General features: G+C 65.2%; 57 protein-coding genes and 2 pseudogenes (1 of these 59 only partly in view). 25 read left to right on the plus strand and 34 right to left on the minus strand.

Annotation, left to right across the window (positions count from 1 at the left end; all coding sequences use genetic code 11):
- Nucleotides 1-63: 63 nt before the first annotated feature.
- The 4 genes and pseudogenes from ACJQWM_RS07615 to ACJQWM_RS07630 all read right to left on the minus strand — a co-directional run bounded on the left by ACJQWM_RS07615 (nt 64) and on the right by ACJQWM_RS07630 (nt 3,898).
- Nucleotides 64-282, minus strand: a complete 219-nt coding sequence (locus ACJQWM_RS07615; RefSeq protein ID WP_502361722.1) for a DDE-type integrase/transposase/recombinase — start codon at nt 280-282, stop codon at nt 64-66.
- 241 nt (nt 283-523) lie between these two features.
- Nucleotides 524-1,327, minus strand: a complete 804-nt coding sequence (locus ACJQWM_RS07620) for a hypothetical protein (RefSeq protein ID WP_332702113.1) — start codon at nt 1,325-1,327, stop codon at nt 524-526.
- A gap of 996 nt (nt 1,328-2,323) precedes the next feature.
- Nucleotides 2,324-3,489, minus strand: a pseudogene (locus tag ACJQWM_RS07625) (IS30 family transposase).
- Nucleotides 3,490-3,619: 130 nt separating this feature from the next.
- Nucleotides 3,620-3,898 carry a helix-hairpin-helix domain-containing protein gene (locus tag ACJQWM_RS07630; protein ID WP_332702114.1) on the minus strand — a complete coding sequence of 93 codons (279 nt, stop codon included), beginning with the start codon at nt 3,896-3,898 and terminating at the stop codon, nt 3,620-3,622.
- A gap of 408 nt (nt 3,899-4,306) precedes the next feature.
- On the opposite strand from ACJQWM_RS07630, the gene ACJQWM_RS07635 reads away from it, so the two are divergent.
- Nucleotides 4,307-4,675 carry a DNA-binding protein gene (locus tag ACJQWM_RS07635; RefSeq protein ID WP_332702116.1) on the plus strand — a complete coding sequence of 123 codons (369 nt, stop codon included), beginning with the start codon at nt 4,307-4,309 and terminating at the stop codon, nt 4,673-4,675.
- A 286-nt stretch (nt 4,676-4,961) separates the two neighbouring features.
- Here the strand turns inward: ACJQWM_RS07635 and ACJQWM_RS07640 are convergent, their stop codons facing one another.
- The 5 genes from ACJQWM_RS07640 to ACJQWM_RS07660 form a co-directional block, all read right to left on the minus strand.
- A complete protein-coding gene (locus tag ACJQWM_RS07640; RefSeq protein WP_332702118.1) occupies nt 4,962-5,135 on the minus strand; it encodes a hypothetical protein in 174 nt (57 codons plus the stop codon).
- A 383-nt stretch (nt 5,136-5,518) separates the two neighbouring features.
- Nucleotides 5,519-6,721: a hypothetical protein gene (locus tag ACJQWM_RS07645; protein WP_332702120.1), complete on the minus strand. Its 1,203-nt coding sequence runs from the start codon at nt 6,719-6,721 to the stop codon at nt 5,519-5,521.
- 2 nt (nt 6,722-6,723) lie between these two features.
- Nucleotides 6,724-7,701, minus strand: a complete 978-nt coding sequence (locus ACJQWM_RS07650) for an ATP-binding protein (protein ID WP_332702122.1) — start codon at nt 7,699-7,701, stop codon at nt 6,724-6,726.
- 3 nt (nt 7,702-7,704) lie between these two features.
- Nucleotides 7,705-9,669 carry a hypothetical protein gene (locus ACJQWM_RS07655; protein ID WP_332702124.1) on the minus strand — a complete coding sequence of 655 codons (1,965 nt, stop codon included), beginning with the start codon at nt 9,667-9,669 and terminating at the stop codon, nt 7,705-7,707.
- A complete protein-coding gene (locus ACJQWM_RS07660; protein WP_332702126.1) occupies nt 9,666-10,370 on the minus strand; it encodes a hypothetical protein in 705 nt (234 codons plus the stop codon). The genes ACJQWM_RS07655 and ACJQWM_RS07660 overlap by 4 nt, the downstream gene beginning before the upstream one ends.
- A gap of 239 nt (nt 10,371-10,609) precedes the next feature.
- On the opposite strand from ACJQWM_RS07660, the gene ACJQWM_RS07665 reads away from it, so the two are divergent.
- The 8 genes from ACJQWM_RS07665 to ACJQWM_RS07700 all read left to right on the plus strand — a co-directional run bounded on the left by ACJQWM_RS07665 (nt 10,610) and on the right by ACJQWM_RS07700 (nt 18,351).
- Entirely contained in the window at nt 10,610-11,674 is a 1,065-nt protein-coding gene (locus ACJQWM_RS07665; protein WP_332702128.1) for a hypothetical protein, read from the plus strand.
- Between the two features lie 726 nt (nt 11,675-12,400).
- A complete protein-coding gene (locus tag ACJQWM_RS07670; protein ID WP_332702130.1) occupies nt 12,401-13,459 on the plus strand; it encodes a sensor histidine kinase in 1,059 nt (352 codons plus the stop codon).
- Nucleotides 13,456-14,238: a LytR/AlgR family response regulator transcription factor gene (locus ACJQWM_RS07675; RefSeq protein WP_332702132.1), complete on the plus strand. Its 783-nt coding sequence runs from the start codon at nt 13,456-13,458 to the stop codon at nt 14,236-14,238. The genes ACJQWM_RS07670 and ACJQWM_RS07675 overlap by 4 nt, the downstream gene beginning before the upstream one ends.
- A 169-nt stretch (nt 14,239-14,407) precedes the next feature.
- Nucleotides 14,408-15,316 (plus strand): sulfurtransferase, encoded by a 909-nt coding sequence (locus ACJQWM_RS07680; RefSeq protein WP_332702134.1) that lies wholly within the window; start codon nt 14,408-14,410, stop codon nt 15,314-15,316.
- The gene (locus tag ACJQWM_RS07685) at nt 15,313-15,831 is read left to right on the plus strand and encodes a YeeE/YedE thiosulfate transporter family protein (protein ID WP_332702136.1); all 519 of its coding nucleotides are present in this window, start codon (nt 15,313-15,315) and stop codon (nt 15,829-15,831) included. Before ACJQWM_RS07680 ends, ACJQWM_RS07685 begins: the two co-directional genes overlap by 4 nt.
- A complete protein-coding gene (locus ACJQWM_RS07690; protein WP_332702138.1) occupies nt 15,828-16,415 on the plus strand; it encodes a YeeE/YedE thiosulfate transporter family protein in 588 nt (195 codons plus the stop codon). Before ACJQWM_RS07685 ends, ACJQWM_RS07690 begins: the two co-directional genes overlap by 4 nt.
- Nucleotides 16,406-16,933 carry a rhodanese-like domain-containing protein gene (locus ACJQWM_RS07695; protein WP_332702140.1) on the plus strand — a complete coding sequence of 176 codons (528 nt, stop codon included), beginning with the start codon at nt 16,406-16,408 and terminating at the stop codon, nt 16,931-16,933. The genes ACJQWM_RS07690 and ACJQWM_RS07695 overlap by 10 nt, the downstream gene beginning before the upstream one ends.
- On the plus strand, nt 16,927-18,351 hold the full coding sequence (locus tag ACJQWM_RS07700) for an aminotransferase class V-fold PLP-dependent enzyme (RefSeq protein WP_332702142.1): 1,425 nt from the start codon (nt 16,927-16,929) through the stop codon (nt 18,349-18,351). The genes ACJQWM_RS07695 and ACJQWM_RS07700 overlap by 7 nt, the downstream gene beginning before the upstream one ends.
- A 181-nt stretch (nt 18,352-18,532) precedes the next feature.
- Here ACJQWM_RS07700 and ACJQWM_RS07705 read toward each other — a convergent pair whose 3' ends face one another.
- The 3 genes from ACJQWM_RS07705 to ACJQWM_RS07715 all read right to left on the minus strand — a co-directional run bounded on the left by ACJQWM_RS07705 (nt 18,533) and on the right by ACJQWM_RS07715 (nt 20,969).
- The gene (locus ACJQWM_RS07705; protein ID WP_411306752.1) at nt 18,533-19,225 is read right to left on the minus strand and encodes a nucleotidyl transferase AbiEii/AbiGii toxin family protein; all 693 of its coding nucleotides are present in this window, start codon (nt 19,223-19,225) and stop codon (nt 18,533-18,535) included.
- Nucleotides 19,218-19,661 carry a helix-turn-helix domain-containing protein gene (locus tag ACJQWM_RS07710; protein WP_332702146.1) on the minus strand — a complete coding sequence of 148 codons (444 nt, stop codon included), beginning with the start codon at nt 19,659-19,661 and terminating at the stop codon, nt 19,218-19,220. Before ACJQWM_RS07710 ends, ACJQWM_RS07705 begins: the two co-directional genes overlap by 8 nt.
- A 240-nt stretch (nt 19,662-19,901) precedes the next feature.
- The gene (locus ACJQWM_RS07715; RefSeq protein ID WP_332702148.1) at nt 19,902-20,969 is read right to left on the minus strand and encodes a cysteine hydrolase family protein; all 1,068 of its coding nucleotides are present in this window, start codon (nt 20,967-20,969) and stop codon (nt 19,902-19,904) included.
- A gap of 252 nt (nt 20,970-21,221) precedes the next feature.
- Between ACJQWM_RS07715 and ACJQWM_RS07720 the strand changes: the two genes are divergently transcribed.
- Both ACJQWM_RS07720 and ACJQWM_RS07725 read left to right on the plus strand, forming a co-directional pair.
- On the plus strand, nt 21,222-21,989 hold the full coding sequence (locus tag ACJQWM_RS07720; RefSeq protein WP_332702150.1) for an SDR family NAD(P)-dependent oxidoreductase: 768 nt from the start codon (nt 21,222-21,224) through the stop codon (nt 21,987-21,989).
- Nucleotides 21,982-23,727, plus strand: coding sequence for a glycoside hydrolase family 15 protein (locus tag ACJQWM_RS07725; protein WP_332702152.1), 1,746 nt, complete (start codon nt 21,982-21,984; stop codon nt 23,725-23,727). The genes ACJQWM_RS07720 and ACJQWM_RS07725 overlap by 8 nt, the downstream gene beginning before the upstream one ends.
- Before the next feature lie 22 nt (nt 23,728-23,749).
- Here ACJQWM_RS07725 and ACJQWM_RS07730 read toward each other — a convergent pair whose 3' ends face one another.
- The gene (locus ACJQWM_RS07730; protein WP_332702154.1) at nt 23,750-24,613 is read right to left on the minus strand and encodes an alpha/beta fold hydrolase; all 864 of its coding nucleotides are present in this window, start codon (nt 24,611-24,613) and stop codon (nt 23,750-23,752) included.
- A 225-nt stretch (nt 24,614-24,838) separates the two neighbouring features.
- On the opposite strand from ACJQWM_RS07730, the gene ACJQWM_RS07735 reads away from it, so the two are divergent.
- The 6 genes from ACJQWM_RS07735 to ACJQWM_RS07760 all read left to right on the plus strand — a co-directional run bounded on the left by ACJQWM_RS07735 (nt 24,839) and on the right by ACJQWM_RS07760 (nt 29,500).
- Nucleotides 24,839-25,420 carry a carboxymuconolactone decarboxylase family protein gene (locus ACJQWM_RS07735; RefSeq protein ID WP_332702156.1) on the plus strand — a complete coding sequence of 194 codons (582 nt, stop codon included), beginning with the start codon at nt 24,839-24,841 and terminating at the stop codon, nt 25,418-25,420.
- A gap of 31 nt (nt 25,421-25,451) precedes the next feature.
- Nucleotides 25,452-26,306 carry a phosphate ABC transporter substrate-binding protein gene (locus tag ACJQWM_RS07740; RefSeq protein ID WP_411306753.1) on the plus strand — a complete coding sequence of 285 codons (855 nt, stop codon included), beginning with the start codon at nt 25,452-25,454 and terminating at the stop codon, nt 26,304-26,306.
- Between the two features lies 1 nt (nt 26,307).
- Nucleotides 26,308-27,153 (plus strand): phosphate ABC transporter permease subunit PstC, encoded by an 846-nt coding sequence (pstC, locus tag ACJQWM_RS07745; protein WP_332702160.1) that lies wholly within the window; start codon nt 26,308-26,310, stop codon nt 27,151-27,153.
- Entirely contained in the window at nt 27,146-28,030 is an 885-nt protein-coding gene (gene pstA / locus ACJQWM_RS07750; RefSeq protein WP_332702162.1) for a phosphate ABC transporter permease PstA, read from the plus strand. Before pstC ends, pstA begins: the two co-directional genes overlap by 8 nt.
- Nucleotides 28,027-28,941, plus strand: coding sequence for a phosphate ABC transporter ATP-binding protein (locus ACJQWM_RS07755; protein ID WP_332702164.1), 915 nt, complete (start codon nt 28,027-28,029; stop codon nt 28,939-28,941). Before pstA ends, ACJQWM_RS07755 begins: the two co-directional genes overlap by 4 nt.
- A 142-nt stretch (nt 28,942-29,083) precedes the next feature.
- Nucleotides 29,084-29,500 carry a MauE/DoxX family redox-associated membrane protein gene (locus ACJQWM_RS07760; RefSeq protein WP_332702166.1) on the plus strand — a complete coding sequence of 139 codons (417 nt, stop codon included), beginning with the start codon at nt 29,084-29,086 and terminating at the stop codon, nt 29,498-29,500.
- Nucleotides 29,501-29,642: 142 nt separating this feature from the next.
- Here ACJQWM_RS07760 and ACJQWM_RS07765 read toward each other — a convergent pair whose 3' ends face one another.
- From ACJQWM_RS07765 to ACJQWM_RS07825, 13 genes and pseudogenes are all read right to left on the minus strand, one after another.
- Nucleotides 29,643-30,059: a hypothetical protein gene (locus tag ACJQWM_RS07765; RefSeq protein WP_332702168.1), complete on the minus strand. Its 417-nt coding sequence runs from the start codon at nt 30,057-30,059 to the stop codon at nt 29,643-29,645.
- Between the two features lie 118 nt (nt 30,060-30,177).
- Entirely contained in the window at nt 30,178-31,419 is a 1,242-nt protein-coding gene (locus ACJQWM_RS07770) for an MFS transporter (RefSeq protein WP_332702170.1), read from the minus strand.
- Nucleotides 31,420-31,467: 48 nt separating this feature from the next.
- Nucleotides 31,468-32,052, minus strand: a complete 585-nt coding sequence (gene nudE / locus ACJQWM_RS07775; protein WP_332702402.1) for an ADP compounds hydrolase NudE — start codon at nt 32,050-32,052, stop codon at nt 31,468-31,470.
- Between the two features lie 155 nt (nt 32,053-32,207).
- Nucleotides 32,208-32,597 carry a TraR/DksA family transcriptional regulator gene (locus tag ACJQWM_RS07780; RefSeq protein WP_411306754.1) on the minus strand — a complete coding sequence of 130 codons (390 nt, stop codon included), beginning with the start codon at nt 32,595-32,597 and terminating at the stop codon, nt 32,208-32,210.
- 395 nt (nt 32,598-32,992) lie between these two features.
- On the minus strand, nt 32,993-33,481 hold the full coding sequence (locus ACJQWM_RS07785) for a hypothetical protein (protein ID WP_332702174.1): 489 nt from the start codon (nt 33,479-33,481) through the stop codon (nt 32,993-32,995).
- A gap of 73 nt (nt 33,482-33,554) precedes the next feature.
- A complete protein-coding gene (locus tag ACJQWM_RS07790) occupies nt 33,555-34,058 on the minus strand; it encodes an arsenate reductase ArsC (RefSeq protein WP_332702175.1) in 504 nt (167 codons plus the stop codon).
- 9 nt (nt 34,059-34,067) lie between these two features.
- Nucleotides 34,068-34,625, minus strand: a complete 558-nt coding sequence (locus tag ACJQWM_RS07795) for a peroxidase-related enzyme (protein ID WP_332702177.1) — start codon at nt 34,623-34,625, stop codon at nt 34,068-34,070.
- Between the two features lie 14 nt (nt 34,626-34,639).
- Nucleotides 34,640-35,596 carry an arsenosugar biosynthesis radical SAM (seleno)protein ArsS gene (arsS, locus tag ACJQWM_RS07800; protein ID WP_332702179.1) on the minus strand — a complete coding sequence of 319 codons (957 nt, stop codon included), beginning with the start codon at nt 35,594-35,596 and terminating at the stop codon, nt 34,640-34,642.
- 54 nt (nt 35,597-35,650) lie between these two features.
- On the minus strand, nt 35,651-36,340 hold the full coding sequence (locus ACJQWM_RS07805) for a DUF2064 domain-containing protein (protein ID WP_332702181.1): 690 nt from the start codon (nt 36,338-36,340) through the stop codon (nt 35,651-35,653).
- Between the two features lie 178 nt (nt 36,341-36,518).
- Nucleotides 36,519-37,562 carry a methyltransferase domain-containing protein gene (locus ACJQWM_RS07810; protein ID WP_332702183.1) on the minus strand — a complete coding sequence of 348 codons (1,044 nt, stop codon included), beginning with the start codon at nt 37,560-37,562 and terminating at the stop codon, nt 36,519-36,521.
- Nucleotides 37,563-37,640: 78 nt separating this feature from the next.
- Complete coding sequence (locus tag ACJQWM_RS07815; RefSeq protein WP_332702185.1) at nt 37,641-38,447, minus strand: DUF547 domain-containing protein; 807 nt, start codon at nt 38,445-38,447, stop codon at nt 37,641-37,643.
- Between the two features lie 4 nt (nt 38,448-38,451).
- Nucleotides 38,452-38,967 carry an oxidoreductase dimerization domain-containing protein gene (locus tag ACJQWM_RS07820; RefSeq protein WP_332702404.1) on the minus strand — a complete coding sequence of 172 codons (516 nt, stop codon included), beginning with the start codon at nt 38,965-38,967 and terminating at the stop codon, nt 38,452-38,454.
- A 22-nt stretch (nt 38,968-38,989) separates the two neighbouring features.
- A pseudogene (locus tag ACJQWM_RS07825) lies at nt 38,990-40,831 on the minus strand (dihydrolipoyl dehydrogenase family protein); the annotation flags it as partial.
- Nucleotides 40,832-40,944: 113 nt separating this feature from the next.
- Here ACJQWM_RS07825 and ACJQWM_RS07830 point away from each other — a divergent pair.
- From ACJQWM_RS07830 to ACJQWM_RS07865, 8 genes are all read left to right on the plus strand, one after another.
- Nucleotides 40,945-41,592, plus strand: coding sequence for a cysteine hydrolase family protein (locus ACJQWM_RS07830; protein WP_332702187.1), 648 nt, complete (start codon nt 40,945-40,947; stop codon nt 41,590-41,592).
- Nucleotides 41,593-41,836: 244 nt separating this feature from the next.
- On the plus strand, nt 41,837-42,562 hold the full coding sequence (locus ACJQWM_RS07835; protein ID WP_332702189.1) for a flavodoxin family protein: 726 nt from the start codon (nt 41,837-41,839) through the stop codon (nt 42,560-42,562).
- 172 nt (nt 42,563-42,734) lie between these two features.
- Nucleotides 42,735-43,262 (plus strand): RNA polymerase sigma factor, encoded by a 528-nt coding sequence (locus ACJQWM_RS07840; protein ID WP_332702191.1) that lies wholly within the window; start codon nt 42,735-42,737, stop codon nt 43,260-43,262.
- Nucleotides 43,263-43,556: 294 nt separating this feature from the next.
- On the plus strand, nt 43,557-43,967 hold the full coding sequence (locus ACJQWM_RS07845) for a MerR family DNA-binding protein (RefSeq protein ID WP_332702193.1): 411 nt from the start codon (nt 43,557-43,559) through the stop codon (nt 43,965-43,967).
- On the plus strand, nt 43,964-44,734 hold the full coding sequence (locus ACJQWM_RS07850) for a thioredoxin domain-containing protein (RefSeq protein ID WP_332702195.1): 771 nt from the start codon (nt 43,964-43,966) through the stop codon (nt 44,732-44,734). Before ACJQWM_RS07845 ends, ACJQWM_RS07850 begins: the two co-directional genes overlap by 4 nt.
- Nucleotides 44,735-44,743: 9 nt before the next feature.
- Nucleotides 44,744-45,136, plus strand: coding sequence for a hypothetical protein (locus tag ACJQWM_RS07855; protein WP_332702197.1), 393 nt, complete (start codon nt 44,744-44,746; stop codon nt 45,134-45,136).
- An 11-nt stretch (nt 45,137-45,147) separates the two neighbouring features.
- Nucleotides 45,148-45,990: a hypothetical protein gene (locus tag ACJQWM_RS07860; protein WP_332702199.1), complete on the plus strand. Its 843-nt coding sequence runs from the start codon at nt 45,148-45,150 to the stop codon at nt 45,988-45,990.
- A gap of 14 nt (nt 45,991-46,004) precedes the next feature.
- Nucleotides 46,005-46,484, plus strand: coding sequence for a heavy-metal-associated domain-containing protein (locus tag ACJQWM_RS07865; protein WP_332702201.1), 480 nt, complete (start codon nt 46,005-46,007; stop codon nt 46,482-46,484).
- Nucleotides 46,485-46,615: 131 nt separating this feature from the next.
- Here ACJQWM_RS07865 and ACJQWM_RS07870 read toward each other — a convergent pair whose 3' ends face one another.
- The 8 genes from ACJQWM_RS07870 to ACJQWM_RS07905 all read right to left on the minus strand — a co-directional run.
- The gene (locus ACJQWM_RS07870; protein ID WP_411306755.1) at nt 46,616-47,221 is read right to left on the minus strand and encodes an ATPase; all 606 of its coding nucleotides are present in this window, start codon (nt 47,219-47,221) and stop codon (nt 46,616-46,618) included.
- A 20-nt stretch (nt 47,222-47,241) separates the two neighbouring features.
- The gene (locus tag ACJQWM_RS07875; RefSeq protein WP_332702205.1) at nt 47,242-47,598 is read right to left on the minus strand and encodes a type II toxin-antitoxin system prevent-host-death family antitoxin; all 357 of its coding nucleotides are present in this window, start codon (nt 47,596-47,598) and stop codon (nt 47,242-47,244) included.
- A gap of 44 nt (nt 47,599-47,642) precedes the next feature.
- Nucleotides 47,643-48,908: a chromate efflux transporter gene (chrA, locus tag ACJQWM_RS07880; RefSeq protein ID WP_332702207.1), complete on the minus strand. Its 1,266-nt coding sequence runs from the start codon at nt 48,906-48,908 to the stop codon at nt 47,643-47,645.
- A 38-nt stretch (nt 48,909-48,946) separates the two neighbouring features.
- On the minus strand, nt 48,947-49,885 hold the full coding sequence (locus ACJQWM_RS07885; protein ID WP_332702209.1) for a DUF1259 domain-containing protein: 939 nt from the start codon (nt 49,883-49,885) through the stop codon (nt 48,947-48,949).
- Nucleotides 49,886-50,196: 311 nt separating this feature from the next.
- The gene (locus tag ACJQWM_RS07890; RefSeq protein WP_332702211.1) at nt 50,197-51,537 is read right to left on the minus strand and encodes a replication-associated recombination protein A; all 1,341 of its coding nucleotides are present in this window, start codon (nt 51,535-51,537) and stop codon (nt 50,197-50,199) included.
- 171 nt (nt 51,538-51,708) lie between these two features.
- Nucleotides 51,709-52,449, minus strand: coding sequence for a hypothetical protein (locus tag ACJQWM_RS07895; protein WP_411306756.1), 741 nt, complete (start codon nt 52,447-52,449; stop codon nt 51,709-51,711).
- A 153-nt stretch (nt 52,450-52,602) separates the two neighbouring features.
- A complete protein-coding gene (gene lolA / locus ACJQWM_RS07900; protein WP_332702215.1) occupies nt 52,603-53,223 on the minus strand; it encodes an outer membrane lipoprotein periplasmic chaperone LolA in 621 nt (206 codons plus the stop codon).
- 215 nt (nt 53,224-53,438) lie between these two features.
- Nucleotides 53,439-55,461 carry the 3' portion of a DNA translocase FtsK gene (locus ACJQWM_RS07905; RefSeq protein WP_411306760.1) on the minus strand. It continues 305 nt past the right edge of the window, so the window shows 2,023 of its 2,328 coding nt (coding positions 306-2,328); its start codon lies beyond the right edge, outside the window; it ends in the stop codon at nt 53,439-53,441.

Consider the following 55,461-nt stretch of genomic DNA (forward strand, 5'->3'; position numbering starts at 1 on the left):
GGCTGTCCGTGTACCGAATCCGCGTCCTTCGCTTCATACGCAACACTCCTGCTGCCCTGGCAGCTAGCCATGTGTTGCATCGATCGTATGAAACCGCCCACGGTATCTGGCCCCCGTGTACTGGCTGCCGCGATCGTGATGAAGGATCAGTCCGGCTTTGGGCTGTCGCCGCACCAGCGCCATGTCCATTGCATGCTCGGCCAGTTCGAGCCTCTGATGCTCGGCCATTGCCCAGCCGACGACGGCCCGCGTGTGAGCGTCCAGGATGATTGCCAACTGCAGCGCCCCCCTTTGCGGCTGCCGGACCTCAAGTGGAACGAACCACTCTTGTTTTCGAGGAAACGCGCTCTGACCCCGCTCCTCTCAGTGGCCTACTGGTCAGTCGCCGCGTTTTGCGATTCGAGCCCATCATGTTCACCGCCGAAGTTCTCGCCACTGCCCTCGACTCCACGTAGCGTGCGCGCCATTGCGCCGCCGCGCGGGCGAATTGCCCCTGCCGGCCTCGCACCGGCAATACGCTCGCTCACGCGGTGCCAGATGCCCGGCGCTTGGTGTTCCCGATGGACTCAATAAGCTCGACTTCCCAGTGGTCGAACTCTTCCGCGTTGTCGACGAGTTCCATGAGCATTGAGGCCACTTCGCCGATATCGACTCGCAGGGTATGCAAGCGCAGTGGCTTCTCATAAGGCGCTTTCACCTGGGCATCCCAAGCCTCACGCAGCGTCCGATACATGGCGCGCAGTGACATCTCGTCGTTGCAGCTTATGTCGAGGTCCAAGGACGTCATGAAGTAGCTACGCTTGTCCGGAGAGTACATGGACGTCGGTGGCCGTCGACCCAACTCCGGCGACAGCCGCCGAACCTCGGCGTAGCGCGCCGTCTCGAGGAATGCATCCCAATCGAAGTCGAGCCTTTCCACGGCCGGTGCGAGCGCGTAGACCTCGGCACGCCTGAAGATCCTGCGCGGCTCAGGCGGAACCGCGCGCAGCTGGCCCGTCTTCTGGTATCCGTTCGCGAACATGACCTCCCGGATCATTGATCCGATGCCGCGGCGCAACCTGTCGGCCAATCGCTCCGCATCCTGATCCGAATCAGCCTTATCGTCGAGAGGCCTCAGGAACGCATCCAGCTGGTGCGTGATACCCGCCACCGCAGGCATGCCTGCCTGCGTCAGGACCACCATGCGGATGTATGCTGCCTCTGAATTGATGAGGTTCCACAGCCGCCCATGGTCGTAGTCGATGAGGTCGGCGAAGATCGCGGCGCGCTGTCGGAAATTGTCCGGGCTAGCCGGCTTGAAGGGAGGGATGCTATCGTTTCTGTCCATGTGCTTTTTTACCTTGGTAACATTGACCTCATAGTTAAAGATACCGTTGACGCTTAGTCAAGCTTGACGTTGCATCGTTGCCCTCGGTGCCCGCGACTAGAACGCACGCTTCACCGACGTCACCCACTCAGCAGGACGTCGCCGCGCTGGTGTCGAATGGCTACGCGCGAGCCAATCTGTGTCGCGCCACAAACAACGAGGTCGCACAGCGCGCAGCCAAGGTGGCCGCCAGCTTCGGCGGTCCGGTGCGGCCGAACCTTGTCAAGATGCTCGATCTGATCGGCCTACACGACCGACCTGATCTCACAACGTCCGGCAGCTTGTGGGACGTGCACTCCTATCTGGTCCACCTCACATCCGCCTTGCGATAACCGGTCTTCGATCAGGGGAAGAACTACTCGTGCGCAGGGATCATGCGGTCTTCTTTTTATCGGCAGGAGCTTGAAACGTCATTCGCCATGAGTGCCGCGCCCTGCCCCGCGCGGTGTTCGTGCCGCTTGGCGCTGCGGTCGAACCGGCCTGCCAGTGGGCCGTCCAAGTCGGCGACCTTCAGACCCGAGCAGCTCGTGAGCGGTGTCCAGCCCCCTTCTAACAACGAGTGGATCGCATATTTCCTGGGACGCAAGAGGAAAGAAGACCCGTCGGACCGCAGCTCACATGGGCCGATCGACGCCGGACGCGAACGCGCACACGGAGTGCAGTCGAGCCTCCGTCGGTGCGTTGGCCCGCGCAAACAGGCACTACGGGTCTACTTCACCCGCGATGACCTCAAGTGAGCATGCGACCCGTCGTTGCTGCCGGACGGGGATCTCGGTCCTATCTAGGTCGGCGTCCTCGAGAGGCCGTGTCTAATCAACTGCATCTGCCCGGCTCAAGATGAGCCGTCAAGGTAGCCGCTTAACGCGGACCGGAGCAATTTCGCCTGATTCTGCTGTTGCTTGGGGTGCCCGCTTCCGTTCGGACAAGCACACTGAGCGGCCGCTTTGGGCGGCGGTTTCAACCGGTCAGTGCAACAGCTTGTCGATATCGCTCTATCGGTGTTTCGTAACCTAAGGTCTTTCGTGGCCGCTCATTCAAGCGTCTGGCGACCTGGTTGAGCTTGGCTTGGGAAAAAGCGTTGACAGGTCCACGCCCTTCGGGAAGTACTGCCGCAGAAGGCCGTTGGTGTTCTCGTTCGACCCACGCTGCCAAGGGCTCTGCGGGTCGCAGAAGTAGACCTGGATATCCGTCGCCAACGTGAAGCGGCGGTGGTCTGCCAGCTCCTTGCCGCGATCCCACGTGAGCGACTTATACAGCTCGTTTGGCAGCTTTCTCGCGGTCCGGATCAGGCATTGACGACCGTCTGTGTGTCCTTGCGGTCGACCTTCACCAGCATGACGTACCGCGTGCTGCGCTCCACCAGCGTGGCGATCTGGCTGTTGCCGCTGCCGCACAACAGGTCGCCCTCCCAGTGGCCCGGAACGGCGCGGTCTTCAGCTGCGGCTGGCCGCTCGCGGATCGATATCGTGTCGCTGATCCGGCCGTGGTCGGCTGTCTTCTGGGTGTGGTGACGGGAACGACGCATCGCCCGCGATCGTCGCAGGTGCTCCAGGAGCTCCTTCTTCAGCGCGCCGCGCGACTGGATGAAGAGCGTGCGGTAGATCGTTTCGTGGGACACCTGGCAGGTCGCATCGTCGGGGTAGGCGCGCATCAACCAGCCTGCGATCTGCTGCGGCGACCACTGCTGCTGCAGCTTGTCCGCCACCCGTTTCGCCAGCGCGGGATGCAGCGCCAGCTTACAGGCCTTGGGCCGGCGTGCCCGGTCCCAAGCGGCCTGATCGGCATGGCTTGCTCGGTCGGTAGCGTTCGGCGCCACCGTTGCGCCGGATCTCGCGGCTGATCGTCGACGGGGCTCGGCCCAGCGCTGTGGCAATCGAGCGGATCGAGTCCCCGGCCACTAGCGCACGCGAGACATCTTCGCGCTCAGAGAAACTCAAGGATCGCACCGACCGGCGGCGAGCTGCCGGCCGGATGCCACCAGACTCGGCAAGAATCCCGCGAACCGACGAGTGGTGCCGATCGAACATCTTCGCGATCTGGTGCAGCGACTCTCCCCGCTGCCACCGGTCCCACATCACGCCCTTTTGGCTGTCCGTGTACCGGATCCGGGTCCTTCTCTTCATCCGCAACACTCCTGCTGCCCTGGCAGCTAGCTACGTGTTGCAACGATCGTATGAAACCGCCGTCGATAGCGGCCGTTCGCACGCGAAGCAGCACCCCTGTCTAGCGCGCGCCACGCGCGTGGAAGTCAGGCTAACTGCGGTTTAAGTGGAACTCTCCGTAGTACTGGAGGCGCCCGCTGGGTTCTTTAGCTGCCTCCAGAACGGGCTCGGGTATCCATTTCGCAATGCGCTGAACATCTGTGTCGGAGAGGTCGAGGGGCTTCACTTTGATGTCCCGATGAAAAAATGAGTCGGCGCGCTCACGGAACAATTCATCTGCGTGCTGAGGACCAAGGCCAATGGCGATGAGGACGGTCACGCCTTCGCCAGTCGCGTAGTACTCGCAAAACGCTACATGCGGTGTGCTCATCTGGGGATGTCCTCATGCCTCCGCACGAATCTTTGCGCGTACAGCGGCTCAGGGTCAGGAACGGTCACTTGAGCAACCGCGGCTCCCGGCCTAAGCATCGCATGGCAACGCTCGTGCCGTTCGGAGGCGTCGCTCCCTCCGGAACTATGGTAACTAGCCTAGCCGCTGCGTGACCCGCGCGACCGCCACTGTGTGGCTTCAGCACGCTGACCCCCGGGGTTTTTCTCGCTATGCATTGTTGACTGGCTGGCGTGGCACCGTCGAAGCTTGGTGATCGGCTCGCGTAGGATGATAACGGGCGTGGCTGGCCGAACAGCGAGCGCCGGCATGTCGTCTGGTGTCGGGCCACTTGACTCGGCCCGTCCAGCGCAATGGCGTTGGCGAACTCCCCGCACAGGAAGATTCCTAATGCCCGCGATCCAAATCGAAGAATTCGTCGAGTCCGTACGAGAGCCGGGTACGCCAAACCTTTCGCCAAAGCGGATTGCCGCGGCTCTAGGGCTCGGGTGGGAGGACTTGGCCGAGGTCGCGCGAGTGCATCCCAACACCCTCCGCCTGCACCCGGAGTCGTCCCGCGTCCAAGCATCCATGCGGGACATTCTGCGCGTAGCGTCTGCACTGTTTGAGATCCAGCCCGACAGGGACCGGACTACTACGCTCAAGGACACGCCCATCCGGGAATTCGGCGGCCGCTCCCTGTTGGATATGATCCGCGAAGATCGTGTGGATGACGCCGTGACCTACCTGCGCTCGATCTCGTCCGGGCACGTGGGCTGATCTCGCGCGGTGCCACTCCGTCCGCCCTACAACGCCTAGGTGTAGCACCAACATAGCTCAGCAGAGCCTCGCACCGGATATCGCGCCCGCGCACGGGGGATCTCAGCAACCTGTGGCGCAAGAGACGAGTCCCGAAGTTTTGTGAGGCGAAGAACACACATTCGGGCCGAAGCGGCTACTACCCTACCCTCGATAATGTCCCCATTATCGCCGGTACTGCAGCGCAGCGCCTGCACGCTGGCACGTGGTGTCTGGCGTGCGTCCGGTCACGCCGCGTGAGCCCGCCCTACTCGCGGGCCGAGCGTGGCGGCGCAAGGGCCGCTTCAACGTCCTTGTGCACCTGCTTCTTCTGGCGGATGGTGAGGTCGTTCCACGGCAGCAGGAGCCGGGCGAGCAGTTCGTCATCCGTGAGCAGGTACGCCACGGGCACGCCCAGGGCCTCGGCCAATTGCCAGAGCATGTCGCCCCGAGGCTCGTACTCGCCGAGCTCGTAGGTTGATTCGGGGAGAGGTCACCGCGGGATCCATACCCGGCAAGCAACCCCAGATCGCGCTGCTCTGAGCATGGCTCACGCGCTCCGCGCCGATACGAAAATCGGCCCAGGACCCGAAGCGAACCCCAAGGCGCAGTAGATACCGCATGCACGCCTGCAGCCCGGTTTGTCATGCAGGCCGACCAAGAGCGCCAAACCATGAATCGCGTGCACACATGGCTCGGCAAGCGCAACGCCGGCGCCTGACTCACAATTCCCTTCGTCCCATTGGGACGGCAGACCATGAGAACCTCATAGAATATCGAACAGCGAGCCTGCGGGACGCTGTCGGGCGTCATTATCTGCTTTGATCACTCGCCGGACGGTGCTTTGCGCGTCCCTTCCGCGGTCTCGCCCGGAGATAGGAAGTACCTGTCGTCACAGCCGTTGTGCAACTCGACAACGATGCCCGGGATGTCCCCCAGCGGGGCGTACGCTCGAACCGACTCGCGGTCGGAGAAAAAGAAGGAAACCGCCAGATCGTGATCGTCGAAGTAGCTCACCCTGCGCGCTTCGTCATTGAATTGTCCCACGACCCTGGCGGCCAACAACGGCATCATGCACGGGCGCAGGGATTCGATGGGCCCGGCAGGCTTGAATCCGCTGTGCCTGGTGATCAGCTGCTCCCGCCAAAGGGCGAATTGACTGGACTTCCCGGCGTTGGCCGGCTGAGGCGTTTCCACTTCGCCTGTGCGCCAGTGGCGCAACCAGGCCGCCGGCAGCGGCTTTCGGCCCAAGTGACGCAACATCGCCCCGCCCAGAAGGGATCGCAATCTCGCCGACACGACCGGCTCCTGCACCTGATGAGTGTCGAGGACAACCACCGTCGTGATCGAACCTGGCGGTCGAGGCTCTACCACGATGCCGGGCGGCAAAGGGCAGATCGCTTCCAAGGCCAGCCGGATTTGTGCTTTCGACGGCCACCGCGTCGCCCCGGTGGTGTACGGACCCTCCGTGTGGCGGTCCAAGCGGTAGTGCAGCCCATTCACCCGCTGCGCCCACTGCACAAATCGGCGCAAGGTCTCGCGCTCCGATTGCAGGAACTTTGGGCTCTTCGGCCATCGAGAACAAAAGGCCAAATTCAGAATGGGGTGGTGGCAATGCAGGCAATTGCGTAGCGGTTCGCGGCCGATCGAGTAGCGCGAGCGTATTGGGAGAACGAGTTCGCATTTTGGACACCCGGACTGCATGGGGGTGCCGTGCCAGGGACAACGCGCCAGCCCCACCAACTGATGACCGAAGCAGTGGTAACCGTTCTGAAGACAGTCTGCGCACCAGTGCACTGTATCGGTGTCGTAGATATCGAGGCGCTCTTCGCATGGCCAGGGCTCGTGGTTGAACCACGTGCTCAGGTGAGCGGTCGTGAATGCGCTTTGGTCAAAACTGCCGGAGGTGTAATGCAAGGTCGAATACAGCACCTGCCGAGACCAGGCCGACGAGAACCGGCCAAGGAAGGGATCGATTCGCTCCATTGCCGCCAAAGCTTGTTCCGCGGTGGGCGTGAAGGCGGGCATGGCTAGTCCAACAGCAGACTCAAGTCGCACGCTTTGGCCGCTTCGTCCCAGTGGTCAGACGTGCCATTCCACTTTGGGCTGTCGAATCGAGAGAATTGTGTGAGGTAGTACTGAAGCAAGTCCCGCACCACGTCGACGCCGATCTCCATACCCCGCCCCCCGGCGCCAGCCGCGGTGTTGAGGGCAGTCCAGGCGAGGCCGGATTCGTTGGTGATCCGCCATCCCGCCTGGAACGCCTGGGGGAAATAGAACTGACTGATTGTCCAACCGAACTCTGTCCACCGCCACGCCCAATCGACAATGCGAAAAATGCGACTGAGCGTCATTCGGTTGGCGATCCCGGGCATGGAGAGCACGCGTCGAAAATAGCGCTTGAGCAGATGGTTCTGATGCGCCTGACGCACCTTCTTCACCGCCGCCGTTAGGCCACTGTTGCCGAATCCGAAGGCCGCGTTGCGGACCCCGCACTCGTCAAGCATGCCCATAAAAAATTTCAGCCATTCCAGCACCAGCGCGCCGCCGTTTTGGATCTCGTCCACGAGGAAGACGATGAATGGAGGCGACTTGGGCGTGGCCAGCGCCAAGTACTCTGCGAGCGCTTGATCGCGCCGGTCTTCCAAGAAGTGGCGCAGCACTAGCTGCGGATCGAGGCCCCGCAGGAGCGTTCTGTAGAACTCGCGTTGCGATGGGTTTTTCGACATTTCGAATTCCAGGCGCACCGCAAGCATGTTGGGGTAGCGTTCCGGAATGGCATGTAGCAGATATCGGATCAGCGTTGACTTTCCGAACTGCGTGGGAGCGATGTAGCTGTGCCCCCCACGCCCAAAGTGCAACTCGTCCATCACATCGGCGGCGACGTTCAGCATCACCGGGAATGGCAAGACGAAGGTCTTGGACCAGTTCCTCACCGGAAAGGCATTCCAGTGCCGTTCTTGCTCGACGCGAGTGGGGCCTTCGGGCGGGGGCGTGAGCTTCGGCATGGACTACCGCGGGCGCGCATGACTGGGACCGCCGTAGCGTCGTGGCGGCCGAGAAGGCGGCGGGGGTCGCGTCTGCGGCACGGCCGCCTCCACCGTCCCTGGGCGTGCGCCGTGCGCCATTCCGCGCAGCTGCTGCTCCCGGGCGAGCAAGGTACCGGCGCGTGACGTGCCCTGCCGGGCCCGGCGCGCGTCCGCCCGCGCCTCGGCCTTGAGCTGGTTTAAGCCGTCCTTCACGTAGTCCTGGTTGTGCTGCGCAACGATGCGGCCGTCGTCGATGCGACGATTGATCTGTTTCCGCATCTCTAGCGAATGGTCGTGCTCCGACCACGGATAGGCCGCACGCATGGACCCCAGCGGCGCGCCCAGTTCATCGAAGACCTCCAGGTCCCGGATGTTGTCACGATTGACGTGGCGCGCAACCCGACGCCCGATCAGCTCCGGCGAATCGGCCAGAGTGGTATTGGTGTAAGTGACTCGCTCGTACTTGGTATAGGGGCGCCGCTTCTCGCCTCGCACGAAACCCCACTCCACGCTGACATTCAGTTCGGGGTGAAGGCTATCCGTTGGTGGAAGCTTGGGGCACCAAAAACCCAATTCCGGACGCTCCACGTACTGTCGCAGGATGTTGAGGCGCTTCTGAGCATAGCGGCCTTCATTCTGCGCGATGTTGAAACGCGCGATCTGTAGATCGATGAGGTCCAAAATCACCTGGAAGTGAATCCGTGCCTCCACCGCCGCCTTGGCGGGGTTGTCTCTACGAGGATCATTCGCGTTGGACCCCGTGCTCGAGGGCGCGCGCACGAAACCTTGCTCTTCCAAGGCACAAAAGATTCGCTCGATCAGAGGTCGGCAGTCCCAACGTCCGATCGATCCCCAGCACAGAGCGCAACCAAAGCGCCCGGCAAAGGTTTCGATCATGTCCTTGCCCAGCCCAATCAATGCGCCATCGATGCACAAGATGCCGAAGCCACAGCCGGCAAGTTCCGGAATGACACCGCTGGGAAGTCCGCCGCCGGCATCATAGTGGAGTGCGGACAGGCACAGCTCGCGTGGGTGCCAGGGCGCGACGACGCTGTATCCGGCGTCCAGGACGTCATCGCCGTTGCACTCGCGCCGGATCACGGCGGCGTAACCCAGTGCCGCCGTCGACTTGGCGTCGCCAATCAGCAACAACTGGATCCGGTCGATGGGAACCCACTCAATCAACCCATCCGGGTCCGGCACCCCGACCGTCCCAATCAGGTGCAGTCGGTGGGCATCCATCTCGGCCAGGTCGTAGGGCAGCAACGGGGTGATGAGAGAGTCTTTGCCCGTCCCCGTACGAAGCTTGCTGGCGGCATCGGCCCCCTGGCGGGCCAGCACACCCCGCTCATAGTTCTCGAGCAGGACTTGGTCAACGAAGCGTTCCAGGGCGCGCCGACCTTCGAAGCGGGTATTGAACGGCCACTCGTCAGACCCCAGACCCGCAGCCTTGCAGCGAACTAGGAAGTCCCGGTGAATGTCGGCCTTGGAAACACGCGCCTCATGCGGCCCCTTGGGGCGCTTGAGAATGCGACGAACCAGGGCCTTCTTCATGTCCGGCACGCGCTGGAAGCACAGTGCTAAGGCGCCGGCCAAGCCCGGCGGCTGTGACCCTCGGGTATCGACTTTGCGGGTGTATGCCTTGCGCAGCACGCCGGGTAGGAAGCCGGCCCAGCCCAGAATTTGGCCCGTCTCGTAGCTGCGTGCCAAGGCTCGATTAAGCATCTTGAGGAACTGCTTGTGTGTCACCCCCGTGCGCTTGAGCTGGCCGGCGATCGGCTGAAAGGCAAGATAGTCATGGGTGATCTTGCGCAGCCGCATCATGCGAAGGCGTCCCGCGACGTCCAGATGGCTGGTGCCAGCGCTCGGCCATGAAGCCGTATCGCGAAGCTCCATCGGGACAGTGGCGCGGGTATAGCGACTTCGCGGATGGTAGGCGCGCGTCATTGGGTCCACCGCAGCGCACTGTGTTCGTTGAAGGGGCGCATATCTAAGTCGAGCGCGATGTATCGCTCCAGGAATAGTTGCATGGCCGCTGCGGCGGCAAGCGGTTGGCAAGCCGGTTCGAAAGGTCCACACAGCTCGCTGAGGGTCAGATCCACTCGCGAATGACTGAGGCGGTTCGTGATGGACTCGCGATACTCCTCGAGGGGATAGGTCTTCGCCGCATTGACTACACGCAAGATCCGCACGCCATTCCAGAACCGCTGCGGGCTCTCAATCATCTGCGTGCCGTACATGCGCACGTAGCTGCCGTCCAAGCGTCGCGCCGAAGCCAGTTGCACTTCCTTCTGGATGTGAGAACGCGTATCGAGCACTTCGTCCGGTTCGGCCTTGATTTCACGACACTGCCGACGTCCGTCGACAAACTCGACGATCGCGTCAAACGTGGTTTCGTGATCCTCCTCGAGAACGCGAACAATGACGGGCTCCGGCGCCAAGTTGATGGAACGTATGTGCGGGTCGATCTCGGCTAGGACGGCATGGATGAGTTCGGAATCACTACGCAGCGCCCACTTCCGGCCTGCTCGGTAGCTGTCGAGCAGCCATAGATTCGAAAGCCCATGGCCGCGGGCGCCAAAGGCCGCCATGATGGCGGCGCGAATCGCGACGGCGGGACTGGGGTGCTTGGGTGAGCGCGCGTTCATCGGTCGGCTGCGCCGGATCGCTGGCAAGACGACTTATTGACCGCGAGCACGGACAGGCCTGCAGTCGATTGACCAATCGAGTTGTCCTGAACGGCCGCCTGGCACGCACGAGGCGGCCGTTCTCGTTATCAGCGACAGCAGCAAGCGGTCCTTCTCCGCGCGCCGGATTGGCGCATTTTGGTTGTAATGGAAATGGGGCTAAGCTGGTGCAATGGAAATGATTATTTCCATTCGCCGACATGCGCGCGCCCGATAGCGATGCGCTAAGAGGCTTCCCTCGGTCCTGGTTCTGCCGGGCGCTACAGGAGTACGGCGGCGACCTAGCCGACCTGAATGCCCAGTTGGCGCTCAAGCCAGATCCGGAGCACGCTTTTGCCGTGGGCGCTTGGCCGCGGCCGTACTACCCTCGGGCCATCGCCCCTGCGTTCTTCGATCGAGCCTTCGCCGGTCGAAACCCGGACAACTGGGAGTGGGTCGAAAGGGCGGAGTCAGGATGGTGTTTCAACCTGTTCTTGCGCGTTGCGATCCACCTGCCTGGGTCGGAGGACTGGCTCTTCCGGGGCTTGCATCCGTACTTACGTTCGACGCCGCCTCCGATCGACCACGCACATAATCTCCTTCGCGTCTGCCTGCAACGACTTGGACTACGGGTGTTGCCCGAACCCGCCTTGAGAACCGTGCTGCGGCTCGAATCGGACAGAGGCCGACAGGTCGCTCAACGCGGCGTCGATCTCCTTGTGAAGGCGGCTGAACCGATTCACCTGATGACGCTGTTCGCCCTGTGGCACGTGACGCACTGGGAGCGTCCATACTCGGCCAACGCCCAAGACCTCCTGCGCGCCTGTTGCGCAGCCTCACGGCGTTTCTTGGGTCGATCGGAGTTTCAGGTCAATAGCTGCACCCGCGCCGCCGCAGACCACGTGGAAATTTCCCTCGGTGCGATCCGCCATGTGATCAAGCACGACGGGTTTCGTGTTCCGCGCTCGACGAAGGCCTTGGAACGAATCGCCTTCTTCCCGTTGCTGGTGAGGGATTTCAAGGATCGCGACGCTGCTATTTCCTGTGCTTCCGCAGGCACGGCAGTGGCCATGGACGACTTCCTTTTTTTTGAACCCGCTCCGTATCGACGAGACGTGATTCCTACCGGGCACGAACTTGACCTCGTGACAGGACTTCTCCTGAAGGCGGCCACCTTCACCAAAGACGACATTCTGGTCTACGACCGCGACCCGGCCGTACTTAAGCAACTGAGCGAGCCTCTGGAACGGCCGGTGGTCCGAAAACGGGTGGCCGCGCGCTCCTGAGGCCAGGCAAGGACGTTGGCGCCCCCCCCTCCCAATTCCCGATTTACGTTGTTGCGCCGGCAGGCCCGCTTAACCTTTCCCAATTTAGGTTGGTTACCATCCCCTTTTCCGATATGCGTCGGTTCGGAGCGACATGAATCGGGCAAGCTTGAGCTCATGTCGACGCTAACTGCTTGATTTTCAATGTGCGAAACAGGGACCGAAAGTCATCGGAGGGCTATGGACCCGCCCGCATCGCCGCCCAACTCTACCGCCGCATGATATACAACGAGACGCCCCCGCATGGGGCGTGGTCGGGCTGGGGCTGGCCGGCGCACGGCTGGTTTCCCCTGCGGGTGACTGGATTGCGCCGCACCTGCTGGACCGCTGGCTCTGGCGACACGGTCGCATCTACGAGCGTTGATTCAACTACCGCCGGCGCGGCGTCGACGCTGCCTAATTCACGGCGAATCAGCGTGGCATGACTGCGGACTGTCGTTGTGCAGATCCTGCGCCCAACCGTTGCCTTGGCGATCCGATTAGCGCGCCCAGTGCCAAAGCGGCGAAGGCCATGCGGATGAGGTCGGCGAGCAGCACGCCGCCGGCCACGCCGACCACAGCCTCCAGATCGGTATCGACTCCCGTTCCATTGCCTACCCTGCCCTGTTTCGCCCATTCGCTGCCGGGCGCCCGCCGTTGGCTGCACAGTCGCCGCCGCTGCCTTCGCTGTTGCGGCAAACTGGGCCGATGACTACCCGTCGATTCCTGCTATTCGCTGCCGCGTTCTGGCTGCTGTTCGGTCTGGTAGCCGGGATCCAGGTGTGGATCAGCATGATTGCGCACGGCCACTACGTTCCGCTGTTGCTCGGCTACTACGCTGCGGTCTGGCTGGTCTGGCTCGCGCCGACGGCGCTGGTTATCTCGCTGGCGCGGCGCTTTCCGGTGGTGCCACCGCGGCCACTGGGGGTGATCGTGCATCTGCTGGCAGCCACCACGATCGGGCTGCTGCATACGCTGTATTCGTTGGGTCTGTTGCTGTGGCTGCGTCCGTACGACCGGATGACAGCGTCGGCGTCCGACGTGCAGATCGGCCGCATGCTGCTGGCGCAGATTCCGCTGGAGTGGATCCTCTATCTGCTGGTGCTCGGCGCTGTGCTGGCACTGGAATACAGCCAACGCCATCGTGAACACGCTATCGAGGCGGCGGAGCTGCGGCGCTCGCTCACCGATGCGCGACTGCATGCGCTGGAGCTGCAGATCCAGCCGCACTTCCTGTTCAACACGCTCAATGCGGTCTCGGGGCTGGTGCGGGTCAGCCGCAAGGACGAGGCGATCCGCATGATCGCCGGGCTGGCGGATCTGCTGCGCTATTCGCTGGACCATGCCGGTCGCCAGCGCGTGGCACTCGGTGAGGAGGTCGAGATGCTCACACGCTATCTGGAAATCCAGCAGACGCGTTTTCCCGATCGCATGTCGTTCACGGTGACCATGGATGAGACGCTGCGGCAGGCGGCGGTGCCGATCCTGATTCTGCAACCGCTGGCGGAGAACGCCGTGCGCCACGGCATCGCCCGGAGCGGTACGGCGAGTTGTGTAGAGGTGCGCGCGAAGCGCACCGATGACCGGCTGGAATTGCAGGTACGAAATAGTGGCAGCATCGCCACTCCAATGGTCGAGGGTATTGGCCTGAAGAACACGCGAGAGCGCCTGCGCACCCTGTACGGTGATGACGCCCGCTTTTCCCTGACAGAATCCGGTGACCACGTGCTGGCGCTGCTGGATCTGCCATTCGATTTGCAGCCATGAGCGCGTCCGGCCAGACGCCATTGAAAGTGCTGGTGGTCGACGACGAGCCATTGGCGCGCGAGAACGTGCGCGCGCTGCTGGCGGCCGATCCTCAAGTCGAGGTCGTCGGCGAATGCACCGGCGTCGACGCAGTGGCCGTGATCGCCCGCCTGCGTCCGGACATCATGTTTCTCGACATCCAGATGCCGGATCTCGACGGGTTCGCACTGCTGGACCTGGTCGGTCCAAAAGCGGTTCCGGCGGTCGTGTTCGTCACGGCGTTCGATCAGTACGCGCTGCACGCGTTCGAAGTGCATGCGTTGGACTATCTGCTCAAGCCCTTCACCGACGCTCGATTCGAGGCGGCTCTGGCCCGCGCGAAAGCCCAGGTCCACAGCCATCGTCAGGGTGGACTGGATGCCCGCATCAGCGCATTGCTGCAGGCCCGGCAAGCGCCGCGCAGCCGTTTCCTGATTCCCGGCCGGGACAAGAGCATCGTGGTCGCGGCGGACCAGATCGACTGGATTGGTGCGGCCGACTACTACGTGAGCCTGCATTGCGGTGGCGTCAGCCATCTGCTGCGCGAGAGCATGGAAGAGATGGAGCGCCAACTGGATCCGGAACAGTTCGTGCGCGTGCACCGCGGGACGATCGTGAACCTGGCGCGGGTGCGGGAAGTCCATCCGCTGTTCCGCGGCGGCTGCGAACTGAAGCTGGTCGACGGCATGATGCTGAAGCTGAGCCGCAATCGACGCGCCGAGTTCGAAGCGCGTTTCGCCGTGCTCGGCGTGCGGCGCTGACGGTCGTCCACCGCTCGCTCGGCTGATCCGATGAACTGGCCGGCGGCTACGCTTTCCACCGCCAGCCATCACCGCTTCACTGCCACGTGCCGCCGGTTCGCTGCCAGTTCGTTGGCGGATTTCCTGCGCACGCGCAGGCTTGGTCAGAACCCCACAGGAACTGACTCCAATGAAACTGACCTCCTGCTTCCTAGCCGGCATGCTCGCCCTGCTCGGCACCGCTGCGCCTGCGTTCGGCAACGGTTCCGATCACCAGTTGATCGTCGACGTCGATTGGCTGGCGGCCCATGCACAGGACCCCAACCTGCTGTTGTTGCATGTCGGCGACGGCGAAGAGTACCGACGCGGGCACATCCCCGGCGCACGGCTGGTCACGCTGGACGAGATTGCCGTCTCCCAGCACACCCGCGAGGGCCTGATGCTGGAAATGCCCGCCGCCGACGAGCTGCGCGAGCGGCTGCAGAAGCTCGGCATCTCGAATGACTCGCGGATCGTCGTCTACTACGGCAAGGACTGGGTCAGCCCCAGCACGCGCGTGCTATTCACGCTGCAGTACGCCGGACTGGGCGAGCGTTCATCGCTGCTCGACGGTGGCATGGGCGCATGGGTCGCGCGCGGTCATGCGCTGAGCGCGGAGCCGGCGTCGTCAGCTCGCGGCACGCTCGCTGAATTGCAGGTCGAGCCGCTGCTGGTCGATGCCGGCCAGGTGCGCGCGCAGCTGGACAAACCGGGCACGACGCTGGTGGATGCCCGGGCGGCGGTCTACTACGACGGCATCGATCGCGGCGGCGCGCATGGGCAGGCCCACCGCGCCGGCCACATCCGCGGCGCCCGCAGCATTCCGTTCACCGAGATCACCGACAAGCGTTTGCGGCTGCGGCCCACCGCCGAACTGCGCGCCATGTTCGACCAGGCAGGCATTGTCCCCGGTGACACGATCGTCGGGTACTGCCATATCGGACAGCAAGCCACCGCGATGCTGCTCGCGGCACGAGTGCTCGGCCATCCGGTGCGACTGTACGACGGCTCCTTTCAGGACTGGTCCCGCGACCCGGGCAATCCGGTCGACACGCCGTGAGCACGCGCGCGTCTGCCGGCTACGCAGACCCGTACCTCGCCGGCGCCGGGCTGGGGCTGGTGCTGCTGGCCGCGTTCGTGCTGGTCGGCCGCGGTCTCGGGGCGTCGGGCGCGTTCGCCAGCACCGCCGCCGGGACGGTCGCAGTCGTTGCTCCCGACCAGGCAGCCGCCAGTCCGCTGTTCGCGCATTACCTGGCCGCGCCCGGGCCATGGCTCGAATGGTTGAGCTTCGAACTGCTGGGCGTGCTGATCGGTGGCTGCCTGTCGGCGGCGCTCGCCGGCCGGCTGCGGCTGACGGTTGAGCGCCCGGCCGATGTATCGAACCTACAGCGTCTGGCGCTGGCATTCGGCGGTGGCCTGCTGATGGCCGCCGGGGCCGTGCTGGCGCGTGGCTGCACCAGTGGTCAAGCGCTTACCGGTGGCGCCCTGCTCAGTGTCGGCAGCTGGCTGTTCCTGCTGGTGGCGTTCGCCGCGGCTTACGCGCTGGCACCGCTGCTGCGGCGGTTCTGGACATGAGCGCCCCGTTGATCGACGGGGCTGCGGCACTTGGCGGATCGCTGGCAGCCGCCGTGTTGCTCGGTGTCGGCTTCGGCTTCGCGCTGGAGCGCGCCGGCCTCGGCAGCGCGCGCAAGCTGGTCGGCCAGTTCTATGGTCGCGACCTGACCGTGCTGAAGGTGATGTTCAGCGCGCTGCTGGTGGCGATGCTCGGCGTGTTCTGGCTCGCTCGCTTCGGCGTGCTCGAACTCGGCTCGGTGTACCTGCCGGACACCTGGATATGGCCGCAACTGGTCGGTGCGCTGCTGTTCGGCGCCGGGCTGATCAGCGCCGGCCTGTGCCCCGGCACGGCCTGTGTCGCGGCGGCGACCGGCCGGCTGGATGGCCTCGTCGTGGTGCTCGGCATCTTCGTCGGCATGCTGGTCACGGGCCTGCTGCTGCCATGGTTCTCGACCTTCTTCGTCAGCACCCCGCGCGCGGCCTGGACCTTGCCGCAGGCGCTGGACCTGCCGTACGGCGTCGTGGTCGCCGCGATCGTGCTGCTGGCGCTGGTCGCCTTCGTCGTGGCTGAACTGGTCGAGCGGAGGTGCCGGCAATGCGCGTGATTCGTCTGCTGCTGGCGGGTCTCGCGCTGGTGGCCGGATTGCTGGCCGGCATTGCCGCAAGCGCAGCGCCACCGTTGGCGGACGACGAGATCTCCGCCGTTGTGCTGGCACGCTGGATCGCGGATCGTCGGCCCGGGCTGCAGCTGGTGGATCTGCGCGGGCAAGCGGAATTCGATGTCGATCACCTGCCGGGGGCGGTGCCGCTTGCGCGTGCCGACGCAGCAGCGCTGCCTGCCGCGGACACGACGCTGGTGATCTACTCCGACGACAGCATCAAGCCAGACGCGGTGCCGCAGCGGCTCGCCGGCCGCGATCGGCAGACCATCCTGCGGCTGCGCGGCGGCCTGCAGGCGTGGTCGGACGAGGTGCTGTTCCCGACCATCCGCAGCGACGCCTCGGCGGCCCGCAGGCGCGCATTCGATGAGCGGGCACGCCTCAGCCGCTATTTCGGTGGCTCGCCGCGCGTGCTCGAGCCGGGCGTGGACATCGGCCAGCCACGCAGCAGACGCGGATGTTGACCGCCACCCCGCCGAGGCAGGCACCGACAGCAAGCGACTCCGCTGGTTTCGATTTCGCGGCGCTGCGTCGGCGCGAGTTCGGGCGACTCGATGGGCAGGGACATGCCTACCTGGACTACGCCGGCAGCGCGCTGTACGGCAGCTCGCAATTGCGTGCACACCTGCAGTTGCTCGAAGACGGCATCTTCGGCAACCCGCACTCCGAATCGCGATGCTCGCGCGCCAGCACCGAGATCATCGAACGAGCGCGTGACGCCGTGCTGCACTTTCTCGACGTGGACGCGAGCACCCACCTGGTGTGCTTTACCGCCAACTGCAGCGCCGCGATCAAGCTTGTGGCCGAAAGCTATCCGTTCGACGCCCGCTGCGGGCTTCTGCTGTCGGCCGACAATCACAACTCGGTCAACGGAATCCGCGAATACGCCGGCCGGGCGGGCGCTCCGCTGCACATCCTGCCGCTGGACAGCGAACTGCGGCTGGATCACCCGGAGCGCGTCCTGCAGGCGGCCGCCCAGCGCGGCGGTGGCCTGCTGGCGCTGCCGGCGCAGTCCAACTTCTCCGGCGTACGCCACTCGTTGTCGCTCGTCAGCCATGCGCAAGTGCTTGGCTTCGACGTGCTGCTGGACATCGCCGCACATGCCCCCGGCAAGGCGATCAGCCTGCGCCAGTGCCCGGCCGACTTCGCCGTGCTGTCGTTCTACAAGCTGTTCGGGTACCCGACCGGCATCGGCGCGCTGGTGATGCGCCGCGAGGCCGGCCGGCGTCTCCGACGCCCGTGGTTCGCCGGTGGCACGGTGCAGTTTGCGTCCGTCGGTGCCAACCTGCATCGGCTGCATTCCGGTTCCGAGGGCTTCGAGGACGGCACGCCGGATTTTCTCGGGCTGGCCGCACTGCCAGCCGGCTTCGCCCTACTCGACGAAGTCGGTATGCCGAGGCTGAGCGATCGGCTTGCCGGTCTAATGAGCGATCTACTGCCGCGTTTGCAGCAGCTGCGGCAGGCAGATGGATCCCCGCTGCTGCGCCTGTACGGGCCCAGCACGCTGCAGGATCGCGGCGCCACGGTCGCCTTCAACCTGCTCGACCGCAACGGCCAGCCGTTGCCGTATGCCCTGATCGAAGCCGCCGCGCGCGACGCCGGCATTTCACTGCGCGGTGGCTGCTTCTGCAACCCCGGCGCTTCCGAAGCAGCTTTTGCCATCGCCCCGGAGCGCCTGACGCGCTGCCTGTCCCGGCTGCGCGAGAGCTTCAGTCCGGCGCGCTTGGCAGCCTGCGCCGGCAGCGCAGTGGGCGCCGTGCGGGTGTCGCTTGGAATGGCGACCAACCAGGCCGATCTGGATCGGTTGCTGGCGCTGCTGGAGAGCCTGGAGCATTGCCTCGATGACACTCGCTCACAGTACGTCGAATTGCCCCTTCAATAGTCTCAGGCCAGTGTTCGCAGCTTCCGGATATCAGACATAGGCATGCGGCGCGCTTAGCTGTGTGTCACTGAGGATGCAAAGGCTCGCCCTACGCTAAATCCTGCAGCACTCACTCCTTGTGAGTGGCTCAGAAATGAAATCCAAGGCGGCAGGAATGAGGTCCGCTAGCTACCGCGAAAGTTCATCCGACTGTCCTCGGGCGATGCTCGGTCAGCGTGTCGAGGATCACCTTGCTCAGCGCAGGATTGATGGACATCGCTGCCATGCACTTTTTGAGGTGTTCGCTTTTGCTGAGTAATGCCAGACCTTTGTCGAACTGCTCGTAGACGGCTGGGCCATATGCGTCGAACGTCTTGTTCCAGGCAGTCTCGGGGATAGGCCCCCATCCCTGGATCATCATTGCCAGGTCAATCAAGTCGCGACTCATGACCGAGCGATCCAGGCCGCGGTCGGCGTTGGCCAGGATCTTTTCGGCGTACATATCGTCGCGGCTTAACACCGGCACGCCGAGGCTGGCGTCTATCGCCCCGGCAATATCGATACGTGCTTCCAGGACGAATTCGACCTTGATGGGAATATCGTCGACTTCCAGGTAGGTCGAGATTTTGTCGCGCTCGGTTCGGACGTCGCGGACGTGCTTTATCGGCGTCCGTAACAACGCACCCAGCGTCGGCGCGGAGATGGCCTGCCGCAATTCGCGATAGCCGTCGCGATCCGAGCACAGGAAATCGATGTCGGCCGATTCACGGTATTCGTTCAACGCCAGGACGATGGCGGTGCCTCCACCAAAAAAGCAATGCACGCGCTCAAGCAGTTCTGCGTCGAATGCATTCAGCACTGACGCGATTCGGCGATGGTGTGCACGCTCAAACATGCAAGATCCCACCTCCGTGCTTTTGCACCAAGCGCTGCAACAGCTCGCGCTCGCGGGCAGGCATTTGCTCCTGATCGACCAATCGCCAATTGCGCTCGTACAGCGCAAGCGCATCACGCTCTGTGACCAGATCGTCGCCGGGGCGATTCCAAGCCAAACGCTTGAGCTGCGGGTAGTCCGTGATTCGTAGTTGCGTGGGTTGCAGCGCGAGTTGCAGGCCCAAGGCATCGAGCGCGGCGGTGTACGCCGCCATGGCCACGCCCGGCTTGCCCTGCTCGAGCTGAATCAGCTTTTGCCGGGCAATGCCCGCCCGCTGAGCCAGTTGCGCTTGAGTCAGTCCTTCAGCTTGGCGGGCGGTACGCAAGGCATTGCCTAACGCCCGGGTGAGCTTAGTAGCACAGGGAAGGTCGGTGGCCACGTCGCGAATATAGGACATCTACAGGTGAATGTCACGAATTCGAGACTCCCATAGCCCACGGGGCCCGTCCGCATCATCGTCGGTGCACGCCTGACCCCCCGGTCGCCCGCTGCGAAGAGGACCGGACACGGCCGGCGAAGCGTTCTACGCAGCCAGCGCAGTGAACCCGCCCTCAATCCCGCGTTCCTCGATTGTCACACTTACAACGGAGACGGCTTCTCGTTGTCAGACCGTTCTCTCCGGACCAGCTTGAGGAGCTTACTGCGGTTGTGCCTGCACGCCGCCACCTACGGCGGACTGTGTTTGCGCCGAGGCCGAGTGCGAGCCGTACAGCTGGCCCACGTCCCGCATCGGCTTACCGTATTTCTCGCGCTGCTCGACGCGGCCAGTCGGCTCATCCCACGGCATCTTGCCTACGACGAGCTTGGGCACATTGATGAACACGTCGGTACCGGCGCGCTTCACGACGGCAGCCAGCGGAATGAAGATGTCCCTGTCGACGATGATGCCGCGCGGCACGAGCAGATAGCCTTCCGTCTCCGGCGACGGACCCACGACTTGCTCGACGGTGCCGATCTCCATGTGGTCGGAGCCATGGACCGTATCGCCTACCTGGACCTCCACGTCCCCCGCCGGGTTCTGCAGCGCGGTGAGGAACTCATCGACCTTCATCACGGCATTGCCGATGAGCGGGAAATTGACCCGTACCGCGGCTTCGTAGCTAGGGACGCTTTCCGAACCGATCGCGTCGGACAAATAGGTCACATCGAAACCAGCTTCCGCCGCGTGGCGCCCGGTGCTCTCGCAGCACAGGTTCGCGGTCATGCCGATGATCACCATATGCGTGGTACCCAGTCGCTCCAGGTGATCGGGAAGATCGGTGTGCAACACGTCGGTCCCCTTGTGCGGCAGCAGGACGATCTCGTCGTCCCGCGGCTGCAGGTCGGGATGAAAGTCGGCCCCCCAGCTCCCGGCCAGGAACATCTTGTTTTCGAACATGATCCTGTTGATGCCTGTGCGGCGCTGCAGGGATTCGTCGGCATAATCCTCTTCCGTGTACGCCATTGGCCCGTAAATGACGGGAATTCCATGCCGGCGCGCACCGTCGATAGCCCGTTTCATGTTCTCGACCACGTTATGCAGCTTTACGGTGTTCTTGGTGAGCTCCCAGGCGGCTCCGCCCTCCGAGAGAAAATCATTCACGGGGTCGATCACCAGAAGTACCGTTCGGTCCGACGGGAACGTCAGCGCCTGATCGTCTTTCGCAAGATAGGTCGCATGCCTGACTTGACTCTCCGCACTCGCAGCGTTTTCGAAGTGTTTCATTGTCATGCTCCATTGCCTGTCTTCTGGAAGATAGGCCGGCAACTGTCGAGCCACCGTGAGCCATGACTGGCAATCTCAAGCGCCTGCGTGGCCCTATGTGCCCGCTCACGCCGGCGTGTGGGCCTTCGGGGTGGTGCCTATCCGGAGCCTGCGGATAGTTGCGCCCCCCCGGTTCACAGAGCGCTGATCGTGCCGGGCGTCCAATACCAGCTTGACCGAAGCATCCGGAGGCAACCCTTGAATACGAGCAGGTTGGAAGGCGAGATCGCCATTGTTACCGGGTCAGACTCCGGCATCGGCCAAGCCACCGCCGTAGCGTTCGCACGCGAGGGCGCCGACGTGGCGGTCACCTGGCTTCACGACAAGGAAGGCGCGGAGCGCACGCTGAGCGAGATCGAGGCAGCCGGCCGCAGGGGCTTTGTCACGCACCTGGATGTGCGCGACCCTTCTCTCGTCGAGCAGTTCTTCCAGACGGTGAGTGAGAGGCTGGGGACGCCGACCATTCTGGTGAATGACGCAGGCGTCGACGCTGCGGGAAAGCCCGTCAAGGACATGAGCCTGGAGCACTGGGACAACATCATGCGGACCAATCTCTACGGTCCGTTCTTCTGCTGCCAGCAGTTCATCCGTGGCCTGGACGGCTCCGACACGCACGGCACGATCATCAACATCACCAGCGTGCACCAGGAAATTCCGCGTACGGGCGCAGCGGGCTATGACGTCTCCAAGGGCGGGCTCCGCAACCTGACCACGACGCTCGCACTGGAGTTGGCCGAGAAGAACATCAACGTCAACAACATCGCACCCGGCATGGTGCTGACCCCGATGAACCAGGCCGCGATCGACGATCCGAAAGTGCTGGAAAAGCAGGTCCAGTCCATTCCGATGAAGCGCGCGGCGCAGCCGGAAGAGATCGCCCACGTGGCGGTCTTCCTCGCCTCCGAGCAGGCGCGCTACATCCACGGGACCACCATAGTCGTCGACGGCGCGCTGATGCTCTTCCAGGGCCAAGGTGCCTAAGCACGTACGAACCGGGATTCGGGAGCTTGCGGTCATTGGCGACCGGCGAACTGTCGCGGTAGTGGCCGCCGACGGTTCCATCCCCTGGTACTGCCCGGGTCGCTTTGACCGCCCGTCGCTGTTTGCCGCGTTGCTCGATGACGAAAAAGGCGGCGCCTGGGCATTTGAAGTGCCGTCCGCACGCCCGGCCGGTCGCGCCTACATCGAGGACAGCGCCGTGCTCGAGACCCGACTCGAGCTGGCGACCGGTCATTTCAGTGTCACCGACTGGATGCCGATGGGTCCGGATTGTCCACGTTCGATCTGCCGCCTGTTCTCGGCGCCGCCCGAAGCGGTGGGCGTGGTCGTGAGGCCCGCGCCAAACTACGCGAGAGACGCCGCCGACCTGCGCACCGACCAAGGTGGCGTGTGCATCAACGGGAACTGGTGGCTCTACAGCTCGGAAGATCTGGAGATCGACGACGGCGCCATCCATTTCGAGCTGCCGCCGGGCAAGGAAACTTGGGCGGTGTTGGCAGACGCTCCGATTGCGCCACCCAGCCGCGCGGACGTGCAACGCTGGCTCGACGGTACGCTTGCCGAGTGGCGGGGCATCGCGTCGCGCATCACTTACCACGGGCCGTTCGAGCGGCAGGTGGCGCAGTCGCTGCGCGCCTTGCGGTTGCTTACCTATGGCGAAAGCGGCGGCATTGTCGCGGCGGCCACGACCTCCCTGCCGGAGGTACCTGGTGGGTCGCGGAATTACGATTACCGCTACGTCTGGATGCGCGATGCCGGAATGATCGCAAGTGCGCTGGTGCGCGCCGGAAGCACGGGTCCCGACGAGCGGCTTTTCCTGGACTTCATCTGCGGCTCGAAGCAGGAGGTGGACGACAAGCCGCTGCTGCCTCCGTTCCTGTCGCTGGATTCCGAACCTGCGCCCGACGAATCGCGCATTGAGCTGTCCGGGTTTGCAGACAGCAGGCCCGTGCGGATCGGCAACGGCGCCAATGACCAGCTGCAGCTGGATGGCTTTGCCAACGTCCTGCTCGCGGCGAAGTTGATTTACGGCCGTCATGACACGCGGGAACACTGGGAAACCGTGCGCCAGATCGCCGACTTCCTGGTCGACAACTGGCACCAGCCGGACTACGGCATATGGGAGGAACATGAGTCCCGGCAGTACACGGCCTCGAAAGTGATTGTCTCCTGCGGCCTGCGTTATCTCGCGGACTTTGCCGAGGAACGGCAACAGGCGGACAGGTGGTTGGGCGCCGTGCAGAAGATCGACCAATACGTCGCCGAACACTGCCTTACCGCCGATGGCGCGTACGCGGTCTTTGCCGGAAGCGATGCGGTCGACGTATCGGCCGCATTGTTTCCGACGTGGGGCTACTGCGAGGCGGAAGCACCCGAGATGCTGGCCACGATCGACGCGCTTGAACGCGACTACTGCCGAGGCCACCTGTACTGGCGGCATCTGGAGGAGCTCGAGCGGTTCGGTGAGGGCGCTTTTCTCGCGGGCACGATATGGGTGGCGCAGTACTGGATCATTCGCAACGATCTGGACCGCACCCGCCAGATCCTGGAAGCGGCTCTCGAGTACTCCAATGATCTCGGATTCTTTGCCGAGGAAGCCGATCCCGACAGCGGAACGATGCTGGGCAATTTTCCCCAGACCTTTGTGCATGCTTCCTTTATCGGCGCCGTTATCGATTACAGGACTGCCATGCAGGGCCGCCCCGGAGAACCAACGTGAGAACCAGCATGAGCACAAGCTGTCAGGGCTGACTCGACGCGCGCTCGCTTACCTCGCGCAACAGCGCGCCCAGCGCTGCCGCGATCCGATCGGGATGATCTTCCGGCGTGAAGTGCTTGCCACCCTCGATACGCTCTAGCGGCGCGTCAAGATCCCGGGCGAAGCGCTCGCCATACTCGATCTTCTGGAACTGATCGGCGGCGCCCCAGACCACCCGCGCGGGCACGCCAGCCAGCGTCGGAAGTTCACCGGCGACGACGCGCGTGTCGTTTACCTCGAGCGAGCGCACCTGCCGGGCCAGTGCCTCCCCCGCGCCGTGCTCGGCGTAGGGCGCCGAGTGCAGCGCGAGCGACTCGCGGGCCACTTGCGCGTCGTCGTGTCCGCGAGCCATCAGCATCCTGAAGATCCCGGCTTTGATCATGCCCGCAGGCAAGCGTCTGACAAGACCTCCGGCGGCGCGGAGCATCTTTACGCTGGGGATCGGCCAGGAGTCATATCCGATCGCGTTGGTCAGCAGCAGCCCCTGGCACCGTTCCGGATGGCGCAGCGCGGCGATCTGGACCACGCCGCCGCCGAGGTCGTGGCCAACCAGCACCACGCGATCGAGCCCTTGAGCATCGAGCCATTCGAGCAGATATCCGGCCTGGGCACGTACGGAGATGTCGTGCCCGCGCCCTTCGGGAATGGAGTGGCCATAGCCCACCATCTCCCATGCCATCAGGCGGGCGCCGTCCACCAGCGGCATGACCTTGCGCCAGAGCTGCGGCGAGGTGGGGATTCCGTGCACGAGTACCACGGGAATGCCACTTCCCCGCTCGTCCCACCGCATGCGGATGCCACCGACATCGGCCTCATGGCTTCGCAGGTCGGGCTGTGGATTCTGCAACGTGATTCTCCAACGGGCCGCACCCCGCCATTGGACGGCTGCGGAAGTCAATTTGCCGTGATACCGCGATCAGTGCGCCAGCTTGCGGCCGCAACGCGGAAGCCCGCCGGCCAGCGAACCGGAGCAGCGCCAAATCCCGGAGCGTCGAGCGCGTCATGGCAGATCGACCGATTTTTGCCAGTCGCGAATCCTTTTTCCTGCCCGGCACCTCTTCTACCAGCAACGATGACTTCCCAGGTGCCAAGGAGTTCCATGATCATGTTCACTCAGCACACCCCCGATAGCGCGCCAGAGAAGGCCCGCCCCCTGCTCGACGGTGCCATCGCCAAGCTGGGCTTCCTGCCGAACCTGTATGCCCATCTCGCCGAAGCGCCTGCTGCGCTCGAGGCGTATTTCGGGCTGTCCGCGCAGTTCGACAAGACCTCGCTCACCCCGGCCGAGCGCCAGGTGGTCCTGATCGCGGCGAGCGTCGAGAACGGCTGCGAATTCTGCGTCGCGGCGCACTCGATGATGGCGCGGGACATGGTGAAGCTACCCGCCGAGACCGTCGATGCCCTGCGCGCCGCCGAAACGCTCCCGCAACCGCGCCTGGATGCTCTGGCCAGGTTCACCCGCGCGCTGATGCGTGATCGCGGCTGGGTCTCGGATGAGAGCTCCAGCGCTTTGTTCGATGCCGGTTTCAACCAGCAGCAGGCGCTCGAAGTGGTGCTCGGCGTGGCGATGAAGACCCTCAGCAACTATGCCAACCACCTGACCGGTACGCAGACCAACCCCGAACTGGCTGCCCACGCGTGGACGAAACCATAAAGGACCCGGCCGCGCTTCACCAGAGTTGCGCATGAGGCTGAAATTACAAAGTGCAGTGGCCCTCGTTGTCATGGTCTGCCTGCTGTCGTTGACCGGATGTTTCCGCGGGCAAGAAGACGACGCGCCAGCACAGGGAAAGCTCTCCGGGCGGCTCATCGTTAGCGGCTCCAGCACGATTGCGCCGCTGGCCGGCGAGATCGCCAAGCAGTTCGAATTGCTGCATCCGGGGGTACGGATAGACGTGCAGAGCGGCGGCTCATCGCGTGGCATTGCCGATGCGCGGCGGGGCACGGCCGACATCGGCATGGCATCGCGTGCGCTCAAGCCCGCTGAGTCGCATCTGACGGCCCATACGATTGCCCGGGATGGCATCGCGTTGATCGTGCATCGCGACAACCCGGTGACCATGCTGAGCGATGCCCAGGTCGTGGGCATCTATAACGACGGGATCAGCAACTGGTCTCAAGTGGGCGGCAACAATGCGCCGATCACCGTGGTGAACAAGGCCGAGGGGCGCTCGACACTGGAGCTTTTCCTCGGTCACTTCAAGCTCGCCGCCGATGCCGTCCGCCCCAGCATCGTCATTGGCGACAACCTGCAGGGCATCCTCACCGTGACGGGCGACCCCAATGCGATCGGCTATGTCTCTATCGGTGCCGCGGAGTACGAGGCGTCCGCTGGAAGGCCGATCAAGCTCCTGCCGATGGGCGGTATCGAAGCGAGCGTGGCCAATGTCCGCAATGGCTCGTTTCCGCTGTCGCGCCCGCTGAACCTGGTAACGCACGGCCCGGTGTCGCCCTTGGCTTCGGCGTTCATCGATTACGCGAGCTCGAGCGCGGTGAACGACGTGGTGGAAGCGCAGTATTTAGTGCCGGTCTCGCGGTGACATGGCCCTGCTCTCGACATTGCGACTCATTGCCGCGCTGGCGGCGGCCATTGTCGTGCTCATTTTCGGGTTCATCGTGCTCGAGTCGCTGCCGGCGCTGGGATCGGTGGGGATGATGCGGTTCTTCAACGATCCGTCGTGGCATCCAGCTGGCGGCGCGGCACGCGGAAGTTTCAATCTCGGCCCGATGCTGGTCGGCACGATCGCGGCAGCGGGGGGAGCGATCCTGCTGGCCACTCCGCTGGGTCTGGGCTCGGCATTGTTCAGCCGCTTTTATGCGCCCGCGCCGGTCGGGCGATGGTATCGACGGCTGGTGGAGGTTCTGGCGGGCATACCGTCGGTCGTCTACGGCTTCTGGGGGCTGGTGGTACTGACCCCGCTGATCCGTCAGTGGCAACCGCCGGGACAAAGCCTGCTGGCCGGAACATTGATCCTGACCATCATGATCCTGCCGACGGTGGCGCTGCTGGCCGAATCGTCACTGCGCAGCGTGCCGGAAGCGTATTTGCGCGGGGCAGCGGCATTGGGCCTGTCGCGCTGGTCTTCGATTCGGAACGTGGTACTGCCGGCCACGCGTGGCGGCATCCTCACCGCGATCCTACTGGCGGCCGGACGTGCGATCGGTGAGACCATGGCGCTGCTCATGGTCACCGGCAATGTCGTGCAGGTACCGCGCAGCCTGTTCGACCCGGTCCGCACCCTGACGGCCAATATCGCGCTGGAACTGGGGTACGCGATGGACCACCACCGCTCGGCCTTGTTCGTCAGCGGTCTGGTGCTGATGGCGATGACCGTCGTGCTGGTGGCCATGGCGGAAGGGATCGGCAAGGATCGCGTCCGTGGTTGAGACGTCCCCTGCCCTGTCCGGCGTCTGGGTCAAACGGGCCGGCGCCTGGCCCGACCGCGCCGCCACGGTCACGATGTGGAGCGTCGCGCTGCTGACCGCGGCCGTGTTCGCGTGGATCCTCGGCGATCTCGTCCGTCATGGCTTGCCGCACCTGTCCTGGACGTTCCTGACCGAGGCGCCGCGCGATGCCGGCCGGGCCGGCGGCATTGCTCCGATCCTGGTCTCGACCCTGATGATCATGGGCGTCTGCCTGGCGGTCAGCGTCCCGATCGGCGTGGGCAGCGCAGTCCTGCTGGCCGAATTTTCCCCCACGGGCTGGTTCGGCCGTGTCGTGCGCCGGTCGCTCGATGTCCTCGCGGGGGTACCCTCGATCGTGTTCGGACTGTTCGGCAACGCCTTCTTCAGCATCTACCTGGGCCTGGGATTCTCGATCCTCTCCGGCGGACTGACACTGGCATGCATGGTGTTGCCGATCCTGATCCGCTCCTCGGAAGCGAGCTTGCGCAGCGTGCCGGACGATTACCGCAAGGCCGCCGCCGCGCTTGGCATTTCGCAAGCCGCAGCGATCTGGCGCATCCTGCTGCCGGCTGCCACGCCGGGGCTGCTGGTCGGGCTGGTCCTCGGCATAGGCCGGGCGTTGGCCGAAACCGCGGCATTGCTGTTCACCAGCGGCTATGTGGATCGCATGCCAGGATCGCTCATGGATTCGGGCCGCGCGTTGTCGGTGCACATCTACGACCTGGCGATGAACGTGCCTGGCGGCACCGGCCCCGCCTACGCCACGGCGTTCGTATTGATCATGCTGCTGGCGGTGATCAACCTCGTCACATCCTGGACCGCCGATCGCTGGCTGCACCGGAGGGTCATACGGGCATGAACGACGACACACCCGTGCGCGAAATGCAGCCCCGGCTCGAGGGTAGATGCTGCGAGCACCGCGACCCGATCAGCCACGCCGGCGATCCGGGAACAAGCAGCGAGGTCCGCAGCTCGCTCGACCGTCCGGACTGCTGTGAGCAGCGTGAGTGCGTCATCCGGATCGACGGCCTGCAGGTGAGTTATGCCGGGGTCCCAGCGCTCCGCGGCGTGTCGATGCCGATCCATCGCGGCTGCATCACCGCGGTGGTCGGCGCCTCCGGCTGCGGCAAGAGTACGTTTTTGTCCTCTCTCAACCGCCTGACCGACCTGATCCCCACCTGCACGGTCAATGGCCGGGTACTGCTGGACGGGCGCGACATCCTCGACCGCAGGATCGATGTGATCGCACTGCGTCGCCGGGTCGGCATGATCTTCCAGAAACCCAACCCGTTTCCGCTGTCGATCCGCAAGAACCTGACCTTCCCCTTGCGAGAGCACGGCGTGCGCGATCGCACCACGCGGATGCACAAGGCGGAAACCGCGCTGCGGCAGGTCGGCCTCTGGACCGAGGTGAAGGACCGTCTCGATGCCCCGGCTTTCGACCTGTCCGGCGGCCAGCAGCAGCGCCTCTGCCTGGCGCGGGCGCTGGTGCTGGACCCGGAGGTCATCCTGCTCGACGAGCCATGCAGTGCCCTGGATCCGATCGCCAGCGGCGTGGTGGAAGACATGATCGCCGCCCTGCGTGGTCGCTACACCACGGTCATCGTGACCCACAACCTGGCCCAGGCACGGCGGATCGCAGATGATGTCGCGATGTTCTGGGTCGAGGACGGCGTCGGGACGCTGGTCGAGCATGGCGCGGCAGCGAAGCTGTTCGAGGCCCCCGATTGCGAAACCACCGCCGCCTATCTGCGGGGAGCCCGCGGGTGACGCGCGGGCAATCCGTGGTGCGACAGGGACGGCGCTGCAGGTTCCGCCGCGAGGTCAACCGCATCCCGTACGAGCTGCCACCCGGCAAGCTTGACGCCTGTGAAGACGCGCGGCCCACTTTCACCCAACCAGGAACAACACCATGAATCAACAACGTCGTCTTTCGATCTCCCTACTGATGCTGCGACTGGGCGTCTTCGTGGTCATGCTGGTGTGGACCCTGGACAAGTTCGTCCGTCCGGACCACACGGCGGACGTGTTCTCGGGCTTCTATGGCATCAGCGGCCTGGATGCGCAGATCGCCTATGTGCTGGGTGCACTCGAGCTGGTCCTGCTGCTGGCGTTCGTGGTCGGCTTCGCCCGACGGTGGAGCTACGGCATCGTGCTTGTCCTGCACGGCGTGTCCACTTTCTCGACGTGGAGCCACTACTTTGAGCCGTTCGAAGGATCCAACCTGATGTTCTTCGCCGCCTGGCCGATGCTCGCGGCGTGCGCGGCGCTCTATCTGCTGCGCGATTCCGACAGCTATACGCTTGGCTCAAGGAAAATCGCGAAGTAAAAGCCAGAGTCGGGCTTCTCTTACCAAAGGCCACCGAGCGGGCGGTCAGCCGCTCGGTGGCATTGCGCAAATGCGCGGCCCGCCTCATCGTGATCAGGCAGCGCGCTGCTTGCTGTATCAGGACTCATGCGCACCTGCGGACTCACATGTCGCCAGAGGTGCGGGCCTGGCGTGCGTACACCATTACCCGGTCGCGGAAGTCCGCATCGGCATTGGCGACTCCATTCATCCGCTTCAAACTGTAGGTGTCGACGAAAGCCGCGGCGCCGAGCGCCTTGGTTGCGATGTCCAGGCCTTCGACCACCGTCGCTCCCAGATCCGTATCGAGATCGCGGTAGCAGACGAAGGGAATGCGCCGGATCGCCGGATGAGCCTTGGCGAGACGCAACAGATCGAACATCCGGGACTCGTCGAAGTGGATCCCGCAGACGATCGCATCGAGTTCGGGCGTCAGCAACGCTGTTGCTTCGGAGATCGTGTGGGCAAGAACCAGCTCGACGTGAGCACCAAGCACGTTCTGCAAGGTCGTGACGCCGGGGACAGTATCGGCCGCCAACACGCGCAGCGGGCGGGTATGTTGTACGAGCTGTCCTCATGACGCAGCGGTCCTTGTGCGAACAGGTGGGCGACTCTGCAGAGCAAAGCCAGCCTTCATGCATGCCTGACCGGTGCGGTCGTCAGGACCACGAGGCACGCTCCGTATCGGCGACGAGCGACCGTGTCACCAGCCACGGTACCAGGATCACATACGCGGTCACCCCGACCGCGACGTATGTCATGGATGATCCCGTCTCCAGAAAAAGGCCGAACAGCAGCGGGGACAGCGCCGTGGCGATCACCATGAAACCGGTGTACACCCCGCGTACCATCCCGAGGCTGTCCACGCCGAACACATCGGCCCACAATGCGCCGGACATGACGCTGTTTGCGCCCGCCGTGGCACCCAGTCCGACGAACAGCCCCCACAGCGCCAGCGGCGATGAGCCAAACGCCAGTGCCAGGAACGCCGCCGCCACCGGCAGCAGATAGATACGCAGTACCCACGTCACCCCATACCGGTCCACCCAGTGACCGGCCAGCCAGGTGGTCGCGGTCTGGGCAGCCGCGAATGCAATGAATCCGCCAGCCACTTGCGCCGGCGTCCAGCCGTGCAGCGTGGCCAGCGTGCCCTGGTGAAGGAACACCGCGGTGACCACGAACGGTGAGACCAGCACCACCGCCAATGCGGCCAGGAACGACGGCATGCGGACCAGTTGCCGACGCCGGAGAGGCGGCGGTGCGTCCGCCGGAGCGGCCATCACTGCTGCCCGTGGCAGCGGCGCAGCAACCGCCCGCAGCGCCGGCAACGCGACGCCCAGCACCAGCACGGCGGCCATGCTCCACACCCAGCGCCAATCCAGCCACCCCAGCATCGCCACCACTGCCAGGGGCAGCAGGGCTTCCCCCAGGATGAAACCGAACGCAGCAGTGGCAATGCTGCGTCCACGACGGCGGGCATGCCTGGCGGCTGCAACGATTGCAATGTGACCGACCAGCCCTTGCCCACCCAGGCGCAGGCAGAACAGACCGATCACCAGCAGCACCCAACCGCTCGCGACTGACATCAGGACAGTCCCGAGCCCCAGTATGGCGAGTGCGACGGTAATGGCCCGCTTCATCGGCAGGCGATCGGCGAGCCCCCCGAGCGAGAACATCAACAACCCGCTGGCCAACGTCGCTAGTGCGTAAAGCGCGCCCCAATGCGATTCGTCGAGCGCCAACTCATCGCGGATCGACAGTCCGAACAGGCCGATGAAGTACGTCTGCCCCAGGCTGGAGACCAACGCGGCCGAGAAGCCGAAGGTGGCGGCACGTCGGTGATAGGTCCGGAGCGGAACCAAGGCGAAATCCTGTCGTGAGCGCGTGCCTGGCGAGATCATTCGCAAGCGGCTTGATGGCTGAATGCAAGGGGACGCAATGTACTGTCATTACGAAGCGTCGGCGACGTCCGCCAGCGGTTCGGAATGCGGCGCTCGATGGTTCAGCACTTCACGCACGATGAACAGTGCCGCCAACGAACGCGCTTCGGAGCAGTCCTCGCGCAGGACCAGTTGGTGGAGCCTGTCCAGCGCCCACGGGACAACCTCCAACTCTTCGGGCTCGTCACCGGGCAGCCGCTCGGGATAGAGATCTTCCGCCATCACCAGGTGGATGGCGTTGCTCATGTAGGTCGGTGCCAAGGTCAGCGGCCGCAGGTAGGTCAGTGCTCTGGCACCCATTCCGACCTCTTCCTTCAGTTCGCGATTGGCCGCCTCCAGAATCGATTCGCCCGGGTCCATGCGGCCCTTTGGCAAACCAAGTTCGTAGCGATGCGTGCCCACCGCGTACTCCCGGATCAACAGCACGGTGTCCGCGTCCGGCATCGCGGCGATGATCACGGCGCCCGGCGAGCGGCTGTGAAGCCGTTCGTACAGACGCCGTTCGCCGTTGGAGAACTCCAGATGCACCTCTTCCAGAGAATACTGGCCCAGATCGGTGGCCTCGGTTCGGTGGATGAACGGTAGCCGGGGCATCAGCAAACGACCGGAGGCGCCGTCACGACGCATACCGGTCGCGGTCGCCGGAGATTGATGGATCGGCACGCACGACCGTAACGCCCGCGCCACGAACGCTCCAAACGCGCAAGCGGTCGGCGTGCTTGTTGCCGGTCGTAATTACCAGCATCGACTCAGCGACCGGTGTTTCGGCGCATGTCGAGCTGCTTCGCCTCGGCCAATTCCTGGCTGCATTCCAGGCAGAAAGGCGTTGCGGGATCAGCCATCAATCGGCCGTGCTCGATCTCCAGTTCGCAGCGGCAACAAACACTGTAGCGTCCGGCGGCATAGCGCTCCAGTGCTGCCTTGATCCGGTCGAGTTGAATCGACAAGCGGGTGCTGCCGGCCTTGGCCATGTGCTGCTGGGAAATGGCATCGATCCTGCTGACGCGTCCCTGGGTGGTCTGATCGAGCGCGACCGGCTGGCCCGAGCCTTCCAGGCTCGCGAGGGTGATGCGAATGTCCCGCTGCTCCTCAACGAGCATGCTGAAAAATTCGTCCAGACTTTGAACGTTAGCGGACATGGTAGTGACTCCGTCATCTTGGAAAGGTGTGCCGGTAAACGGCATTCGAGGCGGGCATTGCACCCGCAGCCAAGAAGGGAGCGTCAGATTGGAGCGTTCATGTGGAGAGCCTCGTCTTGACCCTCTGAACCGCACCCCATTGTGCGGAAACCAAATCACCTAGTAGAGCTTGAGGCCATCCTCAAGATCGACGAGACAGGCGGAGGGATGTTGCTTCGCGGATTTTTCGCCCGATCATAGCATTTGAGTCCCACGCCAAACGACAGGGAATCCGCGGGAAAATGCGCCTAGCCTGGAGCGACGACTTCCGGAAACCAGAATCGCTGCTCAACAAACGCATCGAACTGATCGGCCGCGGCTAAATGCCGCGGCTACAAGTAATGCGACGTTTTCCGTCAGGCGCGGCGAAGCCAGACATACGCCAGGCCGGCAACGGCACCGAACATGATATGGGCGATCGCGCTGACCCAGCCGCGCGCCATCGCGAACCACGGGAAAATCATCGAGGCGATCGCATAGAAGTTGATCAGGTAGATCGCCAGGCCGAACGCCGCACCTATCATCAGTGCCGTGCCAGCGTTCGCCCGTCGCAGCAATGCGGCAAGCGCCAGGCCATAAATGATCGACAGGGGGATGTGAATCATCATTGCGGTCATCATGATCCCGATGTCGAACGTAGGCGGCTGCAGCACGTCCTGACCCAGCACCATGGCCGCGATCATGCGGGGAGGCCCCCAGGCACTTTCTCCCTGGAACATCGCGACCATCAGCATTTCGGCCATCATGAAGACCACGCCCGCAATCAGGCCGGCCCAGACGGCTGCCTTCCAGTCGATGGCGCGTGTCGCGCTTGCGGTAGTTGTGTCGCTGTCATGTGCTTGCATGGAATGTTTCCTCCTGTACTTGCCTGATCAGCAGGGATTACCGGGCTTGGTTGTACTAGCGTCGCCAGCGGGATTATTGGCCCGCGGGCGTGAAGATGGCAGCGTGACGTTTTGCGTCTCCACCCTCCCCGGCGGCGCCGTGCCTGTCGATGAAAGCCCCGACCCGCGCGGCGATCTGGCGCGCCGTGTCCTGGAATGCCGCTCGCCTGCCGGCGTCGTCGCTGCCCACGGTCGATGGATCGGCAAGGCCCCAGTGCAGCTTCAGCGGCTCGCCCGGCCAGACCGGGCACGACTCGCCGGCGGCGTTGTCACACACGGTGATGATGAAGTCCATCATCGGTGCGTGTGGCCCGGCGAACGCATCCCAGGACTTGCTGTGCATCCCGCCGGTGTCGCATCCCAGTGCCTTCAGCACCTCCAGCGCAAACGGGTTTACGCGTCCGGAGGGGCGGCTGCCGGCACTGTGTCCGACGAATCGGCCCGCCCCCAGCAGCGTCACGATGCCTTCGGCCAGGATGCTCCGCGCCGAGTTGTGGGTGCACAGGAACAGCACGTTGCATGGCCGGTCGGCGCCCATGGACCGCCCTCAGGCGCCGTAACCGGCCACTTCGGCCGGGTTGGACGCGACCCCGAGCCCAAGTGCGATTCGATTGACGAAGTTGAAATAGGCGACGATGAGGTTCGCCAGCAGGATGTCGGCCTCGGCGATGCCGGCATCGCGCAGGCCTTGGACATCGTCGGCGCGCACGGACGCCGGTGCGCGAGTCAGCTTGACGGCGTAGTCCATCAGCGCCGAATCGGACGGTGCAGGCTCCGGCACGACGCCGCCGCTGGCGATCGCCTCCAGCAACGCGCGGTCGCTGACGTAACGCGCCAAGGCCTCGACGTGATGGGCAACGCAGTAGTCGCAGCGGTTCTCGCGCGAGACCACCACCGCGATCATCTCGCGCTGCCGGCGCGAGAGGCCTCCGGGGGCGAACATCAGGTCCATGTACAGATCCAGGTGCCCGCGCATCGCCTCGGGCCGCAGGCTGTGCACCTGCAGGATGTTCGACACCTTGCCGCGCTTGCGCTCCAGCTCCTCGTACAGACTTCTGAGATCGCCTTGCGCGGCCTCGGGCGCGATTTCCTCGATCCAGCTCATGTCCTCGACCCTCCTCAGGTCAGTGCGCCGCCGCAGCTCGAACCCTGCCCGGCGGTGCAGCCATAGCAATGCCCGGCCACGCCGACTTTGCTCGGCAATTCATGGCCGAGCAGGTCGCGCAGGTGGGTCTTGCGCTCGCGTCCGCCCAGAGGCAGCTTGAGCATCTGGTTGAAATCGCAGTCGTACAGGTCGCCGTTGTAGTCGACGCTGACCGACGAGCGGCACATCACCGAATCGATGTTCTCGTCGCGGTGCGCGTTGCGCAGCGTCGCCATGTAGGTAGCGAAATGGCCCTTGGACAGCAGCCAGGAGCCGTAGCGCTGGATCGGCATGTTGGCCAGCGCGAACAGACGGTTGAAGACGATGCCGAAGTTGTCGCCGAGCAGCCGGCGGTACTCGGCCTCCAGCGCGGATTGCTCCGGCGGCAGGAACGTGCCGTTCGGGTTGTAGACCAGGTTGAGCGTCAGCGCACTGCCGGGCTGGCCGTAGCCGAGCGCGTTGAGTTGCCGCAGCGCCTTGATCGAGCTCTCGAACACGCCGTTGCCGCGCTGCTCGTCCACATTGTCCTGGCTGTAGCACGGCAGCGAGGCGACCGCCTCGACTTTGTGCTCGGCCAGGAAGTCTCCCACCCACTCATAGCCGGGCTCCTGCATGATCGTCGGGTTGAGCCGGTCCATCACGTGCAGCCCCATCGACCTGCCCTGCTCCACCAGCCAGCGGAACCGCGGGTTCATTTCGGGCGAACCGCCGGTCAGGTCGAGCGTCTCCACGCCCAGGTGCCGGGCGACGGCCAGCGCCAATCGCATGGTGTCCTCGTCCATCGTCTCGGTGCGCCGAGGGCCGGCGGCGACGTGGCAGTGGATGCAGCTCAGATTGCACAGATAGCCGAGGTTGAGCTGCAAGGTCGTGACCCGCCCGCGCTCGATGGCGGGAAAGTCGCTGTGCTGTAGCAGGGGCCAGGTGTCATGCATGAATCGGATACCGGATGGATGAAACGGTGGAGTCGTTGAGCAGGAGGACGCGGATCACGGGCACGCTCCCATCGTCGATGGCAGCGCGTCGAGCCAGTCCAGCAGTCGCCGCTGCGCATCGGTGGGCGCGACCAGCTGCGAGAGGTGGGCGTGGACGTCCGGCAGATCCGTTGCGGTGTCGATATCACCCAGGGTTTCCAGCTGCAGCCAGCGGCCGAAACGCTGCATCGCCACGACGAACTGATCGGCCGTCGACTCGCTGCTGTACTGCGGGCTCAGCCAGGCACTGTCGGACAAGGCCACGTTGCCGCCGAACAGCCAGAAGCCGCCGTCCTGCGCACGCCCGATCACCAGCCGCGGCTCGGACGACGCCAGCCAGTCGGCCGCGCGTTCGAGCGCGGCCGGTACCAGTTGCGGCGAATCGGCACCGATCACAATGGCGCCGTGGTGGCGCAGCCGCAGCAAACGGTACACCTGCGCCATCCGACTGCCGAGCGACCCAGTGCCCTGGGAAAGGTGCGGCAGGTCGATCCAGGCATCGCTGTGCAAAGCCTCGGCTTCGGCGACCGCCCAGTAGGGCTGCACGCCCGCCCGTTGCTGCGCCGCCTCCGCCACCGACGCCACCGCCTCTGCAGCGACCAGGTACAGCGCTTCGGAGCATCGTTGGCCGAGGTCCGGCCACAGTCGTGTCTTGACCGGTGACAGGGACGGAGTCTTGACGAAAATGGCGATGCCGCAGCTCATGATGAGCGCTCCGCTGACGCTGCGGTCACCCGCGCATCGGTGTGCACCCGCCACGGCCGCTCGGCGCAGGTCCTTTTGGCACCGGCACGAGCCGCGTCGAACTGCGGCGACAAGTCCCGCTCGGCGTGGTCGCCGAGGCCTGCGGTAGTCACGAGGGCGAGATACGGTGACATCTGGTTCAGCAGCAGGCGCCCGCGGCCGCCAAGGCCGTTACCGGACCTGTGGCGCAGTCGAACAGACCGAAATGCACGCTGGTGTCGCCCAGCAATCGGAAATGATCGGCGTACCGCGAACGCGCCAGCATGTCGAAGCTATTGCCGCAGACCCGCAGCGGCCGACCGGTCTCGAAACGATGGTGATCGTCGAGCACGAACGCATGCGGCAATCCGGCGATGGTGCCGCGGTAGGTCGCGGTCTGGCCGTAATCCTCGCAGCGGTCCTCCAGCGGGAGCTTGAACGCGCGCATCGTGACCGATCGGAAGCCGACCATGCCGATTCGCGCCTCGATCTGCGCATCGAGCAGCGCGATCGGCGACTGGCTGACGCTGCGCGCATCATTGCAGCCGACCCGGCCGAGCAGACGGCGGAAATCCTCGCCATACAGCGCGCCGGCCAGGCACTCTCCCAGCAGCAACGGATCGGTGCGCAGCTCCGGCGGGATGCGGCGATCGGCGAACACATCGGAGAAGTACAGCTCGCCGCCGGGCTTGAGTACGCGGAAGATTTCGGCGAATACCCGCTCCTTGTCCGGCGACAGGTTGAGCACGCAGTTCGAGACCACCACGTCGATACTGTCGTCGGCGATTCCGCAGGCATCGAGGCGCTCGATGTAGCCCTCCACGAACGACACATTGGATTGCGCATGGTCGTAGCGCTCGGCGTGCCAGGCCTGATGGCGCACTGCGATCTCGAGCTGCTCCGGCGTCATGTCGACGCCGATGACGCGCCCCTGCTCGCCCACCAGTCGTGACAGCAGGTAGACATCGCGGCCGGTGCCGCAGCCCAGGTCGAGCACGGTCATGCCGTCCAGCGTCGGCGGCAACGGCGAGCCGCAGCCGTAGAAGCGGTCCTTGACCTCGGGGTGGACGTCGGCCAGCAGCGTGCGCACGGCTTCGGGCATAGCCTCGAGCGGGCAGCATGCGCCGGTCTTGAGGTCGCCGCTGGATTGCAGCACCTCGCCGTAATAGTGGCGGATGTCGTCGTGTGCGGAGGGAAGATTCATGACGTTTCCTGATCAATCAAGCCAAATGGGAGGGTAGGACGCGATGCGCGAGAACCCGGGGCTCAGCGTGGCGTGCGGTCATGGACGCCTCCGGTTCAAGCGCCAGTCGTACCCGGTGTAGGACAGCGGCATGCGGCCGGCGCGGAGTCGTTGTACGGCCTCGACGTCCAGCTCCAGTTCCGCCGGGTAACGCAAGAGGAACGCATTCACCCCGCCGCTGTGCGCGTCGAAGTCGCCGGCGTACCAGTCGAAGATCCTGGACACGCGCAGCTCGCCTCTGCGCCGGTCGTAGTGATTGCGGCTGCGATCGCGCAGGAATCGGCGGGTCTGATCGTCGAGCTGCTGATTCAGCCGCGTGCCCAGATACGCCTCCGGCCGAAGCGCGGGACAGCCGAGCGAAGCGCAATTGACCGCGAAATGGATGCGCGGGTCGGTGTAATCGACGGCACCGCGCAGCAGCGTGTGCTCGATGTCGTCGAGACTGCGCTGGCCGCCTAGCAGCTGCAGGACCTGCTGCTTCCACGGCGATCCGAACCATCCACCGATCTCCTTGATCGACTTCAGCTCTGGATAGCGCGTCAGTACCAGCTCGACGGTCGCGGCGTTATAGGCATTGATCAGGAACGCGTGGCGTTCGGCCTGCGGCCAGCGCCTGAACTCCGCGGTGCCCACCGACGCTACGCTCTTCAAGTACAGGCGCAACGCCTGCCGGTCGCGGCTGAAGCCCGCATAGTCGACCGCGGTCGCGGTGCCTGCCGCGTTCCACTGCACATGCATGTCCAGCAGGCGATCCCAGGCGGCATGGGAGCGATCGAACGCCGCCGGTGCGGGCGCCGCGGTCGCCACACTCGTGGCCAGCAGCAGGATGGCGATCAGGATGCGCATGCGATCAACCCCTGCGCCAGGCGAGGAAGCGCTCGGCGAGTCGCAGCAATGACTGCGGCGCATGCGCGCGCTTCCAGTTGCCGGCCACGTACTTGTTCGCCTCGCTCATGGTCGGATAGATGTGGATGGTGCCGAGCAGCTTGTTCAGGCCGAGGCCGTGCTTCATCGCCAGCACGAACTCGGTCAGCAGGTCCCCCGCGCGCGCTGCCACTATCGTCGCGCCGAGGATCCGGTCCTTGCCCGGCTGCGTGAGCACCTTGACGAAACCACAGTCGGCCGAATCCGCGATCGCACGGTCGAGATCGTCCAGGCCGTACCGGGTGACCTCTACGGCGATGCCCTGCTCCCTGGCCTCGTCCTCCGACAGACCGACGCGCGCGACCTCCGGATCGGTGAAGGTCGCCCAGGGAATCACCCGGTAGTCGACCTTGAAGCTCCAGAACGGCGCCAGCAAGGCGTTGAGCGAGGCATAACAGGCCTGGCGCGGCGACGTGGGTGAACTGGTACGGGCCGGCAACATCGCCGGCGACCAGGATGTTGGGAAAGTTGGTCCGCAGCAGCGCGTCGACCTGCACGGTGCCGCGATCGCTGATCTCTACGCCCAGCTCCTGCAAGCCGAAGCCTTCGACATTGGGCTTGCGCCCGAGCGCCAGCAGCAGCCGATCGAACGCTATCCCGATTTCCGCGCCGTCCTGCTCGCAGAACAGCACCCCGCCCTCGCCCGCGCCCTTGTGCTCGCGCTCCACCCGCAGCGCCTTGCAGCCGGTCATCACGGTGATGCCTTCCTCGACGAACCGCGCCTCGACCTCGGCCGCTGCATCAGCGTCTTCGCGCGGCAGCAAACGCGGTGCCATCTCGACCTGGGTCACCTCGCTGCCCAGTCGCCCGAACGCCTGGCTCAGCTCGCAGCCGATCGGGCCGCTGCCGAGCACCGCCAAGCGCCTGGGCAACACGCGCAGGTCCCACAGGTTGTCGGAGGTCAGGTAATCGATGCGCTCGAGCCCCGGCAGGTCCGGCACCAGCGGCTTGGCGCCGGTAGCGATGATCAGGCTGCGCGCGCTCAGGCGTTTGCCCGCGACCTCGACTTCCCATGGCGAAACGATCCGTGCGTCGCCCTGGATCACATCGACCCCGAGCGCGGTGTAGCGCTCGACCGAATCATGCGGCGCAACCTTGCGCACCACCGACTGCACCCGCTGCATGACCTCGGCGAAGTAGACCTCGGGTTCGAGCCGGTCGATGCCGTATCGCTGCGCATTGTGCGCATCGGCCATCAGTCGGGCCGTGCGCAGCAAGGCCTTGGAGGGCACGCAGCCGGTGTTGAGGCAGTCGCCACCCATGCGGTCGCGCTCGATCAGCGCCACCTTGGCCCGCGCGGTCGCGGCGATGTAGGCCGACACCAGCCCGGCCGAACCGGCACCGAGCACGATCATGTTGAAGTCGAAACGACGCGGGCGCGCATGGCTCTTATAGACGCGGCGCGCGTCCAGCCAGCGGGTGAAAAGCCGCATGAGCAGCGGCAGCAGCCCGAGCAGTGCGAACGCCCCGATCAGTCCCGGCGACAGCACGTCGCCGGGCGTCTCGATGCGCGCCAGTTGGGTGCCCGCGTACACGTACACGATCGTCCCCGGCAGCATGCCGGCCTGACTGACCAGGTAGAACAGCCTGGTCTTTAGCGCGGTCAGACCGGCCAGCAGGTTGACCAGGAAGAACGGCACCACCGGCACCAGCCGCAGCGTGAACAGGTAATAGGCGCCATCGCGTTCGATGCCGGCATCGAACGCGCGCAGGCGCTCGCCGTACTTGCGGCGCAGGCCGTCGCGCAGCACGAAGCGCGAAGCCAAAAACGCCAGCGTCGCGCCGATCGAACTGGCGAACGACGCCAGGATCGTGCCCTGCACCAGGCCGAAGATCGCGCCGGCCGCCAGGGTCAGGATCGTCGCGCCGGGCAGCGATACGCCGGTGACCAGCACGTACAACGCAAAGAACCCACCCGCGGCCAGCCACGGATTCGCTGCGGTCCAGCCCTGCAGCGCACCTTGGCGGGGCTTGAGCCCCTCCAAGCTTAATTCGGCCAGCAGCCCGCTGCGCCACAGCGCGAAGGCGACCAGTGCGAGCACGATCACGACAATCCAGCGTGAAGAAAAACGGGGCATGCGATTCCGGGTTTCAATGGCTGGGGATCTGGTCCCCTGGTGCAGTTGAAGAGTGCGCAAGGATGCAAAAGGATTCGCGGCGGCTGACTCTGTGCGCTGCGTTGAAGCGTGGTTTCGTGCCGATCGGACCCCGTCGACGACACCGCTGGCCGAACGAAAGATGCGTGTTGCGAATCCTTTTGCGCCAGACGAGTCTCCCTTTTGGTGAGGCTGGACTTCCCATTGCATCGGTCGGATCCATACCTAGACGCGGTTTGCTTGCATGGAAACTGGTGCCCGCGCTTGGCCGATCACGAAGGGACGAACCGTGCCTACCCTCCCCCGACCACAAGGATCCAACAATGAACATCGACAACAAAACCACCGCACTGGTAGTGACCGACCCCCAAAACGATTTCCTCAGCGAAGAAGGCGCCGCGTGGGGCCTGGTCGGCGACAGCGTCCGCGAAAACGACACCATCGCCAACCTCGAGGCCTTGATGTCCGCCGCGCGCGACGGCGGCTACAAGACCTTCGTATCCCCGCACTACTACTATCCGGCCGACAAGCAATGGCAGTTCGGCGGCACGCTCGAACGCAAGATGCACGAGATCGGCATGTTCACCCGCAGCGGTCCACTGGACCTTGCCGGACTCGACGGATCCGGGGCCGACTGGCTGTCGCGGCTCAAGCCGCTGCTGACCGACAGCAATACCATCGTGGTCAGCCCGCACAAGGTCTACGGCCCCCAGAACAACGACCTGGCGTTGCAGTTGCGCAAACACGGGATCGGCAAGGTCGTGCTGGCCGGAATGTCGGCGAACCTGTGCGTCGAGTCGCACATGCGCGATCTGGTCGAACAGGGATTCGAAGTCTTTGTGGTCAAAGACGCCACCGCGGCCGCACGCGATCCGAAGCTGGGTGACGGCTACCAAGCCGCCGTGGTCAACTTCAACTTCATCGCAAGCAAAGTGCTGACCACCGCGGAGGCCGTAGAGGCGCTGCATTGAACGGCACGGCTCGTCGCTGGGCCTGCCGGGAAACGGCCTCACCCCATCCGATGCAGGGATCGTCTCTGGGTTGGTCCTGCGATTTGCGCCGCGAGTACCCGGTTCGGCCCGCGCAATCCGCTCGGGCGGGACTGGAAGTTCCGCACAACTAATTCGACGCCCGCGCGCCATGGCAACCATCGTCCGGCACCCTGTATCCCGTCGGCGCGGTTCACGAAACCATCGACATCACAGGAATCGACCAATGACTGCAACCGAGCCCCGTCCACCCGCCCACTACACCGACCTGCGCGCGCTGTTCCTCAACTGCACGCTCAAGCGCAGCGGCGAGGACTCGCACACGGAAGGATTGATGCAGGTCGCGGCCGGCGTGATGCGGGCCAATGGCGTGCAGGTGGACATCGTGCGCCCCGTCGATCTGGACCTGCCGCCGGGCGTGCAGCCGGACATGACCGAACACGGTTTCGACCGCGACGACTGGCCGGGGTTGTGCAAGCAGGTGATGGCGGCGGACATCCTGGTGCTGGGCACGCCGATCTGGCTGGGTGAAGAGAGTTCGGTGTGCCGGCGCGTGATCGAGCGGCTGTATGCCGAGTCCGGCAAGCTCAGCGAGGCGGGCCAGTACATCTACTACGGCCGGGTCGGCGGCTGCGTCGTCACCGGCAACGAGGATGGCGTCAAGCATTGCGCCATGAGCGCGCTGTACGCATTGCAGCACCTCGGCTACACGATCCCGCCCCAGGCCGACGCCGGCTGGATCGGCGAAGCCGGCCCCGGACCGTCCTACGGCGACGACAGCATCGGCTACGACAACGACTTCACCCAGCGCAACACCACGTTCATGGCCTGGAACTTGATGCACCTGGCGCGACTGCTGAAGGATGCCGGCGGCGTGCCGGCGCACGGCAACCAGCGCAGTGCCTGGGACGCCGGCTGCCGTTTCGATCACCCCAACCCGGAATACCGCTGAACGCGCCGGGCAGAACACGCTGCTGGCTCGCTCGCGCGCGCCAGGCATGGCGCGCGTGAGTGCTGCGGGCAGCTGTGTAGACTGCAGTTTCCAGGCCATGAGATGCCGGCATCTGTCGCGACGGCTCCCCGCCGCCACCGGAGCCGGGGCCGAAATTGGTAGCCGCAGCCTGATGCAAGTCGATACCGACACCGTGAATGCCGCCAAGGCGGGGGACGTCCGCGCGCTCAACGACCTGCTCGCCAGTTCGCGCCAGGACCTGCGCCGCTACGCCGAGTACCACTGCGTCATCAACGATGTCGAGGACGCGGTGCAGGAGACGCTGTTTGCGGCGTCGCGTCGGCTGGTCGACCTGCGCCGCACCGAAACGTTCGCTTCCTGGCTGTTCCGCATCGTCAAGCGCGAGTGCAACCGGATGCGCCGCGGCTGGCGCCTGCTGACCAATCAGGACATTGACGAAACCATCCAGCCGGCGATGACCCCCGAGCCGCTGGAGCTGCGCATCGAGATCAGCCGCGCCATGGCGGTGCTGCCACTGCACTATCGGACCATCCTGCTGATGCGCGATGTCGACGGGCTGACGCTCAACGAGACCGCCGCGCAACTCGGGCTCGAACTTGCAGCGACCAAATCGCGCCTGCACCGAGCGCGGGTGCTGATGCGGGAGCTGCTCGCGCGAGGCGAGCGCGCCGACCGTTAGACCGCTGTACACGCCAGCCGCGGCCACATGCCGGACCAGAACCATCACTGCACTTCCCGCATGGAACAGGCTGGCGCCGCTACCGGATTTTGCCGCAGCGCTTGGAGCAGCGGGCAGCGTGGGCTGAAAAGCAGGGGCAGGTCAGAGTCAGCCGCCTACAAGTGGGGTCAGCGGCGGTGTTGCTGTAGACCCAAGCGGTAATCCGCCAGGCAGGTAGGCGCTGATAGGCGGCTTGACTCCGTAGTAGGGTACGGGGTGCATCATGGCCTCGCGTCCTTCAAGGCCATCGTTCATATGTCCACGCTCACCATCGGCAAAGTCGCCCAGCGGGCCGGCGTCGGCGTCGAGACCGTCCGCTTCTATATCCGTGAGGGACTGGTCCCGGAAACGCCTCGTCATGGCTTCGGCTTTCGCGAGTACCCGCCCGACACCGTGGCCCGGCTGCAGTTCATCCAGCGCGCCAAGCGTCTCGGTTTTTCGCTCAAGGAAGTCCGCGAATTGCTCGACCTGCGGGTGAGTCCCGAGGTCACGTGCGCCGATGTACGCAGCCACGCCACGGCCAAGGTGGCCGATATCGAGGAGCGCATTCGCGACCTCCAGCGCATGCGCAAGGCCCTCCGCTCGCTGGTGGAAACCTGCCAGGGCAGCGGACCGGTATCGGACTGCCCGATCCTCGACCATCTCACCCGGGCGGGCGGCTCATGAGCGGCGTCGATTTCATCTACGACCCCGGTTGCCCGAACGTGGCGCAGGCACGGGCGAATTTGCGGGCTGCGTTTGCCGAGCTGGGTGCCGAGCCCGAATGGCTTGAATGGGATACCACCGATCCGGCCACCCCTGACGAGTTTCGCAGCCTGCCGTCGCCGGCCATATGGGTGGACGGCCGCGACGTCGACCCAAGCATGCCGTCCGCCTCGGGGTATGGCTGCCGGATCTATGTCGAGGGCGACGCGTCCAGCGGCGTGCCTTCGGTGGCACTGCTGGTGCAGGCCCTGGGCAATGCCAAAAACATCAACGTGATGCCGACGCCGGCGTCGCCCTCGGGCGGCGGCCGATGGAGGCGTGCACTGGCGGTGTTGCCCAGTCTGGGCGTTGCGACGGTCCCGGTAGGTTTATGCCCCGTGTGTTTCGCCGGTTATCTCGGTGTGTTCAGTGCCGTTGGACTGGGATTCCTGCTGGAGCGGCGCTATCTGCTGCCACTGGCGGCGATGGCGTTGCTCCTGGCTCTGGCGTCGCTGGCGTGGCGCGCGCCAGCGCGATGGGGCTACGGGCCGCTGGCCGTGGGTGCGGCAGGAGCGCTCCTGCTCTGGCTCGGTCAGTTCGTGCTCGGCAATGTCGTCGCGATCGTGCTGGGCGCCGTCGCACTCGGGGTCGCCGCCGCATGGAACGTCTGGCCACGCCGGGACCCGGCGCGGGCGTGCAGCGCTTGCGCGCCGCGCACGCGCGGCCCGTCTTCACGATCCCCTTCCTGAGAGAGCGTCATGTCGACATCAAGTTCGCGACACAAGCAGGGGCTGAGTGCCCTCACCCTGCTGTTCTCGCTGGGCACGCTGCTGTGCTGCGCATTGCCGCTGTTGCTGGTGGCGCTGGGGCTGGGCAGCGCCGTCGCCGTCATGACCTCAAGCGCACCGTGGTTGGTGACATTGAGCCAGTACAAGGAATGGACGTTTGCCGGCTCTGCGCTGGTACTCGCGCTGGCGGGCTGGGCGCTCTATCGCCCCGCACGCAGTTGCCCCACCGACCCGGTCCTGGCATCGGCCTGCGCACGCGCAGACCGCTGGTCGCGGCGGGTGTGGCTGGGCTCGGTCCTGATCTGGGCGGGCGCCGGGTTCGTGGCGTTCCTGTGGCTGCCACTTCGACTGGCGCTTTCCTGAGGATGATCACGATGAAGAAAGCCGTACTCGCTGCCGCGCTCGTGCTGGCTATTGTTCCGAGGTGGGCACACGCGGAAGGCCACGGCCCGATCTTCGGCCTGGCGACCCCGACCTTGGGTCAAGGCCAGTGGAGCAGCGATACCGGCTTCATGCGCGTCGAAACACAAGCCGGCGGCGCCTGGCGCGCGCGCGAGATGCTGGGGTATGGCATCACCGAAGATCTGCAGGTGACGCTGACGGCACCGATCGGTGACCGCGATGGAGTTCCGGGCATGGCCAACACGCGTGGGGGCGCGATGATGGGCGCTCCAGACGCGGTCGAAGCCTCGATGCTCTGGCGCTTTCATCGCAACGCGCCAGCGGTCGGCGTGCGGCGCGAAAGCAGCTTGCTGGTCGGCCTCGCCGATGGCGCCGAACTGGGCGCATCGGGCATGGAAACCGGACCGACTCTGCACGCCGCCGTGGTCACCGGGTTTGCATCCCGCACCACGTATTGGTGGCTCGGGGGCGGCGTCCAGCACGACGTGGGCCGGGATCGCGTGCAACAAGGCGACCTGACGTACGCGACGGCCGTGTTCGGGTGGCGCCCGCCGGTGTTCCGCGGCGATTACCCCAAGCCCGACTGGCGCCTGTTCGTGGAAGCGGTGGCCGAGCACGCCGAACGCGACCGCATGAGCGGCATCACGATGGAGAACTCCGGCGGCACGCGCGTGCTCGCTGGACCATCGGTGCTGGGATTGTTCGGCCGATGGGGCGTATCGGCCGGCGTGCTGCTGCCGGTCGACGAGCAGCTCAACGGTCTGCAACCGGACACGGATTACCGTGGCAAGTTCGTTTTTACCCACTGGTTCTAACCTGGAGTGACACCATGAAATCGATCCTGAAACCCATCCTGATCATCGCCCTGCTGGGCGCGCCGACCGTGGCGCTCGCCCAGGGGCTGGTGCACGCGAAACAGACCATCTTCGGCATGGATTGCGCCCCCTGCGCCTACGGCATCGAGCAGGGCTTGAAGCGCCTGCCGGGCGTCGAGTCGGTCAAGGTGAGTCTCAATGACGGCTATGCCGAACTCACGCTGGCAGCGGGTTCGTCCACCTCGATGCAGCAGATCCGCGCGGTCATTCGCGACAACGGCTTCACGCCGAAGGAGGCGCGCATCGATCTGGAGGGCACATTGGCGCTGACGCCTACGCCGCAGTTGATCGCAGGCGAGACCCGCTATGCCCTGGCGCTGGACAACGCTGCAGGCGCGGCCGCGGGACAACGCGTCAAGCTGACCGGTGTGGTCGAGACCGACGTGACGCAAGTGCAGGTTGAGAAGATCGAACCGCTGCCGACGCAAGGGTAGGTCGGTTTTCCCATGGCAAGTTGCATCGAGTGCACGGCGATCTACCGCCTGTGCGCCGATGCGATTGCGCGCAACAGCCCGTTCGTCGAAGCACGCTGTGTGCTGCGCCAAGGTCTTGACTGGCGCAGCACCTACATCGACAGCGCCGCCTCGAGCACCGGTTTCGCCCATTCCGGCGTTGCCCTGAGCGTTTGGACGTCCGCAGGCCATGTGAGCCTGCCCGACCTCATTTCCGCGACCAGTACCGGGTCGCGCACCGATTGGCCGGGATCTGCTTCAACGCTGTTGTCGTAGACCTGCAGGTGCGCAAGGTGCGGCATCAGCGCGATCAGGTTCTCCAGCGACGCTGGATAACGCTGACGGATCCTGGCTTCGGCGATGTCATGTCCACCGGCCGCGACCCGGGCTTTCACCCGGGCGATGTGCAGCTCCGGCGACGACAGGCCGCAGAACCACATCATCACGTCGTGCGATCGCGCGGCGGCCTGGATCCTGCCCGGGATCGTGCGGCCACCCAATGTGGTCTCCATGGCGTGGTGGTGGCCCTGGGCGATCGCCTGGTCGAGCCGGCGCAGGCCCTCCTGCCATGCGACGGCGTTGGCCTCGCCCTGTTCGCAGGCTGTCTGCGCCCGCCACTCGCGGGCGAACGTGTCGGGATTGAACCAGTTCAAGCCCGCCTGCTCCAGCAGGTGGCCGCCGACCGAACTCTTGCCCGCGCCGTTGACACCAGCGAGCACATACAGGACGGGGCGAGCCGTCAATGGCCGGCGCCGGCCTTGACCTTGCCGCCCAGCTTGGCGGGGCCGCGCATCACCGAGCGAAGTCGATCGCCCGCGTCGGGTGCCTGCAGCGAAGCCAGGCGCTCGTCGAAGCGATGGCGGAGCTCCTCGAGGGCGGACTGCTCCCGGGATTCGGCCTTGCGCAGGGCTTGCACGAGGGCGTCGTACTCCTGGGCCGACAGGATGACCGCCTCGGGGTGGTTGTGGTTGGTGACGACCACCTTGCCAACGCGGTTGACAGCCTTCATGACGCCGCGCCAGCCGAGTGTCTTGACCTCCGAGGCCCGGGTGCGCGGCATATCTTCGACTGGTTCGAGTTTCAGGGTCGAGGCCATGGACCGCTCCGTCGTCAGGACAATGGAAATATACCCTTTTTACCCTATTTGGCCAAGGCGATCAACGAGGACAACCAGCCCCACAGCGCCGCTGCGGCGATGACCGCGGGAATCACCATCTTCGCCTTCGACGCGAACAGCACCATCAGCGCCAACGCGAACAGGATCACCGCCTCCACCCCGGTCAGGCTGATCCTGAGCAGCGCCAGCGTGGTCCCGGCGATCAGCCCGACCACACCGGCGGTGAGCCCCTCCAGGAACAGGCGGATACGCGGCTGGTGCACCAGCCGCTCCAGCGCATCATGGCCGATCAGCGTAAAGGCGAAGGCCGGCAGGAAGATGCCGACGGTCATCGCGACCGCGCCCCACGGCCCACCACCCAGATAGCCGACGAAGGTCGAGAAGATGATCAGCGGCGCCGGCAGCAGGCCCGACAACGCCAGCCCGTCGAGGAATTGCGTATTGCTCATCCACGCGCCCTGCGTGACCGCATCGCGCTGCAGGAACGGGATCACGGTGTAGGCCCCGCCGAAGGTCAGCAGACCCGCCTTCAGGCCGGACCAGAACAGTGCCAGCAGCGGTACGCCGTCGCGGCGCGCGGGCTCGGCATCGGTCACGCCGCCGCTCAGGGCTTCCAAGCCGGTCAGCCCGCCCATTGCGATGGCATAGCCGAGTATGCCGGCCACGGTCAGCGCGACCAGCGCCCACGCCAGCACCCGCAACTGCCGTTGCGCCAGCAGGTAAACCCCACCGGCGGCGGTCAGGATGATTCCGAAGTGGATGCCGGCCAGCTGCGCCGCGGTCGCGCCGATCGCGATGCCCCACAGCCAACGGTCGGTCACCACGTGCTCGCCGATGCGCACCACCGCGCGCACGATCAGCGCGGCGACCGCAACCTGCACCGCTGCGAACACCGCCGCCACACCTTGCGTCTGCAGGCCGTAACGCACGTAGGCCCACGACAGCGCGAACATCAGCACGAAGCCGGGCAGCATGAAACCGAGCCCGGCGAGAACGCCGCCCCAGCGGCCGCGCGAGCGCATGCCGAAGTACACGCACAGTTCGTGCGCCTCGGGGCCAGGTAGCACCTGATACACCGCGAGCACGCGATTGAAATGCGCACTGCTGACCCAACGCTCCTCCTCGACCAGCTCCTGCCGGATCATCGCGATCTGCGCGACCGGACCGCCCCAGGCCAGGGCGCCGAACCGCAGGAAGCGCAGGAACAGGCGCAGCCAAGGCTCGCGTGGCACCGCGCAGCCTGCGGCGTCGACGTCGGTCAGCGGTACGTCACCCGTCGGTGTGGACATGGAGCGGCTCTCCGCGGACGCTGGGTCGATCGGCGGGATCAGTGAGTCGTGTGCGCAGCGGCAATCTCGCCGGCGGCGGCCTGGGCATCCAACGCACCGCGGAACCCGCGCGCGAGCTCTGCCGCCGGCCCTTTGCCCCAGAAGTGGGTGAAGTAGAACCCGGGCTGCTCGCCCATCATGTGATTGTGCAGCGCGACCACATGCAGCCCGGCCTCGCGCAGGGCGCGCAGCACCGGCTGCACCTCGTCGGCGGTCATGATGAAGTCGCCGTCGATCGTGGCCAGCGCATCGCTGCCGCTGAATGCCGCCCAGGTCGTCAGCCCCATCGATGCGCCGATCGTCTGGCCGTGCATGCGCCCCTCGCGGCCGATCGTGATCTTGACCACGCCCTCGTTGACTGACGCGCGATGCTCCACGATCTCCGCGAGTACGTCGGCGTCGAACTCCCCGGCTACGGGTGTATCGCCACCGAAACCGGTCGCCGGTTGCGGCCGCGCCGCACGGACGGCGCGGATCGCCTCCCACACCGTTTTGACGGCGGCGGCCAGCGACTCGGCCTCGCCCTCGCCTCCGATGTGCATGAAGTAGACCTTGGGCGAGTCGTAGAAAAAATGGTTGTGCAGCGCGGTGACTTCGAGACCGTGCGCGAATGCGGCATCCATCGCCGCATCGACCTCGTCCTGGAACACCACCGTGTCGCCCATGACCATCGCCCTGGTATCGGTCGCGGTGAACGCCGCCCACGAGCCCAGGCCGGCCGCCGGCGGCAGCGGCATTCCGTCGACGGTGACCTCGACATCGTGGCGGCTCCAGCCGATCCGCACCACGCCATCGTCGGCGACGGTCGGTTTGGCGCCGCTCGCCTCGGCGACGACTTGCGGATCTATGGGCCCCTTAGCGAATGCAGGCGCCGCCCCCACGACCCAGGCCAGCATCGCAGCCACGGAAATCACGGAGCGGAATGGACGGCAGTTCATGGCAGATCTCCTATCGAGTGGGGAGGATGGCGTTTGCCGGCGCGGGCGTCCGCGGCTTCGGGCAGCGACAAACGCGGCGGTTGCGCCTGGACCGCTTGCGTCAGTGAATTTGGCTGGAGTGGATCTCGGCCTGCAGAAGATGTTGTCCGAGAGGGCAAAGAAAAGTAGCTTTGTCCAGAAGTTAGCTCACTTTTGCGCAGCTTTTTTTACACGAGTCCATGCCGACCCTCGTACCCGAAAGGCGGACGCACGGGCACCGCCTTGCGGCATTGCCGCCCTGGGGCCGGGAAAGGCCATCCGGGCAAACCCGCTCAGCCGGGTACACCGCTCCCATCGTCGCCACCGTCATCGGGTACGCGGTGCTTGGCGCCGCGGGCGCTGCGCAGGCGGTCGAGCTTTTCCTTCAGCTTGAGCTCCATGCCCCGCTCCACCGGCCGGTAGTACAGGCGCTCGCCCATTGCGTCCGGGAAGCCGGTCTGCTCCAGCGCGACGCCGTCCTCGCGGTCGTGGTCGTACTGGTAGCCCTTGGCGTAGCCCAGTTCCTTCATCAGTTTGGTCGGCGCGTTGCGCAGGTGCAGCGGCACGTCCTGGGTGCCGAGCTCGCGCACGTCGCGCCGCGCCGCGTTGAAGGCGGCGTAGGCGGCGTTCGACTTGGCCGTGCTCGCCAGGTAGATCACCAGCTGTGCCAGCGCGAGCTCGCCCTCGGGACTGCCGAGCCGGTTGAACGTGTCCCAGGCGGTGATCGCCATCTGCAGTGCGCGCGGATCGGCCAGGCCGATGTCCTCCACCGCCATCCGCGCCAGCCGCCGCGCGAGGTAATTGGGGTCGGCGCCGCCATCGAGCATCCGGGTCAGCCAGTACAGCGCGGCATCGGGATTGCTGCTGCGCACGCACTTGTGCAGGGCCGAGATCTGGTCGTAGAACTGCTCGCCGCCCTTGTCGAAGCGTCGGGTGCGGTCGGCCAGCACCTGGACCAGGGTGGCGTCGGTGATCTCGCCGCCCTCCTCGCCGGCCAGCTCGGCCGCGATCTCCAGCAGGGTCAGGCCGCGGCGCACGTCGCCGTCGGCGGCGCCGGCGATCTGGCCCAGGGCCTGGTCGGAGACACGCAGTGCCGGGCTGCCCTCGCCCCCGCCGAGACCGCGCTCCGGGTCGTCCAAAGCATGCCGCAGTGTGAGGGTGATGTCATCGGCTGACACCGCCTCCATCACGTGCACGCGGCAACGCGACAGCAGTGCGGAGTTGAGCTCGAACGAAGGGTTCTCGGTGGTCGCGCCGACGAACAGGATCGTGCCGCGTTCGATGTGCGGCAGAAAGGCATCCTGCTGGGTCTTGTTGAAGCGGTGCACCTCGTCGACGAACAGCACCGTGCGGCGCCCCTCGGCGAACCGGTGCGCGGCTTCGGCCAAGACCTGTCGCACTTCAGGCAGGCCCGACAGCACCGCCGAGATCGCGCGGAACTCGGCATCGGTGTAGTGCGCCAGCAGCAGGGCCAGCGTGGTCTTGCCGCAGCCGGGTGGGCCCCACAGGATCATCGAGTGCACGTGGCCGGATTCGACCGCGCGACGCAGCGCAGAGCCGGGCGCCAGCAGGCGCTTCTGTCCGACCATTTCGTCGAGCGTGCGCGGGCGCATGCGCTCGGCCAGCGGGCGCATGGCCGAGCGATCCACGCTCAGCAGGTCGGTCTCATCGGGTAAGGAAGGGGGGCTGCGCCGGGCCAACGGGAGCGGCTCGCGTCGAGAGGGTCGCCCACGATAGCAATGTGCCGGGCCGTGGGCGCGGAAGACGCAGCGCCGACTCGTGCGACCCGTGGCGACCGCCGCGGTTCAGCGGCTGCGTTGGGCCGCCAGTGCGACCGGGCGGACATCCGCCCATGCCGGTGGCGTGCCAAGCTCGAGCTGCACCCGCAGCCAACGGCCGGTGTGCGGGTCGAGCAGCCCCTGCACCTGGGCTGCGGTATCGCCTTCGGCATGGAAGTCGGCGATGCCGAGGGCTTCCACGCGCAGGTAGCGGCCGACCTCCTGGTGGATGCGCACATCCTCCAGGGACAGGCTCACCGGTTGCTGGCCGAACTCCCCGCGGATGGTTCTGCGGACCTGAGCGCGCAGCTCACGTGCGATATCCGAATCCGTTGCCAGGGGCGTCGTCGCCTGCCCGTGGCCGATCCGTAGCCGCGGATGACTGACGCTGCTGCGGCGGGTGTCGTACAGGGCTTCGAATTCGAACGGGATCCATCCCTCGCCATCACTTATCTGCAGTTCCCCATGGCCATGCAGCTCCAGGTCGCGAAGGCTGGCGGAACGGACATCGAGCTTGGCCAGTCTCACGTCGACGGGCTGTCCGAATTCGCGGGTTACCGCCTCGATCATCGCGGCCGCAATCATTCCGTCGAATGGGACCTCACCGCGCGCGTGGATGCCGGCCGCGCCGCTGGCCGGCGCCCGCGCCTCCACGCCCTGCGCGCGATCCGGCGAGGCCATGTCGGAGGCGTCGGTGCGGGTCGCGAGTACGGCGGCGGCGAAACCGCAAGCGGAGAAAAGTGCGAAAGCGAGCGGGTGTCGGGGCATCAGTGTTGACTCCGTAAGGTCGCCGTGACGATGGAGAACACTGTGGAAGGTGCGGCGTGGATGGGCTGTGAGCTCGTGCGCTGCTTGATGAATGGTTCAGTAGACACGCCACTCACAATCGCTGTGGCGCCACTGCATACGTCCGGTTGCCCGTCAGCCGCCGATCACGTCGGTGCCGGCGGCAGGGGTGTAGCTGAAGGTGGATTCGTCGAACCGGGGATTACGCTGCCAGTCGCTGAAACTGATCCGGGTGTGTTGGCCGATCGCATCCACTACCTGCATCTCGACCAGGGCGCCATCGGCAAACCCCAGCCGTGCGGTGCGGAAGCTCGCCTCTTTGCCGTTCTTCGGCGCCAATGACAGCCATGCGATGCCATCGGTCGAGGTGCCCTCCTCGACCTGGAACTGCGCATCCAGGCGGGTCGGATCGATCAGCGCCGACAACGGACTGGTCTGCTCCTCGGCACCCTGCGGACGACGGGTCGCCTGCTCCAGGTCCGGATCGTGGATCCATACGGTCTCGCCATCGGCCACGATCAGTTGCGGATACGGCGTGACGTACTCCCAGCGGAACCGGTCCGGCACCGACAGCGCCACCTGTCCGCTGGAGGTCTCCTTGAGCTTGCCGTTGCGGTCGAACACGCGCTGGGTGAACTGGCCTTCCAGGCCCTTCAACCCCTGGGTGAAGGTGTTCAGGTCATCGCGCGCGCCGGCGAAGGCGCTGGTGGCGAAAAGCGCAGTCACTAGCGCGGCGTAGCGGGCGATACGGATCATCGGAAATCTCCAGTGGCGTCTGCAGGCAAGTGTGCCGCGGTGAAAATGAATGGAGACGTTCGGCGCGGCGTTGCGGACAAGCCGTGCTGCGGTTGGTTCAGGTCTTCGGGCATGGTGGAGACCCGTAGGAGCGGCTTCAGCCGCGATCCGGGAGTGACGTACTTGCGCCAAATTACGATCGCGGCTGAAGCCGCTCCTACCAAGGCGGGTGCCTGCTACTTCGGTGGCGGCGGCGCCAGCACGCTGCGGTCGCCGTTGTGCTCCTGCGGGCTGACCACGCCGGCCGCTTCCATCGCCTCGACCAGCCTGGCGGCGCGGTTGTAGCCGATCTTGAGCCGCCGCTGCACGCCGGAGATCGAGGCCCGGCGCGTTTCGGTCACGATGCGTACCGCCTCGTCGTATAGCGGATCGGACTCGTCCCCTGCCCCGCTGCTTTCCGGCAGGCCGCTGGCGCCCACCACCACGCCGTCGCCCATCGTCTGCACGTCCTCGAGCACGCCGTCGATGTACTCCGGGCCACCGCCGACCTGCTTGAGGTGCTCGACCACGCGGTGCACCTCCTCGTCGGACACGAATGCGCCGTGCACGCGCTCGGGCATCGCGGTGCCCGGCGGCAGGTACAGCATGTCGCCATGGCCGAGCAGGGTCTCGGCGCCGGATTGGTCCAGGATCGTGCGCGAGTCGATCTTGCTCGATACCTGAAACGCGATGCGGGTCGGGATGTTGGCCTTGATCAGGCCGGTGATCACGTCGACCGACGGCCGCTGGGTCGCGAGGATCAGGTGAATGCCGGCCGCGCGCGCCTTCTGTGCAAGACGCGCGATGAGCTCCTCGACCTTCTTGCCGACGATCATCATCATGTCGGCGAATTCGTCGATGAAGATCACGATGAACGGCAGTTCTTCCAGCGGCATCGGCGCCTCGCCGAGTTCCGCATTGGGTTTGAACAGCGGGTCCATCATCGGCTGGCCGGCATCGCGCGCGTCGCGGACCTTCTTGTTGAAGCCGGCAAGGTTGCGCACCCCGACCGTCGACATCAGCTTGTAGCGGCGCTCCATCTCGGCCACGCACCAGCGCAGGCCATTGGCGGCCTCCTTCATGTCGGTGACCACCGGCGCCAGCAGGTGCGGGATGCCTTCGTAGACGCTGAGTTCCAGCATCTTCGGGTCGATCATCAGCATCTTGAGCTGCTTGGACGACGCCTTGTACAGCAGGCTCAGCACCATCGCGTTGACCGCGACCGACTTGCCCGAACCGGTGGTGCCGGCGACCAGCAGGTGCGGCATGCGCGACAGGTCGGCCACCGTCGGCCGTCCGGAGATGTCCTTGCCCAACGCGAGCGTCAGCGGGCTGCCGGACTTGTCGTACTCCTTGGAGCGCAGCAGCTCGGAGAGGTAGATCATCTCGCGGCTGGTGTTGGGCGTTTCCAGCCCGATCACCGACTTGCCGGGGATCACGTCGACCACGCGCACCGATTTCACCGACAGGCCGCGCGCGATGTCCTTGTCGAGCGAGCTGATCTGGCTGACCTTGACCCCCGGCGCCGGCTGCACCTCGAAACGGGTGATGACCGGCCCCGGGTAGGCGCCGACCACCTCGGCGTCGATCCGGAAATCCTTGAGCTTGAATTCGATCTGCCGCGAGAGCGTTTCCAGCGTCTCGGCGCTGTAGCCCTTGGGCTGCGGCTTGGGATCGTCGAGCAGGGCCAGCGGAGGGATGCCGCTGCCATCGCCGACGTGGAACAGCGGGATCTGCTGCTCGCGCTTGGCCCGGTCGCTCTTCTCGACCGCCGTCGGCGCCGGTGGCTCGATCTTCACCGGCGCGCGCTTGGCCCGCAGCTCGGTATCGACCTTGCGCACCTCCTCGCGCTCGCCGCGGAAGGCGCGCGCCTGCTGCCACTGGCTGGCCTGCTTGCTGCCGCGACGGAACAGCTTGCTCATCGAGGGGCCGAGCGCGAGCACGCCCTGCCCGATCCGGTCCATCACCGCCAGCCATGACAGGCCGGTGGCCAGCGTCACCGACACCAGCAGCAAGGCCAGCAGGAACAGATTGCCTCCGAGCACACCAAAGCCCTGGCGCAACGAGTTGCCGATCAACTGGCCGAGGATGCCGCCGGCACCGGCGGAAAAATGCAGCGACGGATCCAGCCGCAGTTGCAGCAGCCCGGTGGTCGCGACCAGGAATCCCACGATCCCGACCAGCCGCAGCGCCGGCCCGAGCTCGGCGTTGTCATCGCCA

Origin of the sequence: Novilysobacter longmucuonensis, assembly GCF_046600735.1 — a bacterium.
GTDB lineage: Bacteria > Pseudomonadota > Gammaproteobacteria > Xanthomonadales > Xanthomonadaceae > Novilysobacter_A > Novilysobacter_A longmucuonensis.

Coding starts and splice junctions, on each gene's coding strand:
- arsS (WP_332702179.1), bottom strand. CDS start 35,596: ATGCATGACACCTGGCCCCTGCTACAGCACAGCGACTTTCCCGCCATC.
- ACJQWM_RS07655 (WP_332702124.1), bottom strand. CDS start 9,669: ATGACGCGCGCCTACCATCCGCGAAGTCGCTATACCCGCGCCACTGTC.
- ACJQWM_RS07670 (WP_332702130.1), top strand. CDS start 12,401: ATGACTACCCGTCGATTCCTGCTATTCGCTGCCGCGTTCTGGCTGCTG.
- ACJQWM_RS07630 (WP_332702114.1), bottom strand. CDS start 3,898: ATGAGCACACCGCATGTAGCGTTTTGCGAGTACTACGCGACTGGCGAA.
- ACJQWM_RS07830 (WP_332702187.1), top strand. CDS start 40,945: ATGAACATCGACAACAAAACCACCGCACTGGTAGTGACCGACCCCCAA.
- ACJQWM_RS07790 (WP_332702175.1), bottom strand. CDS start 34,058: ATGGGCGCCGACCGGCCATGCAACGTGCTGTTCCTGTGCACCCACAAC.
- ACJQWM_RS07715 (WP_332702148.1), bottom strand. CDS start 20,969: ATGAAACACTTCGAAAACGCTGCGAGTGCGGAGAGTCAAGTCAGGCAT.
- ACJQWM_RS07710 (WP_332702146.1), bottom strand. CDS start 19,661: ATGTCCTATATTCGCGACGTGGCCACCGACCTTCCCTGTGCTACTAAG.
- ACJQWM_RS07755 (WP_332702164.1), top strand. CDS start 28,027: ATGAACGACGACACACCCGTGCGCGAAATGCAGCCCCGGCTCGAGGGT.
- ACJQWM_RS07845 (WP_332702193.1), top strand. CDS start 43,557: ATGTCCACGCTCACCATCGGCAAAGTCGCCCAGCGGGCCGGCGTCGGC.
- ACJQWM_RS07865 (WP_332702201.1), top strand. CDS start 46,005: ATGAAATCGATCCTGAAACCCATCCTGATCATCGCCCTGCTGGGCGCG.
- ACJQWM_RS07860 (WP_332702199.1), top strand. CDS start 45,148: ATGAAGAAAGCCGTACTCGCTGCCGCGCTCGTGCTGGCTATTGTTCCG.
- ACJQWM_RS07855 (WP_332702197.1), top strand. CDS start 44,744: ATGTCGACATCAAGTTCGCGACACAAGCAGGGGCTGAGTGCCCTCACC.
- ACJQWM_RS07770 (WP_332702170.1), bottom strand. CDS start 31,419: ATGATCTCGCCAGGCACGCGCTCACGACAGGATTTCGCCTTGGTTCCG.
- ACJQWM_RS07700 (WP_332702142.1), top strand. CDS start 16,927: ATGTTGACCGCCACCCCGCCGAGGCAGGCACCGACAGCAAGCGACTCC.
- ACJQWM_RS07650 (WP_332702122.1), bottom strand. CDS start 7,701: ATGCCGAAGCTCACGCCCCCGCCCGAAGGCCCCACTCGCGTCGAGCAA.
- ACJQWM_RS07675 (WP_332702132.1), top strand. CDS start 13,456: ATGAGCGCGTCCGGCCAGACGCCATTGAAAGTGCTGGTGGTCGACGAC.
- ACJQWM_RS07635 (WP_332702116.1), top strand. CDS start 4,307: ATGCCCGCGATCCAAATCGAAGAATTCGTCGAGTCCGTACGAGAGCCG.
- ACJQWM_RS07815 (WP_332702185.1), bottom strand. CDS start 38,447: ATGCGCATCCTGATCGCCATCCTGCTGCTGGCCACGAGTGTGGCGACC.
- ACJQWM_RS07885 (WP_332702209.1), bottom strand. CDS start 49,885: ATGAACTGCCGTCCATTCCGCTCCGTGATTTCCGTGGCTGCGATGCTG.
- ACJQWM_RS07795 (WP_332702177.1), bottom strand. CDS start 34,625: ATGAGCTGGATCGAGGAAATCGCGCCCGAGGCCGCGCAAGGCGATCTC.
- ACJQWM_RS07850 (WP_332702195.1), top strand. CDS start 43,964: ATGAGCGGCGTCGATTTCATCTACGACCCCGGTTGCCCGAACGTGGCG.
- ACJQWM_RS07875 (WP_332702205.1), bottom strand. CDS start 47,598: ATGGCCTCGACCCTGAAACTCGAACCAGTCGAAGATATGCCGCGCACC.
- ACJQWM_RS07735 (WP_332702156.1), top strand. CDS start 24,839: ATGACTTCCCAGGTGCCAAGGAGTTCCATGATCATGTTCACTCAGCAC.
- ACJQWM_RS07895 (WP_411306756.1), bottom strand. CDS start 52,449: ATGCCCCGACACCCGCTCGCTTTCGCACTTTTCTCCGCTTGCGGTTTC.
- ACJQWM_RS07660 (WP_332702126.1), bottom strand. CDS start 10,370: ATGAACGCGCGCTCACCCAAGCACCCCAGTCCCGCCGTCGCGATTCGC.
- ACJQWM_RS07620 (WP_332702113.1), bottom strand. CDS start 1,327: ATGGACAGAAACGATAGCATCCCTCCCTTCAAGCCGGCTAGCCCGGAC.
- ACJQWM_RS07705 (WP_411306752.1), bottom strand. CDS start 19,225: ATGTTTGAGCGTGCACACCATCGCCGAATCGCGTCAGTGCTGAATGCA.
- ACJQWM_RS07695 (WP_332702140.1), top strand. CDS start 16,406: ATGCGCGTGATTCGTCTGCTGCTGGCGGGTCTCGCGCTGGTGGCCGGA.
- ACJQWM_RS07840 (WP_332702191.1), top strand. CDS start 42,735: ATGCAAGTCGATACCGACACCGTGAATGCCGCCAAGGCGGGGGACGTC.
- ACJQWM_RS07640 (WP_332702118.1), bottom strand. CDS start 5,135: ATGCTCTGGCAATTGGCCGAGGCCCTGGGCGTGCCCGTGGCGTACCTG.
- ACJQWM_RS07645 (WP_332702120.1), bottom strand. CDS start 6,721: ATGCCCGCCTTCACGCCCACCGCGGAACAAGCTTTGGCGGCAATGGAG.
- pstC (WP_332702160.1), top strand. CDS start 26,308: ATGGCCCTGCTCTCGACATTGCGACTCATTGCCGCGCTGGCGGCGGCC.
- ACJQWM_RS07820 (WP_332702404.1), bottom strand. CDS start 38,967: ATGTTGCCGGCCCGTACCAGTTCACCCACGTCGCCGCGCCAGGCCTGT.
- ACJQWM_RS07680 (WP_332702134.1), top strand. CDS start 14,408: ATGAAACTGACCTCCTGCTTCCTAGCCGGCATGCTCGCCCTGCTCGGC.
- lolA (WP_332702215.1), bottom strand. CDS start 53,223: ATGATCCGTATCGCCCGCTACGCCGCGCTAGTGACTGCGCTTTTCGCC.
- nudE (WP_332702402.1), bottom strand. CDS start 32,052: ATGCCCCGGCTACCGTTCATCCACCGAACCGAGGCCACCGATCTGGGC.
- ACJQWM_RS07805 (WP_332702181.1), bottom strand. CDS start 36,340: ATGAGCTGCGGCATCGCCATTTTCGTCAAGACTCCGTCCCTGTCACCG.
- ACJQWM_RS07835 (WP_332702189.1), top strand. CDS start 41,837: ATGACTGCAACCGAGCCCCGTCCACCCGCCCACTACACCGACCTGCGC.
- ACJQWM_RS07785 (WP_332702174.1), bottom strand. CDS start 33,481: ATGCAAGCACATGACAGCGACACAACTACCGCAAGCGCGACACGCGCC.
- ACJQWM_RS07760 (WP_332702166.1), top strand. CDS start 29,084: ATGAATCAACAACGTCGTCTTTCGATCTCCCTACTGATGCTGCGACTG.
- ACJQWM_RS07665 (WP_332702128.1), top strand. CDS start 10,610: ATGCGCGCGCCCGATAGCGATGCGCTAAGAGGCTTCCCTCGGTCCTGG.
- ACJQWM_RS07810 (WP_332702183.1), bottom strand. CDS start 37,562: ATGAATCTTCCCTCCGCACACGACGACATCCGCCACTATTACGGCGAG.
- ACJQWM_RS07690 (WP_332702138.1), top strand. CDS start 15,828: ATGAGCGCCCCGTTGATCGACGGGGCTGCGGCACTTGGCGGATCGCTG.
- ACJQWM_RS07780 (WP_411306754.1), bottom strand. CDS start 32,597: ATGTCCGCTAACGTTCAAAGTCTGGACGAATTTTTCAGCATGCTCGTT.
- ACJQWM_RS07740 (WP_411306753.1), top strand. CDS start 25,452: ATGAGGCTGAAATTACAAAGTGCAGTGGCCCTCGTTGTCATGGTCTGC.
- ACJQWM_RS07890 (WP_332702211.1), bottom strand. CDS start 51,537: ATGCGCCCGCTGGCCGAGCGCATGCGCCCGCGCACGCTCGACGAAATG.
- chrA (WP_332702207.1), bottom strand. CDS start 48,908: ATGTCCACACCGACGGGTGACGTACCGCTGACCGACGTCGACGCCGCA.